This is a genomic window from Streptomyces sp. col6 (assembly GCF_008042035.1).
In the GTDB taxonomy this organism is placed as follows: Bacteria; Actinomycetota; Actinomycetes; order Streptomycetales; family Streptomycetaceae; genus Streptomyces.
In genome coordinates, this window is record NZ_RDBL01000027.1 from 113448 (window position 1) to 168061 (window position 54614).

Annotated in this window: 57 protein-coding genes and 8 pseudogenes (1 of these 65 only partly in view); 41 read left to right on the forward strand and 24 right to left on the reverse strand. The window is 68.8% G+C overall.

Features of this window, described 5'->3' with window-relative positions; all coding sequences use genetic code 11:
• The 4 genes from EAO73_RS27570 to EAO73_RS27585 form a co-directional block, all read left to right on the forward strand.
• Positions 1–230, forward strand: a protein-coding gene (locus tag EAO73_RS27570) for an IS5 family transposase (protein WP_224756504.1); it begins 582 nt to the left of the window's first position. Within the gene, positions 1–230 belong to an annotated coding region that runs on past the window's edge; the region does not span the whole gene.
• A 137-nt stretch (positions 231–367) separates the two neighbouring features.
• Positions 368–817 (forward strand): SMI1/KNR4 family protein, encoded by a 450-nt coding sequence (locus EAO73_RS27575; protein ID WP_147974458.1) that lies wholly within the window; start codon positions 368–370, stop codon positions 815–817.
• A 315-nt stretch (positions 818–1132) separates the two neighbouring features.
• The gene (locus EAO73_RS27580; RefSeq protein ID WP_147974261.1) at positions 1133–1771 is read left to right on the forward strand and encodes a hypothetical protein; all 639 of its coding nucleotides are present in this window, start codon (positions 1133–1135) and stop codon (positions 1769–1771) included.
• A gap of 203 nt (positions 1772–1974) precedes the next feature.
• Positions 1975–3321 carry an MFS transporter gene (locus EAO73_RS27585; protein ID WP_147974262.1) on the forward strand — a complete coding sequence of 449 codons (1347 nt, stop codon included), beginning with the start codon at positions 1975–1977 and terminating at the stop codon, positions 3319–3321.
• A 338-nt stretch (positions 3322–3659) separates the two neighbouring features.
• Here EAO73_RS27585 and EAO73_RS27590 read toward each other — a convergent pair whose 3' ends face one another.
• Complete coding sequence (locus tag EAO73_RS27590) at positions 3660–4598, reverse strand: AraC family transcriptional regulator (RefSeq protein ID WP_147974263.1); 939 nt, start codon at positions 4596–4598, stop codon at positions 3660–3662.
• Between the two features lie 88 nt (positions 4599–4686).
• Here EAO73_RS27590 and EAO73_RS27595 point away from each other — a divergent pair, with 88 nt between their 5' ends.
• From EAO73_RS27595 to EAO73_RS27620, 5 genes and pseudogenes are all read left to right on the forward strand, one after another.
• Complete coding sequence (locus tag EAO73_RS27595; protein ID WP_224756484.1) at positions 4687–5619, forward strand: NADP-dependent oxidoreductase; 933 nt, start codon at positions 4687–4689, stop codon at positions 5617–5619.
• 315 nt (positions 5620–5934) lie between these two features.
• Positions 5935–6590 (forward strand): annotated as a pseudogene (locus EAO73_RS27605) (IS5 family transposase); the annotation flags it as partial.
• Positions 6591–7168: 578 nt separating this feature from the next.
• Positions 7169–7495, forward strand: a complete 327-nt coding sequence (locus tag EAO73_RS27610; protein WP_147974264.1) for an STAS domain-containing protein — start codon at positions 7169–7171, stop codon at positions 7493–7495.
• Positions 7496–7666: 171 nt separating this feature from the next.
• Positions 7667–8182, forward strand: a complete 516-nt coding sequence (locus tag EAO73_RS27615; protein ID WP_224756505.1) for an SMI1/KNR4 family protein — start codon at positions 7667–7669, stop codon at positions 8180–8182.
• 260 nt (positions 8183–8442) lie between these two features.
• Entirely contained in the window at positions 8443–8583 is a 141-nt protein-coding gene (locus EAO73_RS27620; RefSeq protein WP_191134248.1) for a hypothetical protein, read from the forward strand.
• 52 nt (positions 8584–8635) lie between these two features.
• Here the strand turns inward: EAO73_RS27620 and EAO73_RS37420 are convergent, their stop codons facing one another.
• Positions 8636–8920, reverse strand: coding sequence for a LysR substrate-binding domain-containing protein (locus EAO73_RS37420; protein ID WP_147974460.1), 285 nt, complete (start codon positions 8918–8920; stop codon positions 8636–8638).
• Positions 8921–9373: 453 nt separating this feature from the next.
• Between EAO73_RS37420 and EAO73_RS27630 the strand changes: the two genes are divergently transcribed.
• Positions 9374–9880, forward strand: a complete 507-nt coding sequence (locus EAO73_RS27630) for an NPCBM/NEW2 domain-containing protein (protein ID WP_147974266.1) — start codon at positions 9374–9376, stop codon at positions 9878–9880.
• Between the two features lie 57 nt (positions 9881–9937).
• On the opposite strand, the gene EAO73_RS37160 is transcribed toward EAO73_RS27630, so the two are convergent.
• Positions 9938–10066 (reverse strand): hypothetical protein, encoded by a 129-nt coding sequence (locus tag EAO73_RS37160; protein WP_263576315.1) that lies wholly within the window; start codon positions 10064–10066, stop codon positions 9938–9940.
• Between EAO73_RS37160 and EAO73_RS27635 the strand changes: the two are divergent.
• Positions 10038–10346 (forward strand): annotated as a pseudogene (locus EAO73_RS27635) (aldo/keto reductase); the annotation flags it as partial. The gene EAO73_RS37160 and the pseudogene EAO73_RS27635 overlap by 29 nt on opposite strands.
• Before the next feature lie 337 nt (positions 10347–10683).
• On the opposite strand, the gene EAO73_RS27640 reads toward EAO73_RS27635, so the two are convergent.
• Positions 10684–11022, reverse strand: a complete 339-nt coding sequence (locus EAO73_RS27640; RefSeq protein WP_147974267.1) for a hypothetical protein — start codon at positions 11020–11022, stop codon at positions 10684–10686.
• 345 nt (positions 11023–11367) lie between these two features.
• Between EAO73_RS27640 and EAO73_RS36840 the strand changes: the two are divergent.
• Together EAO73_RS36840 and EAO73_RS27655 are read left to right on the forward strand one after the other, a co-directional pair.
• Positions 11368–11487, forward strand: a pseudogene (locus tag EAO73_RS36840) (IS5/IS1182 family transposase); the annotation flags it as partial.
• Between the two features lie 277 nt (positions 11488–11764).
• Positions 11765–13459, forward strand: a complete 1695-nt coding sequence (locus EAO73_RS27655; protein WP_147974268.1) for a RecQ family ATP-dependent DNA helicase — start codon at positions 11765–11767, stop codon at positions 13457–13459.
• Between the two features lie 220 nt (positions 13460–13679).
• Here the strand turns inward: EAO73_RS27655 and EAO73_RS27660 are convergent, their stop codons facing one another.
• Both EAO73_RS27660 and EAO73_RS27665 read right to left on the reverse strand, forming a co-directional pair.
• Entirely contained in the window at positions 13680–13991 is a 312-nt protein-coding gene (locus EAO73_RS27660) for a tryptophan-rich sensory protein (RefSeq protein WP_224756506.1), read from the reverse strand.
• Positions 13992–14124: 133 nt separating this feature from the next.
• Complete coding sequence (locus EAO73_RS27665) at positions 14125–15339, reverse strand: FAD-dependent monooxygenase (protein WP_147974269.1); 1215 nt, start codon at positions 15337–15339, stop codon at positions 14125–14127.
• 178 nt (positions 15340–15517) lie between these two features.
• On the opposite strand from EAO73_RS27665, the gene EAO73_RS27670 reads away from it, so the two are divergent.
• Positions 15518–16480 carry a TetR/AcrR family transcriptional regulator C-terminal domain-containing protein gene (locus EAO73_RS27670; protein ID WP_147974270.1) on the forward strand — a complete coding sequence of 321 codons (963 nt, stop codon included), beginning with the start codon at positions 15518–15520 and terminating at the stop codon, positions 16478–16480.
• A 215-nt stretch (positions 16481–16695) separates the two neighbouring features.
• Here the strand turns inward: EAO73_RS27670 and EAO73_RS36845 are convergent.
• The 4 genes and pseudogenes from EAO73_RS36845 to EAO73_RS27690 all read right to left on the reverse strand — a co-directional run.
• A pseudogene (locus EAO73_RS36845) lies at positions 16696–16925 on the reverse strand (MerR family DNA-binding protein); the annotation flags it as partial.
• 121 nt (positions 16926–17046) lie between these two features.
• Positions 17047–17202: pseudogene (locus EAO73_RS36850) on the reverse strand (HNH endonuclease); the annotation flags it as partial.
• A gap of 159 nt (positions 17203–17361) precedes the next feature.
• Positions 17362–18012 (reverse strand): response regulator, encoded by a 651-nt coding sequence (locus tag EAO73_RS27685; RefSeq protein ID WP_147974271.1) that lies wholly within the window; start codon positions 18010–18012, stop codon positions 17362–17364.
• Entirely contained in the window at positions 18009–19136 is a 1128-nt protein-coding gene (locus EAO73_RS27690; protein ID WP_147974272.1) for a sensor histidine kinase, read from the reverse strand. Before EAO73_RS27690 ends, EAO73_RS27685 begins: the two co-directional genes overlap by 4 nt.
• A 196-nt stretch (positions 19137–19332) precedes the next feature.
• Here EAO73_RS27690 and EAO73_RS27695 point away from each other — a divergent pair, with 196 nt between their 5' ends.
• Positions 19333–19755, forward strand: coding sequence for a DUF6223 family protein (locus EAO73_RS27695; protein WP_147974273.1), 423 nt, complete (start codon positions 19333–19335; stop codon positions 19753–19755).
• Between the two features lie 27 nt (positions 19756–19782).
• On the opposite strand, the gene EAO73_RS27700 is transcribed toward EAO73_RS27695, so the two are convergent.
• Together EAO73_RS27700 and EAO73_RS27705 are read right to left on the reverse strand one after the other, a co-directional pair.
• Positions 19783–21054 (reverse strand): APC family permease, encoded by a 1272-nt coding sequence (locus tag EAO73_RS27700; RefSeq protein ID WP_147974274.1) that lies wholly within the window; start codon positions 21052–21054, stop codon positions 19783–19785.
• A gap of 143 nt (positions 21055–21197) precedes the next feature.
• Positions 21198–21551 (reverse strand): DUF1524 domain-containing protein, encoded by a 354-nt coding sequence (locus EAO73_RS27705; protein ID WP_224756507.1) that lies wholly within the window; start codon positions 21549–21551, stop codon positions 21198–21200.
• Here EAO73_RS27705 and EAO73_RS37250 point away from each other — a divergent pair.
• A complete protein-coding gene (locus EAO73_RS37250) occupies positions 21513–22055 on the forward strand; it encodes an STAS domain-containing protein (protein WP_318153293.1) in 543 nt (180 codons plus the stop codon). The genes EAO73_RS27705 and EAO73_RS37250 overlap by 39 nt on opposite strands.
• On the opposite strand, the gene EAO73_RS27715 is transcribed toward EAO73_RS37250, so the two are convergent.
• Positions 22027–22341, reverse strand: coding sequence for a hypothetical protein (locus EAO73_RS27715; RefSeq protein WP_147974275.1), 315 nt, complete (start codon positions 22339–22341; stop codon positions 22027–22029). The two genes, EAO73_RS37250 and EAO73_RS27715, sit on opposite strands and share 29 nt — an antisense overlap.
• Positions 22342–22604: 263 nt before the next feature.
• On the opposite strand from EAO73_RS27715, the gene EAO73_RS27720 reads away from it, so the two are divergent.
• Positions 22605–23150: a hypothetical protein gene (locus EAO73_RS27720; protein WP_147974276.1), complete on the forward strand. Its 546-nt coding sequence runs from the start codon at positions 22605–22607 to the stop codon at positions 23148–23150.
• A gap of 306 nt (positions 23151–23456) precedes the next feature.
• Here the strand turns inward: EAO73_RS27720 and EAO73_RS27725 are convergent, their stop codons facing one another.
• The gene (locus EAO73_RS27725; RefSeq protein WP_224756485.1) at positions 23457–24695 is read right to left on the reverse strand and encodes a PucR family transcriptional regulator; all 1239 of its coding nucleotides are present in this window, start codon (positions 24693–24695) and stop codon (positions 23457–23459) included.
• A 171-nt stretch (positions 24696–24866) separates the two neighbouring features.
• On the opposite strand from EAO73_RS27725, the gene EAO73_RS27730 reads away from it, so the two are divergent.
• Together EAO73_RS27730 and EAO73_RS27735 are read left to right on the forward strand one after the other, a co-directional pair.
• Complete coding sequence (locus tag EAO73_RS27730) at positions 24867–26285, forward strand: alkyl sulfatase dimerization domain-containing protein (protein WP_147974277.1); 1419 nt, start codon at positions 24867–24869, stop codon at positions 26283–26285.
• Positions 26282–27619, forward strand: coding sequence for an MFS transporter (locus tag EAO73_RS27735; protein WP_191134249.1), 1338 nt, complete (start codon positions 26282–26284; stop codon positions 27617–27619). Before EAO73_RS27730 ends, EAO73_RS27735 begins: the two co-directional genes overlap by 4 nt.
• Before the next feature lie 109 nt (positions 27620–27728).
• Here EAO73_RS27735 and EAO73_RS27740 read toward each other — a convergent pair whose 3' ends face one another.
• Entirely contained in the window at positions 27729–29378 is a 1650-nt protein-coding gene (locus EAO73_RS27740; protein ID WP_191134250.1) for a SulP family inorganic anion transporter, read from the reverse strand.
• A 292-nt stretch (positions 29379–29670) separates the two neighbouring features.
• Between EAO73_RS27740 and EAO73_RS27745 the strand changes: the two genes are divergently transcribed.
• The 3 genes from EAO73_RS27745 to EAO73_RS27755 are packed head-to-tail and all read left to right on the forward strand — an operon-like array spanning position 29671 to position 33039.
• The gene (locus EAO73_RS27745; protein ID WP_147974280.1) at positions 29671–31002 is read left to right on the forward strand and encodes a DUF1254 domain-containing protein; all 1332 of its coding nucleotides are present in this window, start codon (positions 29671–29673) and stop codon (positions 31000–31002) included.
• Positions 30999–32351, forward strand: a complete 1353-nt coding sequence (locus tag EAO73_RS27750; protein WP_224756486.1) for a DUF1254 domain-containing protein — start codon at positions 30999–31001, stop codon at positions 32349–32351. Before EAO73_RS27745 ends, EAO73_RS27750 begins: the two co-directional genes overlap by 4 nt.
• Before the next feature lie 7 nt (positions 32352–32358).
• Complete coding sequence (locus EAO73_RS27755) at positions 32359–33039, forward strand: GAP family protein (RefSeq protein ID WP_147974281.1); 681 nt, start codon at positions 32359–32361, stop codon at positions 33037–33039.
• A gap of 227 nt (positions 33040–33266) precedes the next feature.
• Here EAO73_RS27755 and EAO73_RS27760 read toward each other — a convergent pair.
• Positions 33267–33380: pseudogene (locus EAO73_RS27760) on the reverse strand (NAD(P)H-binding protein); the annotation flags it as partial.
• 37 nt (positions 33381–33417) lie between these two features.
• The gene (locus EAO73_RS36855) at positions 33418–33570 is read right to left on the reverse strand and encodes a hypothetical protein (RefSeq protein ID WP_224756487.1); all 153 of its coding nucleotides are present in this window, start codon (positions 33568–33570) and stop codon (positions 33418–33420) included.
• Here EAO73_RS36855 and EAO73_RS37425 point away from each other — a divergent pair.
• The 3 genes from EAO73_RS37425 (at position 33539) to EAO73_RS27775 (ending at position 35558) form a co-directional block, all read left to right on the forward strand.
• Positions 33539–34525, forward strand: coding sequence for an RHS repeat domain-containing protein (locus EAO73_RS37425; RefSeq protein ID WP_412075383.1), 987 nt, complete (start codon positions 33539–33541; stop codon positions 34523–34525). The genes EAO73_RS36855 and EAO73_RS37425 overlap by 32 nt on opposite strands.
• A gap of 221 nt (positions 34526–34746) precedes the next feature.
• Positions 34747–35178: a hypothetical protein gene (locus tag EAO73_RS27770; RefSeq protein ID WP_147974283.1), complete on the forward strand. Its 432-nt coding sequence runs from the start codon at positions 34747–34749 to the stop codon at positions 35176–35178.
• A gap of 224 nt (positions 35179–35402) precedes the next feature.
• Complete coding sequence (locus EAO73_RS27775; protein ID WP_224756488.1) at positions 35403–35558, forward strand: hypothetical protein; 156 nt, start codon at positions 35403–35405, stop codon at positions 35556–35558.
• An 18-nt stretch (positions 35559–35576) separates the two neighbouring features.
• On the opposite strand, the pseudogene EAO73_RS27780 reads toward EAO73_RS27775, so the two are convergent.
• Both EAO73_RS27780 and EAO73_RS27795 read right to left on the reverse strand, forming a co-directional pair.
• Positions 35577–36550 (reverse strand): annotated as a pseudogene (locus EAO73_RS27780) (IS110 family transposase); the annotation flags it as partial.
• An 813-nt stretch (positions 36551–37363) separates the two neighbouring features.
• A complete protein-coding gene (locus EAO73_RS27795; RefSeq protein WP_147974284.1) occupies positions 37364–37795 on the reverse strand; it encodes an Hsp20/alpha crystallin family protein in 432 nt (143 codons plus the stop codon).
• Positions 37796–37922: 127 nt separating this feature from the next.
• Here EAO73_RS27795 and EAO73_RS27800 point away from each other — a divergent pair, with 127 nt between their 5' ends.
• Both EAO73_RS27800 and htpG read left to right on the forward strand, forming a co-directional pair.
• Complete coding sequence (locus EAO73_RS27800; RefSeq protein ID WP_147974285.1) at positions 37923–38573, forward strand: type III effector protein; 651 nt, start codon at positions 37923–37925, stop codon at positions 38571–38573.
• 113 nt (positions 38574–38686) lie between these two features.
• Positions 38687–40609 carry a molecular chaperone HtpG gene (gene htpG / locus EAO73_RS27805; protein WP_147974286.1) on the forward strand — a complete coding sequence of 641 codons (1923 nt, stop codon included), beginning with the start codon at positions 38687–38689 and terminating at the stop codon, positions 40607–40609.
• A 281-nt stretch (positions 40610–40890) separates the two neighbouring features.
• Here the strand turns inward: htpG and EAO73_RS27810 are convergent, their stop codons facing one another.
• Positions 40891–41556: an HSP18 transcriptional regulator gene (locus EAO73_RS27810; RefSeq protein WP_147974287.1), complete on the reverse strand. Its 666-nt coding sequence runs from the start codon at positions 41554–41556 to the stop codon at positions 40891–40893.
• Between the two features lie 128 nt (positions 41557–41684).
• On the opposite strand from EAO73_RS27810, the gene EAO73_RS27815 reads away from it, so the two are divergent.
• The 3 genes from EAO73_RS27815 to EAO73_RS27825 all read left to right on the forward strand — a co-directional run bounded on the left by EAO73_RS27815 (position 41685) and on the right by EAO73_RS27825 (position 43123).
• The gene (locus tag EAO73_RS27815) at positions 41685–42119 is read left to right on the forward strand and encodes an Hsp20/alpha crystallin family protein (protein ID WP_147974288.1); all 435 of its coding nucleotides are present in this window, start codon (positions 41685–41687) and stop codon (positions 42117–42119) included.
• Between the two features lie 111 nt (positions 42120–42230).
• Positions 42231–42626 carry a DUF2267 domain-containing protein gene (locus EAO73_RS27820; RefSeq protein WP_147974289.1) on the forward strand — a complete coding sequence of 132 codons (396 nt, stop codon included), beginning with the start codon at positions 42231–42233 and terminating at the stop codon, positions 42624–42626.
• An 89-nt stretch (positions 42627–42715) separates the two neighbouring features.
• Positions 42716–43123, forward strand: coding sequence for a DUF2267 domain-containing protein (locus tag EAO73_RS27825; RefSeq protein WP_147974290.1), 408 nt, complete (start codon positions 42716–42718; stop codon positions 43121–43123).
• Between the two features lie 80 nt (positions 43124–43203).
• Here EAO73_RS27825 and EAO73_RS27830 read toward each other — a convergent pair whose 3' ends face one another.
• Positions 43204–43344, reverse strand: coding sequence for a CsbD family protein (locus tag EAO73_RS27830; protein WP_147974464.1), 141 nt, complete (start codon positions 43342–43344; stop codon positions 43204–43206).
• 22 nt (positions 43345–43366) lie between these two features.
• Here EAO73_RS27830 and EAO73_RS27835 point away from each other — a divergent pair, with 22 nt between their 5' ends.
• Positions 43367–43975, forward strand: coding sequence for a hypothetical protein (locus EAO73_RS27835; protein ID WP_191134251.1), 609 nt, complete (start codon positions 43367–43369; stop codon positions 43973–43975).
• Positions 43902–44294: a hypothetical protein gene (locus tag EAO73_RS37430; protein WP_147974291.1), complete on the forward strand. Its 393-nt coding sequence runs from the start codon at positions 43902–43904 to the stop codon at positions 44292–44294. The genes EAO73_RS27835 and EAO73_RS37430 overlap by 74 nt, the downstream gene beginning before the upstream one ends.
• An 11-nt stretch (positions 44295–44305) precedes the next feature.
• On the opposite strand, the gene EAO73_RS27845 is transcribed toward EAO73_RS37430, so the two are convergent.
• Positions 44306–44785 carry an HIT family protein gene (locus EAO73_RS27845; protein ID WP_147974292.1) on the reverse strand — a complete coding sequence of 160 codons (480 nt, stop codon included), beginning with the start codon at positions 44783–44785 and terminating at the stop codon, positions 44306–44308.
• Between the two features lie 462 nt (positions 44786–45247).
• Positions 45248–45646 carry a hypothetical protein gene (locus EAO73_RS36165; protein ID WP_191134252.1) on the reverse strand — a complete coding sequence of 133 codons (399 nt, stop codon included), beginning with the start codon at positions 45644–45646 and terminating at the stop codon, positions 45248–45250.
• Between the two features lie 203 nt (positions 45647–45849).
• Between EAO73_RS36165 and EAO73_RS27855 the strand changes: the two genes are divergently transcribed.
• From EAO73_RS27855 to EAO73_RS27875, 4 genes are all read left to right on the forward strand, one after another.
• Complete coding sequence (locus EAO73_RS27855; RefSeq protein WP_147974293.1) at positions 45850–46098, forward strand: hypothetical protein; 249 nt, start codon at positions 45850–45852, stop codon at positions 46096–46098.
• Complete coding sequence (locus EAO73_RS27860) at positions 46095–46313, forward strand: LexA family protein (RefSeq protein ID WP_147974294.1); 219 nt, start codon at positions 46095–46097, stop codon at positions 46311–46313. Before EAO73_RS27855 ends, EAO73_RS27860 begins: the two co-directional genes overlap by 4 nt.
• Before the next feature lie 467 nt (positions 46314–46780).
• Entirely contained in the window at positions 46781–47188 is a 408-nt protein-coding gene (locus EAO73_RS27865; RefSeq protein WP_147974295.1) for an SMI1/KNR4 family protein, read from the forward strand.
• Positions 47189–47311: 123 nt separating this feature from the next.
• The gene (locus EAO73_RS27875) at positions 47312–47683 is read left to right on the forward strand and encodes a replication-relaxation family protein (RefSeq protein ID WP_224756489.1); all 372 of its coding nucleotides are present in this window, start codon (positions 47312–47314) and stop codon (positions 47681–47683) included.
• Here EAO73_RS27875 and EAO73_RS27880 read toward each other — a convergent pair.
• Positions 47684–48389: pseudogene (locus EAO73_RS27880) on the reverse strand (helicase associated domain-containing protein); the annotation flags it as partial.
• Positions 48390–49627: 1238 nt separating this feature from the next.
• Between EAO73_RS27880 and EAO73_RS27885 the strand changes: the two are divergent.
• The 5 genes from EAO73_RS27885 to EAO73_RS27905 all read left to right on the forward strand — a co-directional run bounded on the left by EAO73_RS27885 (position 49628) and on the right by EAO73_RS27905 (position 54507).
• Entirely contained in the window at positions 49628–50596 is a 969-nt protein-coding gene (locus tag EAO73_RS27885; RefSeq protein WP_147974297.1) for an alpha/beta hydrolase, read from the forward strand.
• A gap of 125 nt (positions 50597–50721) precedes the next feature.
• Positions 50722–51411 carry a GPR1/FUN34/YaaH family transporter gene (locus tag EAO73_RS27890; RefSeq protein WP_147974298.1) on the forward strand — a complete coding sequence of 230 codons (690 nt, stop codon included), beginning with the start codon at positions 50722–50724 and terminating at the stop codon, positions 51409–51411.
• 82 nt (positions 51412–51493) lie between these two features.
• The gene (locus tag EAO73_RS27895; RefSeq protein ID WP_191134253.1) at positions 51494–53404 is read left to right on the forward strand and encodes an amidohydrolase; all 1911 of its coding nucleotides are present in this window, start codon (positions 51494–51496) and stop codon (positions 53402–53404) included.
• A 27-nt stretch (positions 53405–53431) separates the two neighbouring features.
• A complete protein-coding gene (locus EAO73_RS27900; RefSeq protein WP_147974299.1) occupies positions 53432–53947 on the forward strand; it encodes a DoxX family protein in 516 nt (171 codons plus the stop codon).
• Positions 53944–54507, forward strand: coding sequence for a Dps family protein (locus EAO73_RS27905; RefSeq protein ID WP_147974300.1), 564 nt, complete (start codon positions 53944–53946; stop codon positions 54505–54507). The genes EAO73_RS27900 and EAO73_RS27905 overlap by 4 nt, the downstream gene beginning before the upstream one ends.
• Positions 54508–54614: the final 107 nt, after the last annotated feature.

Sequence of the window (54614 nt, forward strand, 5' to 3'; positions counted from 1 at the left end):
ATCGCGACCAGGTCCGCGCCCGTGGCATCGTGCCCGCGATCGCCCGCCGCGGCACCCGACACGGCACCGGGCTGGGCACCTACCGCTGGGTCGTAGAGAGAAGTTTTGCCTGGCTGCACGGCTTCCGACGGCCGCGGATCCGGTGGGAACGGCGGGCCGACATCCACGAAGCGTTCCTGAGGCTCGCCTGCTGCCTCATCACCCACCGACAACTCAAGACACTGTCTTGACGTCGGGGTGCAAGGCCGCTGGGTTACCTCATTGGTGTCCGTGGTTTATGCAATGATCCAGCCTCATGAGTGACAGTTCGCTTTCACCCGCCTGGCTGGCCTCGTGGACAAGCAGAGTCTCCAGGGTCCTCGTGGCGTTGACGGGCGAGTTCGAGCGTCGGCACGGTTTTCCTCCCGGCACCAACGAGGTCCGGCCGGCCATCCGCGACGATCAAACCGCGGCTCGCGCGCTTGCTCAAGTAGGTCTCGTCCCGGCTGACCTGGTCACTTTCTACCACAGCATCGGCGACGTCACCTGGGCGGACGTCGGCAACGGCTACTTCCTCGACGCGGCAAGCGACGTCCTTCTGCGATACCAGGAGAACGGCGCTGTCGATGCCGGCGCGGACCAGAAGATTGCCATCGGCTCGAACGGCGGCGGCCTGTCCTACGTCGTGGGCCCAGACGGGTCGGTTCATCGGACGCGGACGCCGTCACTGGACAAGCCAGAGCTCGACAAGGTAGCGGACGACCTGCGGCAGTTCCTGGAACTGCTGGAGCAATCCCTGACGCGGTTCGTCGCCGACGACGAGCCGGGGTCTCTGTAGCTCAGCCCGCACAGCCATTCTGTTAGGCGTTGTAAGGGGCGGTGTGTTGAGAGGTGGCCCGGTGGGAACGAACGAGGGCTCGGGACGGAGGCTGGAGATGGGCGCGCTGGAGGAGCGGCGTGTACTGCGGGCGTGCCTCCTACTGCAAGGCGGGGATCGTTATCAGCTGATCATTGTGCAGGAGCCTGGTGGTGGGTTCGCCGTGGCGCATAGAGCCCGTACCGACGAGCTGACGGAGGCCAAGGCACTGTCCCGCGACGGCACCCGCTTCGCATTCTTCACCCGTCCCCTCGACGCTCTTTGCAAGCTTTGGTGGTGCGCACCCTCGCGGACGGCACGGAGCTTCGGTTCGACTCCGTCACCGACGACGCCTGCGACTTGCTGGCGGCCTTCGCCCCGAACGGGGCTCACCTGGCTGTCTTGTCGGATGGTCCGGAAGGTGAGCAGGTCACTGTCAGCATCCTTGATCTGCCGGGTGGTGAACGGCGTCGTCTCTGGACTGGTCAGGGCGGAGCAACGCCGGTGGGCATGCTGAGCTGGTCCCCGGACGGCCGCTTCATTGCCGCCGGGTTCGAGAACGATGACGAGGACCCCGTGACGGTGATCCTCGACGTTGAGAGCGGCAGGGAGGTGGCCCGTTACGAGCTAATGGAAAGCCTGAGCGCTTCTCAGGGGGCGTGGCTCGGGGACCACGAGCACCTCGTAGTTCCGCTGATCTTCGAAGGAGTGAGGCCACCGCTGCTGGCGATCGACGTCGAGAGCGGGGTGAGGCGCCGCGTGAATGATGACGTTTCCGCACCAGGAGGGGTCCACGGGGTGGTCGGCGGACAGATACTCGGTCCCTTTCCTCCCAACGGCATCGGCATCACGGCCCTCGACGGCTCCGGACAGCAGCTCTTGCTCACCCACCCCCCGCTGCCCACGCTCCACGTCGTGGACGTGGCAGACGTCTGAACCGCACCTTCAATCGGCTGCAACACGCCCCTGCCCACAGACAACGCCCCTCGGTGCAGGAGCACCGCGTACGCAACGAGGCCAGCCCGACTCCGACGCGTAGAGCCGGCCGGGCCCCTGCTGCTACGACTGCGCGGCGTTCACCTTCGGCTTCCCTGAACGATGCTGCCGAAGTAGCGCTCTACCACTGTCAATATGCATGAATGCGGCTGATCAATCGGAACTTCACCAGACTCTTCTACGGCCAAGCCGTCTCGGTGGTGGGAGACTTCGTATTCGACACCACCCTCGTCCTGTGGATCGGCACCGTCCTGCTGCCCGACAACGACTACGCGCCGGTAGCAATCGCCGGTGTCATGATCGCGGTGGCACTTGGCACGCTTCTCGTCGGCCCGGCCGCCGGCGTGTATGTCGACCGATGGAACCACCGCACGACGATGATGGCGGCAGACGCCGCCCGGGCGACGCTCATCCTCTTACTCGCGGTCGTAGCGCTTCTACCGTCCGACGCCATAACCGTGGGGGCGAAACTTGCGCTGATCTACACGACCGTGCTGCTGGCCACCGGCGTCGCACAGTTCTTCAACCCCTCGCGGTTCGCGCTGCTCTCCAGACTCGTCCCCGAAACCGATCGAGCCAAGGCGTCAGGGATTCTGCAGGCGACCGGGTACACCGCCGCGATTGTGGGTCCCCCGCTGGCCGCGCCTCTTCTCTTCACCATGGGTGCTCCGCTGGCCCTTTTCCTCAACGCGCTGTCCTTCATGGCCTCCTTCCTGCTGGTTCGGAGCGTGAGACCCGCACCCGTACCCAACCTCAGCGAGGGACTCGATGCCAGCGGCACCCAGGAGGCCACGCTGAGGCGCTTCATATCCGAACTCCGGGACGGAACCCGCTTCGTCTTTGGCAGCCCGGTCTTGAGGATGCTGCTCATAGCGGTCGCGGTCGCGGCCTTCGGGGCGGCAGCGCTCAACGAGCTCAACGTATTCTTTCTCCCCGAGAACCTCCACGCGAAGGCAAGCCTGTACGGGACTCTCGGCATGGGTGAAGGGCTGGGCGCGGTGGCCGGCGCGCTTGCCGCGGGCAGGCTATGCCGACGATTCCGGGACGTTCACGTGTTCGGCGTGGGACTGGCACTCGTAGGACTTGGTCTTGTCTTCTACGCCCGACTCGAAACCATCTGGGCCGCGGTGCCAGTCATCGCGCTCATCGGCGTGCCGCTGGGAGCGATCAATGCCGCTATGGCGCCCATCCTGCTGCCGGCCACCCCCGAGGCGTACATCGGCCGAGCGATCTCGACGTTCGCCCCCGTCCAACAACTGGCGTCCATGATGTCGGCGATTGGCGCGGGCTGGCTGGTAAGTACCGCCTGGCGAGACTTCCACCACGAGATGGCAGGCATCTCTTTCGGGAGAATCGACACGGTGTTCCTGCTCGCAGGATCCGTAATCATGATCAGCGGACTGTTCGCTACCGTGGCCCTCAGGAAAGCAGACCCGCCCGCCCACGCGAGCCCAACAGCGGACATGGCTGCTCAGCGTGTTGCTCCGTAACAACCTACGCAAGGCCAACGCCAGCGCGCTGGAAGCCACGGCCACCGACGGGGCGGGGGCCGCGGCGATCCGAGTGACCTATAGATGGTGGACGATGTCGATTCGGATGCCTGTGACCGGCCGGCTCGGGACGCGACAAGGGGGGGCTCTCCGGCCGGTCGGCCCTTGCCGGCCTGCGGGACGGCCCCGGGCAGATTGGATGGCCTGCCTCATCTGCAGAGCCCAGCCCTTGTGAGGTGCCCGCTAAAGCCGCGCCCGGGTGGGGGTCAGCTGTCCGCGTACACGGGAATGAACCCAGCCGCGTACGAGTGAACGTGCTCAGGTGTGGCCGCTCCGGGTCAGGCCTTCCGGCGGTAGGTTCCGGGCGGGGTGCCGTGCGCGCGTTTGAACGCGTGGGCGAAAGCGAACTCGGACGTGTACCCGACTTGCGCGGCGACCGATCGCAGCGGTGCGTCCGACGTCCGGAGCAGTCGTGCTGCTGTGGTCATCCGCCACCAGGTCAGGTAGGCGAGGGGCGGCTGGCCGACCAGCCGCGCGAAGCGCTTGGCGAAGGGAGCCCTGGAGAGTCCGGCTTCCGCGGCGAGTTTTGCCACCGTCCACGGGGCAGCCAGGTCGTGGTGGACGGCGTGGAGGGCGGCGGTGACCGGAGGGTCGTTCAGCGCGGCGGCCCATCCGGTGGTGTGGTCCCCGTGGAGCGGCTGTTCGTCGAACCAGATGCGCAGGATGTAGAGCAGCAGGGTGTCCAGGAGCGCGGGGACAGCCGCGTCCGTGCCCAGGTTCGGGGCCTCCAGCTCGGCTGCGAGCAGCTTCACCGCCGCGTCCAGTTCGGCGCGGCGGCCAGGGTGCGCAGGAAGGTGGATCACATCCGGGAGGGAGAGCAACAGCGGGTGGGCGCGGGACGGGTCGAGCCGGTACGACCCGCAGAGCAGCACGGTAACCGGACCGCCCTCTCCGCTCCTGTCGACGTTGTCCGACGCGTAGGCGTCGTACCGCTTGGCGTCATCGGGGCCGCAGGCAGGAGTCGCCAGCGGGGTCTCGGGGCTGTCCGCCAGGACGTGCCCTCTGCCGTGCGGCAGGAACACCACGTCCCCCGTGCCCAGCCGGACAGGTGCCGCGCCGGCGGCCAGGAGCCAGCAGGAGCCGTCCAGGACCACCTGGAAGCCCGCCGAACCCGGTACGGAGGAAAACTCCTGGCCCCACGGAGCATGCCACCGCACATACGCCGACCTGGGTCGACCGGTCCGCGTCACCGCGACCACATCGCTCAGTACATCCATGCGCCGAGCGTAGAGCGCGAGACGATCGCGCATGGATGGAGAATCCTGACACATGGATCGTCCTCGTCGGCAGTCATAGGTTCACGGCATGACGATGATGAAGAGCGCGCGCATCCACGAGTTCGGCGATGCCTCCGTGATCCGCTACGACGATGTCCCTTATCCCCGCCCCGACTTCGGTGAAGTGCTCATCCGGGTGGCCGCCAACTCGTTCAACCCCACCGAGGCCGCGTTGCGTGCCGGACTGCTGGAGGCGTTCCTCCCCGTGGACCTGCCCTACACGCTCGGCTGGGACGTCGCCGGCACCGTAACCGAGGTCGGCGCAGGGGCGGAGGGGTTCGCCGTGGGCGACCGTGTCATCGGACGGCTCGACGGCGGCGGTGCGGCTGCCGAGTACGTCCGCGCGCCCGCCTCCATGCTGACTGCGGCACCGAAGTCCATCCCGCTCACTCACGCCGCGGCGCTCCCTGTCGCCGGTCTGACGGCATGGCAGGCGGTGTTCGAGCACGGGAAGGTGGCCACGGGCCAGCGGGTGCTGGTAAACGGCGCGGGTGGCGGCGTCGGAGGCTTCGTCACGCAGCTCGCCAGGTATGCGGGGGCCGAGGTGATCGCCACGGCCGGTCCCCGCAGTACCGAGGCGGTCCTGCAACAGGGGGCAGACCACGTCATCGACTACACCGCCCGACCGGTGAGCACCGCGCTCGACAGCCCGGTGGACGTCCTGCTCAACCTGGTCCCAGTGAGCTCACAGGACGCCGTGGCCCTGGTGCCTCTGGTGCGGCAGGGCGGCCGGATCGTGTCGATCACGACCCTGATCGAGCCGCCTCTCGACGCCGGGGTGAGCGCGATGCACATGGTCGCTCGCAACGACATCGCGGACCTGAGGGTGCTTGTCGAACTCGTCGACGCGGGCACGGTCAGCGTCGACATCAGCTCGTCGCGCCCCCTGTCCGGCCTCGCCGACGTCCACAACCTCAGCCAGGCCGGCCGGACCCGGGGCAAAGTCCTCATCATTCCATGAGCCCAGGTGGCCGGACCCGGAATCCGGCCTCCGCGTCTCCGGGCCGCTGGTCACGTTCCCCCGTACCCTGCTGAGCACGTTCACGTGTACGCAGACAACCACCCTGGGCGACCTCCGCGCCCACGGCCCGCACGGGTCGGTCTTCCGCCGCTTCGGCTGACTTGGCCCGCAGAATCTGTTCGACGCGATCGGCAACCCCCCGCGACCAGGCCGCCCTGGAACGCCACTGGCCTCAGCAACCGGCCCGCTAGCCGACGGCCCAGGAGCGCGAGCGCCAGGAGGCCGAACCGCGGGCGGCAGAGCGGGAAGCACAGCGCCCGGCGTGCGTTGCCGCCCTGTTTCGGGATATCGAAGTCGACGGCCCACCGAAGGTTCCTGATCTGGTCGAGAGCCGGCGTCTGGGGCCGGCTGCACGAGAAGATCCTGCACCGGCTGGCCGACGATGGCCTGCTCGATCTGTCCCGCGCCGTGCTCGACTCTGCGCACGTGAGGGCTAAAAAAGGGGTGAACTCACAGGCCCGAGCCCCGTGGACCGGGGCAAGCCGGGTTCCAAGATGCACGTCCTGTCGGACGCGAACGGACTGCCCCTCCTCGTCGGTATCTCCGCGGCCAACACCCACGACAGCCTCGCCCTCAAGCCCATGATCATAGGTCACCAAACGAGACACGACCCCCACCGCGGCCGCTACCTCAAGCCTCAGCGCCTCCATACGGACAAGGCATACGACGTCCCTCACCTGCGGCGATGGCTATGGGGCAAGCACATCGGCGTGCGCATCGCCTGCAAGGGAGTCGAGTCCAGCGAACGGTTGGGCCGCCGACGTTGGGTCATCGAGCGGACGATGTCCTAGTTGACCGGCTACTGCAGGCTCAACCACCGATACGAACACCATCCCCGCAACTACCTGGCGTTTCTCGGCCTCACCGCAGCACTCTGCTGCTACAAACGACTCGCCCGTCTCACCACATAAAACACGGTCTTAGCAATGTCAGTACAGCTCGCGCCGGGTGTTTCGGTACGTCACCCCCTACCGTGGGTGATCGCCGTCACAACGCCTCCGGGCAGCTTCAGTAGGCACCACGGCCGGCCGAGATATGGGGGCCAAGCCCGACACCCACACGTCGTCCCGGGCGCGAAGCGGTGGCGGTCGCAGCTCTGAGGACAGTGCGGGAGCACGGCGCGAGCTTCGCCTCACGGGCTCACAGCCTCAAGGACACCGCGTCGTCCTCGAGAACTGCTGCTGGTACAGATACTCCTTCACCGCTCCGAGCCTCACGACCTGGAGCGGGACGAGACGGTGGCAGAGCCCAGGCCGGGCCGCTGGTTCCTGCACCCGCGGCGCACCTGAGACCACACACCCCGGACGACCAGGCAATGCGCCCCTGGGGCCGCGCCGGTCAATGGCTGTATGAAGCAGCGCCGTTCGGCATGACGCCCGACGAGTTCTCGGCACTCTGCTGGCCCGGCGGAGGCAGACAAGACCACCCGGCTGGACTCTCGTCATCCCCGCACCAATCCACACACCCGGCCGGCAACGAATCACTCTGTATGAGCCCGCTCAAAATCACACCGGACGAAACCCCCGCCGGCCCCGCACTGCACGTGATTGGCGAACTCGACTACGCAAGTTCCGCCGCCCTGAGCCTTAGGACCGAGGCCCTCCGTCTCTCCCCGGGACAGCGCCTGGTCGTCGACCTGTCCGGTGTGGAGTTCTGCGACTCCACTGGCATCACGGCCCTCCTCGCTGCCCGCCAGCACGCTCAAGCGGCAGGAGCCACCATGGTCTTGGATGCTGTGCCGACGCACCTGATACGCATCTTCACCCTGACAGGCCTGGACCAGGTCTTTACATTTCGCCCCGGTGACTTAGCTTGACCAGTTTGGTGAGGCGTCCGAACTCCGGTTTCGGCCGGACGACGATCCGCTGGGCCACTTCGATCCCTGCTGTGACCCGCCGCCGACCAGCACGGGGCCCGTCCGTAGGCTACCGGCGCGGGGTCGCGGCCGGGACTTCCGTAACCCGAGGAAAGGGGCCTGGTGGTGGCGATGCTCTCGGAGGTTGAAGCCCTGTTGGGGGAGCCCCGGTTCAACTGGTCGGATGCGGCGCCATGGATCGAGATGGAGGGGGAGTTCGGCCTCGAGTTCCCTTCCGACTTCCGCGAGATCGTGGACGCTTACGGCTCGATCGAGATCAACAGGCAGCTGTACCTGAAGCACCCCGCCGGTCATCTCCTGCACGACCTGGCAACGATGATCAGGAGGGATCTCGAGATGTGGCGGGAGGAGGACATGGCGGATTTCCTACCGGCTCCGGCAGGAGCGGGCCCTGGGGAGTTGATGCCGGTGGCGACGGCCACGACGGGCGAGGCGGTCTTCCTTCGCGTTCCGGACGATGCTTCGTCGCCCTGGCGCGTCGTGGTCCAGGAGTTCGACAGCCCGGCCTGGACTCTCCACGAGATGGCGTTCGGCGCATGGCTGCTGGCGTATCTCAGGGGTGAGGACGTGACGGTGTGTTCGCGCAACTTCGCACCTGATCGCCCGTTCTACGAACCTCTGCCCTGAACATGGCCACGGTGGAATCAGCGTGGGCGCCGGGCAAGCCGACGACTCATGATCATGCTCATTGGCCACCAGATCCTCGCCTCCGAGCTGTCGGCGATCGCCGACCGGCCACTATCGCGCATACGACGCCAGTGCCTTGCGGTCTCTTTTCAGTACGCTCAAGGCAGCGCGACTGATCTTCGCCAACCCGATGCGAGGCATCAAGGGGCGCCCGCGGCTGGTCCACCCAATAGGAGGCCCGCGCGGGACTGTCCTCGCAGATGGCCTGGCTCGTGAGCACCGGCCGTTTTCCGATGTACGCGCGCTATATCGGCGAGACCCGACGCAAAGACGATCAGCAGTGGCAGTTCGAGACCGGTTTGGACTCCGTCCTCGGCATCGCGGCGCGCCTCTCGATCTGAGGACATCGCCAGGAACCCCGGCCCGGGGTGTACCCGGAGGGATGCCGGGGCCTCAGTTCGTCGCGGCAGTGGTCTGCACGGTGCGATGCAGTTGCTCGGTGAACGCGCGCACTCGGGCGGTTTCGCCTTGCTTACGCCAGATCGGCGCGTACTGGAACGCAACGGCGTCCTGGAGCGGAATCCAGGTGACTCCCGGGGTGTTGTGGTGGGGTGCGGCGTCGGAACAGGCGATAGAGACGCCTTCGCCGGCGGCGACGAGGAGAGGGTTCTGCCGCTTCTGGTCTCCTGGGTTGCGAGCTCGTGCACGGGTGATCGGTATTTTCTGCTTCGGCGGCAGCGACTGGCCCGGAGGAACCGGGAATTCCCTGCCCCAGCCTCAGATCTCGAACGTAGTCCCGGCCTCGCACCGGACCCTCGTTCCGGCACAGGGCCGCATCGACGCCACAGGCGCGTGTCGTGAGGCCCTGTCCCTGGCTCAGTCCGACTGAGACGGGAGTGGCCCTGGCGAAGCATGCCGTCCGGGCCGTTTAATGCACTGCGATCACGCGAGGAAAGGACCTGTTCTGTGAGCACAGTGCCCCCGCCCGACGACCCTACGAGGCCGCCGTTACCCCCCGTACCCCTACCGCCTGCCCCCGGACCTGACCCCGAGCCGTCTCCAGCCCCTCCGGGGGCCCGGAGACGGCTCGGCGAGATAGCCGCCCTCGTCTCCGCGGGCGCCGCAGTCCTCGGACTTCTGCTCGGTTTTTTCGGGCTGCCGACCGTGGTCGACTCGCCCTCCGCCAGGACCGTGACCGTCACAGAAACGGTGACCGCCACCGTCACCGCGTCGCCCGCCGAGTTGCCGGAGGGCGCCGAAACGCGCTCGCCGTCCGGCCATGCATCGCCATCGGCCAACGATGTGCTCCTGGCCGACCTCACCCCGCTCGGGATCGCCCCTGACGAGATCTTCTCGATCCAGGACGTGACCATGGGCGCCAAGCCCTATCCCGGCGCCATGGTCATCACCTACCTCTGCCAGTCGGGGCTCGAGTACAGCATCAATGAGAAGTACGAGACGTTGACCTTCACCGCGGGCTTGGACGACGACGGTGTTGCGGTGCCCGGCCGGCTGTCGGTCATCGGTGACGGCAAGCTCCGAAAGCACGTCAGGATGCAGATCAACCGCCCCCAGACCGTGACGATCGATGTCTCCGGCGTCGTCAAGCTCGCCATCGTTCCTGAGTTCGACAACGGACAAACCTGCGACGTGGACGGCGTGGTCGCTGCCGTGGCCGACGGGGTCCTGAAGCGTTGAGACCCAGGCCCCGACCCGGCCTTGAACGAAGGTGCTGGTCTGCGGGTAGGAGGGGAGTCAGCGGGCGAGGGTGATGGTGACGGGCTTGTTCGGACAGGTGCCCGTGGCCTGGGCGAGGGTGTCGCGCTCGGAGTAGTCGATGGTGAGCTGCCAGCGGAGCAAGCTCGACGCCGTTGAGCAGCTCACGACGAGCATCGGCTGCGCCCTTCCGGAACTCGCCGTGGCATTCACCGTGGCCCACCCGGCCGTCACTTCGGCGATCATCGGGCCGCGGACCATGGAGTCGTTGGACGGTCTCCTCAAGGGTGCAGCGCTGACCCTGGATGACGCGACGCTCGACCGGATCGACGAGATCGTGCCGCCCGGGGTGAACCTGTACAACCTGGCTGCCTCCGTCCCCCCCCCGCGATCACTGACCGACACAGCCTTGCGGCGCCGCCCACTCGCCGAATGCGCGGCGGCCTGAGTGGTTTCTCGTTTGGGCGGCGAGGGCACTGATCGCTGCTCCACCCCGGGGCGGTCGGCAGCGTCCGCGGGGTACGGGCCCTCGGCGATCTGCATCTGCCCTTTCCGGTCGAGGAGGAACACTTCTCGATCGGCGTCCGGCACTGCCCGGTTTCGCAGGCCCCTGGCTGGGCATTTCGCCCGCTGTCCGGGCGGCCTGGTCGCACTCGCCAGTCAGGGCGCGCACGTATCTGGCCCGGGTCGGCGCTGTCCTCTACGACAACCCGCATGCCCACCTGCGGAGTGATGCCTGACAGCGAGAAGCGGCTCGGTGGCTATGGGGCGGGCCCCAAGGTGCTTCATACGGGGAGAGCGTCTCCGGGGAAGCCATGGCACGGGTGAACCTCGCAACGCATCATTCCGGCTCGCACGCATGGGTCCTCGGCCATGATCGCCGCAGCTTCCTCAGCCGGCACAGTCATAATGGCGACACCGGCCACGGTGTCGGAGCCGACAGGACACAGGATCGCGATCACCCCCTCCGCGCGCAGCGACACCATGCGCCGCTGGTGTTCGAGTTCGATGGCGTCCGCTCCGTCCGTGGCCCGTTCCGGCTCCCACTGGAGGAGCGCCAAGCTGTAGGGCTTCGCGGTCGCGGCCAGATCTCTGATCTGCTCGTCAGTCACGGTCTTGGTCATGCTGTTTCCTCACTTCACGGTGTTCTCGGCCCACGACACGATGCTCCCCTCTGGCCCGTCGGCACAGGCCGTCTGCCACACGCCCTCGTCAGCATTTATGCCTTCCCCAGGTCGTAGCCCGCGGCGGCATGACCCACCACGCCTTGGAGGTCTTGCACCGCCCTCGCCGGTCAGCCGCAGGCCTTCGGCCTGGGCCCGACTCACGAGCTCGTCGATCACCAGTCGTCCATGGACATCGGCACCACGGCCTCGGACGGCTCGCCGGTCGCGGCCTCGGTCATGTTGTCGCTGGTCATCGATTGATCTTCCATGATCGGGAGTCGCACCGAACGTTTCGCAGTCCCACGCCTCGTCCGGAAGGCCGAAGGCCTCGATGTCGAGTCCAGCGCCTGCGTCCTCGACGCCCAGAGCGTCAAGACCTCGGCCGATGTGCCCGCGCCCGGCCAGGGCATTGGCCCAGGCAGAGGATCGCGGGCCGCACACGTCTCGCCCTGCCCCGTCCCCACACCGCTGCTTCGGCGTCCAGACCTGCGTCGCCCCCGGCCTACGTAGCGAGTGGGCGATCCGGCACGCCGTCGGCGGCGAGGTAAGTCAGGCGAGGTGTCCGAGCACCTTACAGACAACCCCGCGGAGCCCAAGTGCGTAGCAATCCCAGATTGCGCTGGGCCAGGGCCCCGATCCGGGGCAGCAGGGAGTTCGGGGCCGCAGTCGAGGGCTTCCGGGCGATCACACGAGGAGCGACATGACCAGTTCGTCAACCCGCCGTCTGCGGCGCAGGGCGAGGGAAGTATTCGGCTGGCAGCAGCTGCGGCCGGAACAGCTGGTGGCGATGGAGGCGGTGATGGAGCGGCGCGACACGCTGGTGGTGATGCCCACGGGCGCCGGGAAGTCGGCCGTCTACCAGGTGCCGGGGTTGCTGATGCCGGGGCCCACCGTCGTGGTCTCACCGCTGATAGCCCTTCAGCGGGAGCAGGTGCAGGGGCTGCTGCGGCGGGAGGGGGCCGACGCGGCAGCCGTGAACTCGAATCAGACCGAGAGACAGAACGCGGCGGTGTGGGACCAGATCAGCACCGGTGACGTCGACTTCCTCTTCCTGGCTCCGGAGCAACTGGTCAAGGAGGAGGTGATCGACCAGCTTGCGGCTGTGCGCCCCGCGCTGTTCGTGGTCGACGAGGCCCAGTGTGTATCGGCCTGGGGGCACGACTTCCGCCCCGAGTACCTGCGGCTGGGGCACGTGGTGGAGCGCATTGGACGGCCGCCGGTCCTCGCGCTCACCGCCAGCGCCGCCGCTCCGGTGCGCAAGGACATCGTGGCGCAGCTCGGCATGCGTGAGGTCCGCGAGATCGTCACCGGCTTCGACAGGCCGAACATCGACCTGGAGGTCATCGCGTTCCGGGACGCGGCGGCCAAGCGGCGGGCCGTCGTGGAACGCGCGGCGGCCGAAGCCAAACCCGGCCTGGTGTACGCGGCGACGCGCCGGGAGGCAGAGGACTACGCGGACGAGCTCGGCCTGTTGAAGCTGGACACGGCTGCCTACCACGCGGGGCTCTCGGCGCAGGAGCGTTCCGACGTACACGACCGCTTTTTGGAGGGGGCGTTGGACATCGTGGTGGCCACGTCCGCGTTCGGCATGGGAATCGACAAGCCCGACGTGCGTTTCGTCCTGCACGCCTCCGCGCCAGGGTCGCTGGACGCCTACTACCAGGAGATCGGCAGGGCCGGCCGGGACGGCGAGCCGGCCCGCGCGATCCTCGCCTACCGGCCCGCGGACCTCGGCCTGCAACGTTTCTTCGCGAGCGGCCGCCCGGACCAGGACACCTTGGTCCAAGTAGCACAGGCGCTGAAGGAGCACGACGGTCCCGTGCACCCCGGTGAACTGCGGAAGCGGACCCGCCTGACGGCGAGCCGGCTCACGGCCGTGATCAACCTCCTGGAGCAGGTGTCCGCCGTACGCACCAACGACGCCGGGGACCTGGTGCCGACGGGAGAGGTCAGTGCCTCCGAGGCCGCCCGGCGGGCCGTCGAACGAGCCAACGCCCACAAGCAACTGGAGCGGTCGCGAGTCGACATGATGCGCGGCTACGCCGAGACCAACGGGTGCCGCCGCCGCTTCCTGCTCGGGTACTTCGGAGAGGCCTTCGAAGGGGCCGAATCGTGCGGTACCTGCGACCGGTGCGCGTCGACCGAGGCGGCCGGGCGGGGCCTCACCATGGGGCCGGAAGTGCTGGCGGGCACCGGCGGGCTCATCGGTGAACCGTCACCACTGCCAAAGGAGCACACGTTCCGGCCGGGTGCGTCGGTACAGCACGAGCGGTGGGGACGCGGCTCGGTGATGAGCGGTGAGGAGGAGCGCGTAACCGTGCTCTTCGACTCGGTCGGCTACCGCACGCTGTCCTTGGCCGTCGCTCGGGAACAGGGGCTGCTCACGGTCCTCTGACGTACGGGCAGACCGTACCGGCGCCGCACGTGACCTCGTGCGGCGCTGGGCCTGGACACGTCGGTCAGCAGCTGAGGCTGAGCAGAGGTCTCCGGGACCGAAGGGATCATTTGTCGGCCCCGGGGCCCGGCCCTGGGGGTGCCCGTCGGCGGTCGACGACTGCATGACTCCGGCTTTACGGATCGAGGGGCTGTCAGCCATCGACATTCACCGGGTCGATTCAGCAGCGGTTGCGTCGAGCGATCGAGACGTTCAAAGCGGTGGCGAACAAGCACCAGCCGGCGTAGGGGAGCAGGACGTTGGCGGCGGTGGAGTCGGAACGCCGCGTGCGGCGGATCAGCTCGGCGTTGCTCACGTCGAGCACGAAGGTTCCGAGGACGCCGCCCCATGGGCTGCGGCGGGCGAAGAACGCCCAGTTCCACGCCGCGTTCAGAGCCAGGTTGGCCGCGAGGCTCACGGCCAGGCCGCGACGCTCTGGACCTCGAGCACGCTGGAGGGCCCGTCCGCCGCTCCACGCGATCGATGTGTACAGGGGTTGTCCACACGACCGCGAAGGTCCGAGGCGGGGGCTGCCAGGGCGGCTTGTTCCAGGATGACGGCGTCGGCAGGGGTGCCGGTCTCCTCGGCAAGCTCATGAATGTTCGCTGACCCGTGGCTGGGGCCGCTCACAGTAGGTCCGCGGCGAGACTGTATTCCGGCAGTGCGATGTCCCCGGCCTTAGCGAACTGTGCGGCGAGCAGGTTCCGCATAGGCCAGCGGGTCATCTGGCGCATGGAGAGGTCCCGCAGGCGGATGCCGAGCCGGCCCGAAGGCGCGAATCCAGAGGCGCCGCCGCCCGGCGGGAGCTGCTGGGCCTGGCTCACGTACGGGCGCATCACCTCGTCGTAGCGGCGGAAGGCGATGCGGTGGTCGCCCTCGGCGGCCGCGAGTTCACCGGCCAGCACGTAGGCGCCGACCAGAGCCAGGCTGGTCCCCAGTCCGGTCAGCGGGGTGGCGCAGTATCCGGCGTCGCCCAGCAGCGCCACACGGCCGTGCGACCAGCTGTCGAGGCGGACTTGGCCCATGGAGTCGAAGAAGAAGTCCGGGGCGGATTGCATGGCCCGCAGCAGGCGTGGGGTCTCCCAGCCGACGCCTGCGAAGCGCTGGGCCACGAGTTCCCGCTGGGCGGCGACGTCGCGCCGGTCGTAGGCGATCGGTGCCGAACGGAAGCTGAGGCCGGCCTTGATCTCGCCGGGGAGACGGCCGGGCCGCGCGGAGGCGACCAGCCCGCCGGGCGCGTTGTGCATCAGGTACCAGCCGTCGAGTTCCAGGTCGTCGGTGGCTGTGAACCAGGCTGTGTAAAGGCCGAGCGGGTGGACGAACTCCTGCTCCGGGCCGAAGGTCAGCGCGCGTGTTACGGAGTGCGGTCCGTCCGCGCCGACGACCAGCCCGAACCGGCGCGGCGCGGCTTTCTCGAAGGTGACGCTGACCGCGTCGATGTCCTGATCGATTTCGGTGACGGTGTCGTCGAACAGGTACTCCGTGTCCGACAGGGTGGCCTCGTACAGCAGGTGAGCGAGATCGCCGCGGAGGATCTCGATCTCGGAGACGATCCCCTCGCCGCCGAAGCTGTCGGCGGGCACCCGCGCGGTGGTCCGGCCGGAGGCGTTGACGAGTGCGAGGCCGCGTTGGTCCACGCTCTCGGCCCTGGCCCGGTCCATCAGGCCCATTCGCTCGATCACGGTGCGGCCGGCGCCGCGCAGATCCACGGTCTGCCCGCCCGGCCGGGGTGCCGGCGCGCGTTCCACGATGGTGACCATGAAGCCTGCCTTGCGTAGCCAGTACGCCAGCGCGGGCCCGGCGATGCCAGCACCGCAGATTAGTATCTCGTTGTTCTGCATGACGTGAATGTACGACGTACGCAAGATAGTGCGCAAGGATGGAATCGCTTATCAGAATGGGATGTTGGAGGTTGCTGCACTAGTACGTAGAAGCGGGGAGGGCGCTCATGTGCGGGGGCCGTCCAGCATTGACGCTAGAATGGCACTCATTCAGGTGCACTAGTGCAGAGGGGTGCCGGTGAGCGGACAGGCGGTACCGCGTTACAGCCAGATCGTCGGCGAACTGCGGCAGTGGATCGAGTCGGGTGAGCTGGCGCCGGGTGATCGCGTGCCCTCGACCCGTGAGATCACCAAGCGGTGGGGTGTCGCGATGGCGACCGCGACCAAGGTGCTCACCGAGCTGCGCCGCGAGGGGATGGTCCGTGCCGTCCCCGGCGTCGGGACGGTCGTGGCAGCCCCGAGCCGCCCGGTGAGGGCCGCCCGACCAGCTGCCGCCGCGCCCCCGGGCGGGCCTTCGAATGCGTCCTCGAACCAGGCGGCGCTCACGCTCGGACGGATCGTCGGTGCCGCCGTCACGGTCGCCGACACGGAGGGGCTGGCCGCAGTCTCGATGCGCCGGGTGGCCGCCGAGCTCGGGGTGTCGACCATGTCGCTGTACCGGCACGTGGACGACAAGGACGACCTGCTGACGCGAATGATGGACACGGTCATCGCGGAGCGCCCGTTGCCCGCCGACCCGCCGGAAGGCTGGCGCGAGGCGATCGAGTTGGCGGCTCGGCAGCTCTGGGATCTGTTCCGCGGCCACCCTTGGCTCGCACCGGCTCTGTCGGTGACCCGCCCTCAGATGATCACCTCGGCGCTGCCGTACAGCGAGTGGATTCTTGCCACCCTGCACGCCCACGGACTCGATCTGCAGTCCGCCTTTACCGCGCACCTCATGCTGCTCAATTACGCCCGTGGTATCGCCGTCAACCTGGAGTCGGAGCGAGAGGCCGAGGCGCACAGCGGGCTCGACAGCGAGGCGTGGATGGATACCCAGGAGCCCGCGTTCCTGGCGATTCTGGCCACCGGCCGTTTCCCCGCGCTCTCCCGCCTTGCCACGGCCGGTTACGACCTCGACCTCGACGCCTTCTTCGAGTTCGGCCTCCAGCGCCTCCTCGACGGCCTTGCCTCACTCCTCAACGAGAGTTCCGCCGATTGAACGGAAAACTCGAGGCCCCCTACCACCGACACGCAAAGGCGCGGCGCCGCATCGGACTCGGCCTCGGGACCGTGACGTCACAGACTTGGCTCAGGTTTTTCGTCTCGGCATCGGCACCTGCGGAGATACTCCAGCCAGGGGTCCCGTACGGCCTCTGCGACGAGACTGTGTGCGACTGTCATCCGCAAGTCAGCTGCATGATCCGAAGGGGGCGTTCAGGCCGCTGGGCGGATCCGGCCACCGGTTGCCTTTCGCAACGCGGCCTCCAGCCGGTCGCGGGCCTCGGTCTGGGCAGCGATCCGTTCGTTGAGGACCGCCAACCGTTCCAATGCGACCCGCAGGCCGTTTCCGAGGGCGGTGCGGCGGCCACGTCGCCGTCCAGGCACGGCAGGAACACCCGCACGTCGTCCAAGGTTAGCCCGGCGACCGGCAGGTAGCGGATATTCGGCCTCACGACTTGCTCCGTAGCGCTTGGTCGACCTGACTGGTCCGGTTCTGCTCGGGTAGCCGGCGCCAGCGGGCGAAGGCGGAGCTGGCCTGGGTGGCGTTCTCTTCGGGGTACGCGCGCACGCCGCTGACTCGGAGGGTGGCATCCACGCCGCCGGGTCCTTGTCGGCCTTCGACCGTTTGGTCTTCGCGGTAACCGCGACCAGGGAGCGCTCTGCCGCCCGGTCGTTGGCGTAGGCCTGGCGGCGTTCGGGGGCCCAGTCGTAGGCGCCAGCTGGCGGGGAGCGTAATTCGAAGTGTGCGGCGTTCCGGGTGGTGCCCCGCTTGCCGGGAGCCAGCCGACCCCACTACCTGACGGCTCGTGACCGCCGGCCTCCCGCGCCTTCGTGACAACGGCATTCAGCGCATGCGGTTCAGGGTGTTGCTGATGGATGTCAGGAGTTGCGTGGGGTTATCAGGCCGGATTCGTAGGCGAGGATCACGAGCTGGGCGCGGTCGCGGGCGTGGAGTTTGGTCATGGCCCGGTTGACGTGGGTTTTCGCGGTCAGTGGGCTGATCAGCATGTGGTCCGCGATCTCGTCGTTGGACAGGCCCTGCGCCACCAGTGCGACGGCCTCGCGTTCTCGGGCGGTCAGCCCTTCCAGCCCCTGCCCGATGGTATTCGGGAGTGGCTGGGTGACGTACCGGTTGATGAGCTTGCGGGTGATCGAGGGTGCGAGGAGGGCGGCGACGCGGACGGCGTGCAGGAAGTCCTCCGGCTCGATGTCCTTGACGAGGAATCCGGCGGCGCCGGCGGACAGGGCGTTGAAGACGTATTCGTCCAGGCCGTAGTTGGTGAGGATGACGACGTGGACGCCCGCTAGTTCCGGGTCGGCTGCGATGCGCCGGGTCGTCTCGATGCCGTCGAGGACCGGCATCTGGATGTCGATGAGGGCGACGTCGGGCAGGTGCTCTCCGGCGAGCGCCAGGCCCTCCTGGCCGTTGGCGGCTTCGGCCACGACCTCGATGTCGTCTTCGAGGTCGAGGAACGCACCGAATCCGCTGCGGATGAGCGGCTGGTCGTCGACCAGCAGGACACGGATCACGAGGCCGTCTCCAAGGGGAGCTCGGCCCGGACGGTGAAGCCGCCCTCGCCGCGCGGTGCTGCCCGGAGCCGGCCTCCGAGGACAGTGACGCGTTCGCGCATCCCGAGCAGGCCGATGCCGGGCACCGGGGTGTCGTCCGGCGTGGCTTTGCCGTCGTCATCCACCTGCAGGGCGACGGTGTCCGGGCGGTAGTCGATGTGGACCGATGCCGTGGTGGCTTCCGCGTGACGGGCGATGTTGGTGAGGGACTCCTGGACGATCCGGTAGAGGGTGCGGCCCACCGCGGCCGGTACGTCGTGCTGCCGACCCTGGATCGTCAGCGTCGCCTGCAGACCTGTCTTGCTGGCCCGTTCCACCAGTTCGGGGATGTGGTCGAGGCCGTGCGGTGGGGTGGTGTCGTCGTCGCGCAGCGCCTCCAGAGTGGCGCGGAGTTCGCGGGACGCCTCCCGGCCGGCCTCCCGGATGGCCAGCAGGGCCTCAGGGACTTCTTCGCCCCGCTTGCGGGCCACATGCACGGCCGCTTCGGACTGCACCTTGATCACCGAGATCTGGTGGGTGAGCGAATCGTGCAGCTCCCGCGCGATGTGCAGCCGCTCCTCATCGGCGCGGCGCCGTGCGGTCTCTTCCCGGGTGCGTTCGGCTTCGTCGGCCCGGCGTTCGGCCTGCCGGAGGGCTTCGCCGGCGGCGCCGGCGGCGATGAGCCAGGCGATTTGGAGGGCGCCGCGGGCCTGCGCGAATGCCTCGCCCGTGTCGTGCAGGCCCGCGGCGAGGGCCGCGAGGGGGAGCGCGGCCAGCACGGCCACGCTCACCGCCACCGTGACGACGCGGTGCCCCGCCCGCATGGCCGCGTACACCGCGAAGAGGAACGCGACGGCAGCCACATCGAACCCTGCCGCCTGGTACCCCACCGCGCACAGCCCGGTGACGGCCAGGACAGCAACCGGAGCCCGGCGCCCGGCCGCCAGCGCCAAGCCGCCCACCGCCAACAGCACATGACCGAGCAGGCCGAGGCTGGTGGTGGAGTGCTGCCCGGACAGCCCGGTGACCAGCAGCGCCGCCGCCACGCCTATGGCGATCAGCCAGTCTCTGACACCGGCCCGTACTCGGAACCGTCCTTTGCTCATGCGCGCACCGTAGCCGGAGGCTGCCATGGGCGAATCCCGCTCGCGAACGAGCGGCCGGCTACCACGCACGCAGTAGCTCCGCGGCACCTGCCGCGTCCGTGGTACCGCGAAGTGACTGCGCCTGCCGGACGAACTGCGGCGGTCCGGCCGACATGCTCGAACCACATCCAGTCGTGGGAAGAGAAGGAGCACCCTGATGTCCGCTCGTCGCCTGTTCGCCGCCTCCGCGACCGCCCTGCTCGGCGGGCTCGGTCTTGCCACACCAGCAGCAGCGCACGACTCGGTCCAGCCCTTCGCGGCCAGCGTCACGGACTTCAGCCTCGGGCGGCTCGGAGCCACCACCGGCGGGCTGCTGGGGCTGGCCGCCGTGATCGTCGCTGTGCTGGCGGTGAGACGACCCGCCGGTCGTCTCGGCGCCGCCAACGGGACGCTTGGGGCCAAGGCGGCCGTGGTCGCGGGGCTGATCGCCATGGCCCTCGGCGGGCTGGTCGCGGCCAACGCTGACGGCGGTCTCGGCACCGGCAACGGGCTGGGCGGAGCATACGTGGCCCTGCTGCTGGGGCTGGCCGGCACTGCGCTGGGCGGGCGGGCTCTGACACGCTCCCGCTGCACCCGTTGACGCCAGCAGATCCGCGTTCTGCCGCGGTCACGCCCTGCGGGCGGTCACCGCGCGACGTACCGCGTACGCGGCGGCGCCGGCGGCCAGCACGACAGCGCCGGAGATCACCGAGGAGGCCGGCAGGGCGAACGCGAGCATGAGGCAGCCGGCCAGTCCGACGGCCGAGACGATCCGCGCCGGGCGGCCCTCGTCCGGGGTGAGGGTCCAGGCGGAGGCGTTGGCGATGGCGTAGTAGGCGAGTACCCCGAAGGAGGAGAAGCCGATCGCCCCGCGGACGTCGGTGGTCGCGGCGAGTACGGCGACGACCGCGCCGACTACGAGTTCGGCGCGGTGGGGCACCTGGAACTTCGAGTGGACGGCGGCCAGGGCGTGCGGGAGGTGGTGGTCGCGGGCCATCGCCAGGGTCGTGCGCGAGACCCCGAGGATCAGGGCGAGGAGCGAGCCGAGCGCGGCCACCGCGGCGCCCACCCGTACGACCGGTGCCAGCCAGTCCGCGCCTGCGGTCCGTGCGGCGTCCGACAGCGGAGCGGTGGCGGACGCCAGCCCCTGCGGGTCCAGCACGAGCAGGACGGCGACGGCGACGGCCGCGTAGACGAAGAGTGCGATGCCGAGGGCGAGCGGAATGGCCCGCGGGATGGTGCGGGCGGGGTCGCGGACTTCCTCCCCGAGCGTGGCGATGCGGGCGTAGCCGGCGAAGGCGAAGAACAGCAGGCCCGCCGCCTGGAGCACCCCGCCGAAGGTCGCGTCGTCACCGATGCCGAGCCGGGCCGCGTCCGCGTCGCCAGAGGTGACCGCGGCGACCGCCACCGCCGCCAGCACGGCCAGGACCACGGCGACAATGATCCGGGTCAGCCAGGCGGACTTCTGCACCCCGGCGTAGTTGACGGCGGTCGGCACCACCACGGCCGCGGCCGCGACCGCGTGCGCCTGACCGGGCCACACGTACGAACCGACGGTCAGCGCCATCGCCGCACAGGAGGCGGTCTTGCCGACCACGAACGCCCATCCGGCGAGGTAGCCCCAGAACTCGCCCAGCCGCTCCCGCCCGTAGACATACGTACCGCCGGAGGCGGGATAGCGGGCGGCCAGGCGCGCCGAGGACATCGCGTTGCAGTACGCCACCACCGCCGCCAGCGCCAAGCCGAGCAGCAGCCCCGACCCGGCCGCACCCGCCGCCGGAGCCAGGGAAGCGAAAATCCCCGCCCCGATCATCGACCCCAGGCCGATCACCACGGCGTCGAACACACCCAGGTGCCGCTTCAACTCACTCGCGCCCAAAGACCCCGAACCCCCACCCATCACTCGCTCCAAACCCCACTCCGGCAGATCTACCGGCGCACCGTATAGGAGCGAGGTGCCGCGACAGGGGGCGCACCCGGATGGGCAGAGACGGCGACGTGCCACCAGGCCCGGGAGGAATAGCGCAGCCTACTCAGAGATGCCTACGGCGCGGGCTCGTAGACGACGGTCGTGTTGGCGCGATCTTCGGCGAGTCCGAGGAGAGCCTGGCGCTCGGCCTCGTCGACGGCCAAGTGCCAGTGCAATTTCGTGCCGACCCAGGTCGCGGCGTAAGTGCAGTGGTAGGAGCCGTCCGACGGCAGCCACTCGGCCGGGTCCTTGTCACTCCTGGAGCGGTTGGAGGCGGCGGAGACCGCGATCAGCGTGTCCGGGCTCTTCTGGTCGTTCGCGTACGCCTCCCGCCGCGCCGCGGACCAGGGGGTCTGTTCCGAGTCGTAGACCTCGGCGAGCGGGACGAAGTGGTCGACGTCGAGGCGGGCCGCGTCGGTGACGACCAGGTTGTCTTACTGATCGTCCGCGCCGGTCAATGGCTGTATGAAGCAGCGCCGTTCGGCATGACGCCCGACGAGTTCTCGGCACTCTGCTGGCCCGGCGGAGGCAGACGAGACCACCCGGCTGGACTCTCGTCATCCCCGCACCAATCCACACACCCGGCCGGCAACGAATCACTCTGTATGAGCCCGCTGAAAATCACACCGGACGAAACCCCCGCCGGCCCCGCACTGCAAGTGATTGGCGAACTCGACTACGCAAGTTCCGCCGCCCTGAGCCTTAGGACCGAGGCCCTCCGTCTCTCCCCGGGACAGCGCCTGGTCGTCGACCTGTCCGGTGTGGAGTTCTGCGACTCCACTGGCATCACGGCCCTCCTCGCTGCCCGCCAGCACGCTCAAGCGGCAGGAGCCACCATGGTTTTGGATGCTGTGCCGACGCACCTGATACGCATCTTCACCCTGACAGGCCTGGACCAGGTCTTTACATTTCGCCCCGGTGACTTAGCTTGACCAGTTCGGTGAGGCGTCCGAACTCCGGTTTCGGCCGGACGACGATCCGCTGGGCCACTTCGATCCCTGCTGTGACCCGCCGCCTGCAGCGGCGTCGACGAGGCGGCGAAGAGGCCCTGGCACTGCGTGATACGCGGCGCAGCACATCGCCAGGCTGCTCGCCGACGCCGGGCGCACCAAGGAAGCCGTCACCATCCTTCAGTAGCATGACCGCAAGAACAGCCACGACCTGGCCGGCTGCCTCGTCGACGTCGGGCGGATCGGCGAAGTCCTGGCCGTTCTCCACCAGCCGCCCGCCAAAGCGGCGACGCCCCCCGGGGCGGCAGGAACCTTCGCTCTGAGGCCCTGCCCGGTTTCGAACGTGTTGGGATGGCGGCCGCCGCCCGGAGGGATTGAAGAGCCGCGCGTGCGGCTGCGGTTCTCGCCTGCAGTCGAGCCCGGCGCGGGCAGGCGATCCGCCCATCGAAAGTTGTTGCCCCGCGCCGTAGCGGGTAGCACATAGTGGAGCGACATTCGATTGATCTGCTGAGCACCTTGGAGCATGCGGCCGTGACGACCGTGCACACCGAAACATCCACCGACCGGGTCCCCGGCCGTGCCTGGACCGTCCGCATCATCGGCCACGGCCGAACCTCCGCGTCCGTCACCTGCAGCACAACGGCATGCCGGATGCCGCCCCGCTCCGAAGACCTTGCCGCGCTGCGGGCGTTCGCCGCCCGGCACGCCGCCGCCCACGCGAAAGCAGCAACCCTCCGCCCCAACGCCCGATGCCACTGCGGCGCGCAGAGCTGCGAAGCCCACCCCGACACCAAGACCCACTGCGCAGGCACCGTCCTGCTGATCCTGCGCCACGACCCCCTCATCCGCCGCGTCTGGACCATTGAAGAAGTCTGCGAAGCGTGCGCGCCGCTGCTCCCGAACGCCACGGTCCTGGCCCGCGCCGAGCGCCCCCGCCGCACCCCCGATCGCACCAGCACACAGGTGGCAGCCCCCGCACGGGCGGTAGTCGCGGGCGGTTTCTCCTCACCCGCCGCTCCGGGTGCCGAGGACGCTGATCTTGTACGGCGTGCCCGGCGCAGCAGCCGGCGTTCATGACCTGGGCCCTGCCTGAGGCCCGGGATGAGGTCCGGTTGCTGATGCTGTCGGCGGATGACAGTGAGGCGGGGGAGGGAGACGCGCAACCGGGTCGGGGGATCGCGGGGCGGCTGCTGGCGGCGTAGGCCGGGGTTGTCGAGCTGCGCCGTAGGGATGACGGGGCGAGAAGCGGCGGGAGTCATGGCCGTGCGCGGGTTCGGCCCAGGCGGGTGACGCTGTGCCAGCGCTCCGGCACTTACGCTGGCTCGCCGACATGAGCTAAGCCCCGTTCACCTGTCCTCGGGCTGTCCCTGTGCGACTGCTGTGTCACGCCGGCACGTTTCCGCGCAGCAGCAGTGCGGCCAGTGCCAGAGCGTTTCCGTGTGGCGAGGAGATGTCGAGGCCGGTGAGCTCGGTGAATCTGGCCAGTCGGTTGTCGACGGTGTTGGGGTGCAGCCTCAGGTGGCGTGCGGTGCTGCGCCGGTCGTGGCGGTGTTCGAGATGGGCACGCAGGGTCTCGATGAGTTCGGGCCGGTCTGCGACAGGGTCGAGAAGGGCTGCGATGCGGTCGCTGCTCTCGTCGCGGCGCGAGAGGTGGTACTCCAGCAGGACGTCGTCCATACGGTGCGGGCCGGGGGGTCGTCCGCAGGCGCGGGCGACCCGGACGATGTCGGTGGCGGTCCTGGCAGCAGCCGGGACGTCCTGGGGACTGGCAGCGGTGACCGCGGCACATCGCACGTCGGGGCCGCAGATCTTCCGGAGGCGGGTTGACAGCTCCTCGCAGGCGCGGGTGCCGTCCGTGTCGTCGGCCCGCTGGGGAGCGATGACGTGACCTCCGTCGACGCTGAGCAGCGACACCGCCTCGGTGCCGAGTACGCGGTCGAGCACGGTCTGGATGCGGCGGACGTTGCGGCGGTCCGCGACGGCCGGGGCCGCCGGGTCCTGACCGCGAGGTACATGCAGATGAACGACGAGAAAGGGCCCTTCGAGGCCCAGTTCCTCCAGGGTCCGTGCGGGGGGCAGGGAACCGTCCAGCAGCCCGCGTACGAGGGAGCGGTGGTGCTCACGTCGTTCGGCGAAGAGCGCGGCTTGTTCATCGAGGTAGGTCTCGGCCACGGCGCCGATGATGGCTTCATGGCCTCGCAGGAGGAAGTCGACGAGCTCGATGAGCGCGCCTTCTTCTCCGCTGTTGGCCTCGTCCCGGAGCGCTTGCCACAGGACATAGACGCCCGTGGAGTGGCTGCGCAGGAGGGTGTGCAGGGGCATGCCCTCGTCGGCGCGCTGAGCGGCGCGTTCGCGGAAGAGGCTGTAGTCCCCGGCGCGGCCCTGGGTGTCGCGTACGCGGCGCAGGAAGAGGCGTAGTCCGTTGCGGACCGTGGCGGCGATCTCCACGTCCTTCACATCGGCGGGGAGTTCGGTGTATCCGGGCAGCTGTTCGAAGGTCTCGCGGGCCATGCGACGGGCGAGCTCGTTGACGCGGCTCTCGCACCGGGCGGCGAGAGCCTGCGCGGCGGGTGACAGCTGCGGATACGCGCCGTGGGCTACGGATGACGGAACGTTAGGCACCGGGTCGATCCTCCGTAAGGGCTGTGATCCGTCACAGTCTACGTGGCGATCGATTGTGAAAGCGGCGGATGTCCCACCGGCGGTGCGCGACGCAGACTTTACGGAGATCAGCGGGCCACCGCAGGGGGCGGGAAGGGGAGCCCCCAGTATGACGTAGAAGGGCCGGACACTATGACGGAACACAATTCCAGCGGTTACATGGAGTACGCGGACCAGGTCTGGTCCGGCGAGGAGTCGCTGCTGGCCCACTTCACGGGGAAGTTCGCCGCCGGCGGTCTTGTCCCGGTCGGTGAGCGGACCGGGTTCTTCCCAGCCTTTGCGAACGTGGCCGTCTTCGACACCGGGGACGGACTGGTGCTGATCGACTCGGGCGACTTCCGTACCGCGTCCCGGCTCCATGAGTCGGTCCGCGGCCATTCATCGGCGCCGGTGAGTACGGTGGTGTACACCCACGGCCATGCAGATCACGTCTTCGGCGTGGGGCCCTTCGACCGGGAGGCCGCCGAGGCCGGGACGGCGCGTCCTGAGGTTGTCGCGCACGAGGCGGTGGCTGCGCGTTTCGACCGCTACCGGGAGACGGCCGGTTACAACACGTGGATCAACCGGAGGCAGTTCGGCGTGCCCACCCTGCAGTGGCCGACGGAGTACCGCTACCCGGACACGACCTACCGCGACCGGCTGACTGTACGCAGGGGAGAGCTGACCTTCGAGCTGGTGCACGCCCGCGGTGAGACGGACGACCACACTTATGTGTGGATCCCAGAGCTGCGGACCCTGTGCACGGGCGATCTGTTCATCTGGAACTCGCCGAACGCCGGCAACCCCCAGAAAGTGCAGCGCTACCCCGTGGAATGGGCACGGGCGCTGCGCGACATGCAGGACCTCGAAGCGGAGGTGCTGCTCCCCGGGCACGGTGTGCCGATTCTCGGCGCCGGCCGCATCCGGCAGGCACTAGGCGACACGGCCGAGCTCCTCGAATCCCTATGCACCCAGACGCGCGATCTGATGAACGCCGGCGGGCGTCTTGACGAGGTGCTGCATGGTGTGAAGGTTCCGCAGAGCCTTTTGGACAAGCCGTATCTGCACCCGGCGTACGACGAGCCGGAGTTCGTCGTCCGGAACCTGTGGCGCCTGTGGGGCGGCTGGTACGACCAGAACCCGGCGAACCTCAAGCCCGCACCCGAATCCGCGCTGGCCGCCGAACTCGCCGACGCGGCGGGTGGTGCGCAGGCGCTGGCGGAACGGGCGGAGCAGTTGCTCGGCCGCGGGGAGCTGCGGCTGGCGGCGCACCTGGCCGAGACCGCCGCGCTGGCCGCACCGGCCGACCGCGAAGTCGCCCGGATCCGGGCCGGGGTCTTCGCGCGCCGGGCCGCGCGTGAGACCTCTACGATGGCGCGCGGCGTCTTCAACTGGGCGGCGGCCGAATCCGCCGCCGTGGCGGCGGGCACGGACGTCGCCACCGAACTGACGCGCAGTGACGAGGGGCGGCGACGGGCCGCAGGAGCCATCAGCGTGGGCGTCGTCGACGACAACAGCTGCGGATGCGGCGCCCCCGCGGACGCCGGTTCCGAGCACGAGGTGCGACCGTGAAAGCAGTCACCGTCGCGGCGCGGCGCACGGTCCCGGCACATACCGGGCCCGGCGGACGGCAGGCATGGACGACCACCTGGCTCCTGCTGGCGTTCATGGTGGTGAACTTCGCCGACAAGGCCGTCCTGGGACTCGCGGGGCCGGAGATCATGAAGGAGTTCGGACTCGGCCGCCAGGAGTTCGGCGTGGCCCAGGCCGCCTTCTTCAGCCTCTTCTCGCTGTCCGCGCTGGGCGTTTCGTTCCTGACTCGCAAGGTGCGCACATCGGTGCTCCTCGTGGCGATGGGCCTGCTCTGGTCGGTCACCCAGCTGCCGATGCTCTGGGGCGCTGCGGGTTTCGGGACACTGATCGTCACGAGGGTGCTGCTCGGCATCGCTGAGGGGCCCGCGGCGCCGGTGGCGGTCCACCATGTGCACGGCTGGTTCGAGCAGCGGGAGCGCACCCTGCCGACGGCCGTCCTCATGGTGGGCGCGGCGGCCGGCGTCGCGGTGGCAGCACCCACCCTCGGGGCGGTGATCTCCCACTTCGGCTGGCGCTGGGCCTTCGGAACGGCGGGTATCGCGGGACTGTTGTGGGCGGCGGCCTGGACTGTCAGGGGCAAGGAAGGGCCGCTGGCCCCGCCCGTCGGCCGTGCGGCTGACGCGGAATCCGAGGCCGGGGAAGTACCGCTGCGGGCGGTCTTCTTCTCCGGCACGTTCATCACGGCAGCCCTGGGTGCGTTCGCGGCCTACTGGGTGATGAGCGCAAAGCTGACCTGGCTGCCGGACTATCTCCAGACGGTGGTGGGCTGGGACCTCGGGCAGGCCGGTGCCGCGGTCGGTGGGGGTGCTGTGGCCAACGGTGTGGTCCTGCTGGCGCACGGGCTGCTGGCCCGCCGGGCCGCCCGGTGTGGCACCGGAGGAAGACTGCCCGCGGGCGCCGGTGCCGGTCTGCTGCTGGTGGCCTCGGCGGGTGCGGTGACCGTGTTCGCCACCGTCGACGCGCTATGGATCAAGGTCCCGATGATGTTCGGCCCCATGGCCCTCGCCCTGGTCATGATTACTGTCGCGCAGACGGCGATTGCCCGGATTACGCCGCCCTCCCAGCGCGGAGTCGTCCTCGGCGCCCTTGTGGCGGTGTTCAGCCTGGGGGGCGTGGTGTCGCCCCTGGTACTCGGCCGGATCGTGGACAGCGCGGCGACCGCGACGTCCGGCTACGAGAACGGCTGGCTCGTCACCGCCGCCCTGCTGCTGATCACCGGCATCCTGGCAGCCCTGTTCATGCGCCCGGAAAGGGACGCCCGGCGCCTCGGCGTCCCGGAATTCGCCTCCACCGGCATTGCGGTCAGCCACTGAGAGACGCCCTGCCACGCCCGACAGCGGTGGGCAGGGCGAGCGGCGATCGAGCTGGGGGCGGGACACCATGGTGATGACGGCGGATGAGGCCGGCGCACAGGTCCTGGCCTCACACCGGTCCGCCGGCCGCCGCCGAGGCGGCGTCGTCCACGGTGAGGTGGCGGCCCCACGGGCCGAGGCGGTCCGCCAGAGCGTGCCGGGTCAGGTCCTGTTCGGCGCGTGCCCGAACGTGCGCCAGGTGCAGGGCGATGTTCATCCTGGCCAGTTCCTCTCGCAGCTCGTCGAGTGTGTCGAGGACGGGGATCCCGAGGCGGTAACTGCCGGTCAGGTCCAGGACGACGGCTCGCGGGGGAGGAGTGGTGCGCTCGACCTGGTCGCGGACGGCGAGACGGACGCGGTTGACGTTGCCGAAGAACAGGCTTCCGTCGGGCCGTACGGCGAGCACGCCGGGGGTCGTTGCGGCGTCCGGGTGCTGTGCCGTGTCGGCGTACAGACGGGTTCCGGGCAGGCGCCCGAGGACAGCGACGTTGCGGCGGCTCGCCGCGGCGATGAACAGGACGAGGGAGAGCACCACGGCGAGAAGCAGTCCGGGCAGCAGGTCGAAGAGCAGCACCCCGATCAGTGCAGTGAGCGCCACCCACAGACTGCGCCTGTCGTGGGCCGCGTAGCGCCGCAGCTCGCCCATCCTCATGAAGCCGCGTACGGCGATGATCACGATGGCGCCCAGGACCGGCTCGGGCAGGTCGGTGAAGAGCGGGGTGAGGAAGGCCCCGGTCAGCAGGATCAAGGCTGCGGCGATCAGGGACACCAGGCGGGTACGGGCGCCCGCACCGGTTGCCGCGGCGCTGCGCGACGCGCTGCCCGAGACGGCGAAGCCCCGGACCAGGCCGACGGCGATGTTGCTGAGGCCGACCGCGGTCATCTCCCGGTCGGCGTCGACCTCCTGGCCGTGCTCGCGGGCGAAGCGGTTGGCGATGCTGAACGCTTCGGCGAAGACCACCAGGGCGACGCCGAGCGCACCTGCGGCCAGGGCGATCCAGTCCTCGGCCGGGATGCCCGGCAGATGCGGAACCGGGACGGCCGAAGGGATCGTGCCGACGATGTCCACGCCATGGTCCTTCAGGCCCAGCGCCGCGGACAGGACGAGTCCCAGGACGAGCACGATCAGCGCGGCGGGGAGGCGGGGTACGAACCGTTCGAACAGGAACAGCAGCGCCAGTGCGGCCGCTCCGACGCCGAGTGTGGCGAGCGACCAGTCGGGCGCCCTGCTCAGGAGGGTCCACAGTCGCTCGAAGAAGTCGCCGTCCCCGCTGGAGACGCCGACGAGTTTGGAGCCCTGGCGGACGACGATGGTCAGGGCCATTCCGAACAGGAAGCCGACCAGGGCGGGCTCGGCGAGGAAGTTGGTGATGAACCCGAGACGGGCGACGCCGGCAACCAACAGCACCACTCCGACGATGACCGCGAGGGCAGCCGACAGACCGACGGCGTCCTTGGGGTCGCCGCTGATCTTGGAGACCGCTGCCGCAGACAGGACCGCCGCCGCGGACGTCGCGCCGATGATGAGGAAATCGGAACGCCCGAACAGCGCGTACACCAGCAGAGCCACCGGGGCGGCGTAGAACGCGCTCTGCGGAGGCACGCCGGCGATCTGCGCGTACGCGACACTCTCCGGGACGATCAGGGCCCACGCCGTGAGTGCCCCGAGCATGTCGCCCCGCAGCATGCCCTTGCGGTAGTTCCCCAGCCAGTCAGCCACCGGCAGGTTTCGTCGGTCCTGCCCGCCGCTCATGTGGACACCCCCGTAGAACCGATCGTCGCTTGCCCCACGGCTGGCTCCCTCCCGCCCGGCGTCCTGTTCCTTACGCCTTCTCGTCCGGTCGGGCGCGCACGCAGAAATGCGAACAGGTGGCCCGTCGGTCCGATGACGTGCGGCAGCACGCGCATGAGGCGGTACGCGGCAGCCCGTGGACCGAGGTGCTGAGGATGCGCTTCGACACGATACGTGAAAGTTTAGGCCGAAATATGTGCTATGGGTGAGGAGGGGTGACGTGTCCGAGGTGAGTGTCGACGAAGCGCGGAAGGCTGCGGCAGAGGGCTGGATCTGGGGACTGGCGCTCCTGGAGAACTACCGAACGATGTACCCCCAGGCGATCGACCCGCAGGACCCCCGGTACGTAGGAGGGTTCGGGCGGTTCAGGCACTACTCGCAGCCGTTCACTCCAGCCAACACGGACGTGGTGACGCCGAACAACGACACCCCATACTCTTGGGCGTGGCTCGACCTGCGGGCGGAGCCGTGGGTGGTGTCGGTGCCGGCCGTGGACCGGTACTACGTGCTGCCGGTACACGATCTGGACACCTCGTACGTCGGATACGTCGGTGCCCGTACGACCGGCCCGGACGCGGGAGACCATCTGGTCGCCGGGCCCGGCTGGGACGGTGAAGTCCCCCAAGGCATCGCGGGCGTGCTGAGAGCCGACTCCTTCCTCGTCGGGATCCTGGGCCGTACGTACCTGGCCGGGCCCGACGACGTACCGGCCCTGCGGGAAATCCAGGCGGGGTACCGGCTGCACCCTTTGTCGGAGTTCACCGGCTCGGCCGCGCCGCACCCGGTCGACGAACCGGTGTGGCCGATCTGGCGGGAGGAGGACCTCGGCACCGTCGAGTTCTTCACCCTGCTGGACTTCCTGCTCCAGTTCTTTCCCGTACTCGACAGCGAACGCTCGCTGCGGGACCGGCTCGCCGCGTCGCTCGGGGTCACGGGAAGCGGCGAGTTCGAGCCCGCCACGCTGGCCCCCGAGATCCGAGCCGCGGTCGAGCAGGGCATCGCGGACGCCCGCGCCCGGCTCGACGAGGCGAAGAAGGACGCGGCCGACTCCACCCACTGGTTCGGCACCCGTGCCGACCACGGCACCGACTATCTGACCCGGGCGGTCGGCGTCGACAAGGGCCTGTACGGTCTGCCGGCCGCCGAGGCGTGGTATGCGGGCTGGGTCCAGGACGATCTGGGCAACCGCCCGCCGGACGCCGCGACGCACGACCACGTCATCCACTTCGCTCATGGGGCACTGCCCCCGGCTCGCTATTTCTGGTCGGCGACCATCTACCGGCTGCCCGAACGGCTGCTTGTCGACAACCCCATCGGCCGGTACTCGATCGGCGACCGTACCCCCGGCCTGGTCCACGACGACGACGGCGGCCTGACCCTCTATGTGGGCAAGGAGCGGCCGCAGGACCCGAAGAGAGCCGCCAACTGGCTGCCTGCCCCCGACGGCCCCTTCACCATCGCCATTCGCGTCTACGGCCCCGAGGCTTCGGTCCTCGACGGCTCCTGGACACTGCCCGCCCTGCACGCCGACGTCCGAAAGAGCCAGCCGTGACCAGCAGGACCGAAAGTCTTTCCGGCCTGGCCGCAGACGCGTACGTCTACGGCTACCCACTCGTCTTCGACGTGTCGATGATCTCCGCGTCCGTGCACAAGGGCTTCGGCTCGCTGCCACCCACCCCCTTCAACCAGTTCGGGCACTCCACCAAACTGGCCACCCCCGACGCCCACTTCGTGTCCGTGAACAACGACACCGTCTACTCCATCGCCCAACTCGACCTCTCCGGCGGCCCGGTCCTGCTCCACGTCCCGGACACGGACGGCGCGTACTACGTCCTGCAGTTCGTGGACGTGTGGAGCAACAACTTCGCCTACCTCGGAAAGCGCGCCACCGGCACGCAGGAAGGCGACTGGCTCGTCGTCCCGCCCCGCTGGACCGGCACCTCCCCCGCCGGTGTGCGCGGTGTGATCGAGGCGCCGACCACCGTCATCTCCGTCGTCGGCCGCTACGCCTGCGACGGGCCGAACGACATGCCCCGCGTCCACGCCCTCCAGCAGCAGCTCACCCTCACCGCCCCCGAAACCGGCAGCAGCTCGCCGGTGCTGCCCGCCCCCGATCCGGACGTACCCGAAGAGCTCCGCTTCTGGGAGCAGCTGAGGGTCTGGATGGCCGCCTTCCCGCCCGCCGGTCCCGACCGGGGACACCAGGAGCGCTTCCAGCCGCTGGGCCTCATCGAAGAGGGAACCTCGCCATACGTGAACCCCGGCCCGGCCCTCGCCGAAGCCCTCGGAGCAGGTTTCACGGCGGGCAGGGCACGGGTCGAGGCCGCGTCGAAGCCGCCCGCCGACGGCAGCCACCCGCCGGGAGCCTGGGAGATGAACCCCCACCTCTTCGACTACAACCTCGACCACCTCGGCATCGGGACGATCGACGCACCGCAGTGGAAGATCGCCGACCGGCAGGCGTCCTACCTCGTCCGCGCCGCGGCGGCGCGCGTCGGCCTCTGGGGCAATCACGGTTACGAGGCGGTGTACGCGCACACCTTCACCGACGCCGACGGCGAGAAGCTGAACGGCTCCCGCTCCTACACCCTGCGCTTCGAGAAGCCGCCGCCCGTCGAGTCGTTCTGGTCGGTAACCATGTACGACACCCCCGACTACTACCTCGTCGCCAACCCCGCCAACCGCTATTCACTCGGCGACCGCACCCCCGGCCTTGTGTACGGCGACGACGGCTCCCTGACCGTCGTCATCCAGCAGGAACGGCCCGACGACGCGGACGAGGCCGCGAACTGGCTGCCTGCCCCGGAAGGCGACTTCCGGCCCATGATCCGCCTCTACACCCCCGGACCGTCCGTCCTCGACGACACCTACCGGCTGCCGCCCGTCCAGGCGAGGAGCTGAGGCCGCCGTGGGAGACGCCATCGGGCAGATGCTCGCGTCCGCCGTGGGTATCGCGATCAGTCCACTGCCGCTGATCGCCGTGATCCTCATGCTGGCCACCCCCAAGGGCAGGCGCAACGGCATCGCCTTCACCGCGGGCTGGGTGCTCTCGCTCGCCGTACTGGTCACCGTCGTCATCCTCGCCGGCTCGGGCGGCAACGCCTCCGGCGGCGGCGACAGTCCGGCTTCCTGGACACTGTGGCTCAAGCTGGGACTCGGCGTTCTGTTCCTCCTCATGGGCGTCAAGCAGTGGAAGGACCGGCCGCGGGAGGGCCGCGCGGCCGACCAGCCGGGCTGGATGGCGGCGATCGACCGGTTCAGCCCCGCCAAATCCGCCGGCCTCGCCGCAGCGCTCGCCGCCGCCAACCCCAAGAACCTGGTCCTCGCCGTCGGCGGCGCCGTCTCCATCGCCGCGAGCACCGCCCCGGCCGGCGGCAAGGCCGTAGCCGCCGTCCTCATGGTGCTGATCGCCTCCCTCTGCACGCTGCTGCCGCTCGGCGTCTACCTCCTCGGCGGCTCCAGGTCGGCGAAGGTGCTCCGCGAGTGGAAGGCCTGGATGGGCGCCCACAACGCGGCCATCATGACTACCGTCCTGATCATCCTCGGCGCCAAGTACATCGGCGACGCGGTGAGCGGCCTGTCGGGCTGACCTGCGCCCGACCGACAGCCCAGAACTGCCAGGCAAGCAGCCGTCATCGGAGGCATGCGATTCGGCCTACCCCCGGCGAGCTGCACCGGTACCCAGCAGCCTTCTGATCGCGCTCAACGCACTCTTTGGCGTGAACGTCTTCGAGCCCCAGCCAGGGCTGCTGCCTGCCGTGGCGCTCTCCCTGGTGCTGTTCATCGCCCACGCCAGCGAACTCAACCTCGCGGTCTGATCTTTGCGGGGTCACGGACGACGGCGGTGACGTGGTGGCCACGGTCCAACGCTTCACGCAGCACACGGCTGCCGATCGCGCCATTGGCACCGAAGAGAGCGATCTTTGCCACAAAGGGCTCCTCACGGAACGGAGAACGGGGGAGTGGGTCAGCGGGCGAGGGTGATGGTGACGGGCTTGTTCGGGCAGGGCGCGGTTGCCTGCACGAGGGTGTTGCGTTCGGTGTTGTCGATGGTGAGTTGCCAGCGGAGCTTGGTGGCGATCCAGTCGGTGAGGTACTGGCAGGCCACCACCGCAGGCACGAAGCTCAGCTTCCTAGCTGCCGATCACCACGGCACTAGCAGCCTTGCCATCGACGCCACCACTCAAGCCGTCACCAAGCGCTACACCACTCCCTTCGGCGCCCAGCGCGGCACAAAACCCACCACTTGGCCCGACGACAAAGCTTTCCTCGGGAAACCAACAGACCAAACCACCGGTCTCACCCACATCGGCGCCCGTGAATATGATCTAGCCATCGGTCAATTCCTCAGTATCGACCCCCTTCTCGAACTAAGCAGGCACCAAACTCTCAACGGCTACAGCTATGCGGGACAGGCACCTACCACGAACTCCGACCCCACGGGTACGTGTGTCGACCCGGGGAACGGTCACTGCCTGCCCGGCAACAACACCGGAAATCCTGACCCGTCCTATCCGATTAATACAAATCCGGACCCCACCGCTACGGCGCCGCCCACCAGCGGTAGTGGGAACGGAGATGACGGAGGGGGCAGTGGGGGCGGGGGAGGAAAGTGGCTTTCGAATATCTCGGGCGTCGGAAGTACCCTCTGGAATTACGGAACTGCAGTATTCACCACGTCGGACGTATGGTGGGGTGCCCTGGAGGTCACCGTCGGAGTCGCCACCATGTTTCAAGGCGGCGGCGACGTCATGGGCGGAGCGCTGGCGTGTGTAAGTGTTGCCGGCTGCGTAGCCGGCGCACCAGTTGCCGCCCTAGGAGCTGGCATCATGGTCGGTGGTGCCTACACGACCAAACATGGTGCCTCTCGCTTCAGTGACGGGCTGAATCAGGAATTCTCAGAGGGGAAGAGCAAGGGGAGAATAGCTCAGGAGAACGGGGAGTCGTACGAAATCGCTCTTCAGAAACACTTTAATGGCTTGCCCGGAGATAAGCCGGGAAAGCCCGGCTTCATGAAGGGTGGCCGGGACTTCGATGGTAGATATTTGGATCAGAGCTCTGGGGAAGAGATCTGATATGAAGCAAAATCCGGTAAATACTGGGAGCGAGTGAACTCCGTCGGAATGGTATGCAATACAAGGTGGTGTCGGAGGTTTCGATACCGGAAAATATTGCCTCTCACCTTTCGAAAAAAGGGATACCCTATGAGGTAGTTCCTCGGTAGAATCTACTCGCCTGTTCTCATGTCGTGGCGTGAGAACAGGCGAGTTTCCATCGCTTCTGTATTGGTGTGTGTATGTCTCGGGATTTTGGTTTCAAGTTCCATCTCCGCAGCGCGATCGGCGTCCGGAGTATTCTGAACCATCTTGTTCAGGCTGGATGGAATCCGGACGACTATGGATCCGTAAGTTACTTGGTTGATCCAGATTTTTTCGATTGGCAGTCAACCGAATTGGAAAATGTGGAATCCGTATACGAGTCCCTTTCTGCGACCCAGGAATCTCGCCTGCCGTGCGCCATCGTGCTTACTTGGAAGGATACGCAAATTGGCGGCTCGTTCATTTTTATGCCTTCCAAGGAGGAGGTGACTTTGAGTCCGGTAATTAATCCTGTCCGTCGTGCGGATTGCGAAATGCTCCTTGATTTTGAGTGGTATCTGTCACGATTGGTCGCTGTTTTGGAGTCCGTAGGAATGTCTGGATTGGAGACGTTCGACTACGCTGATTGATGAACCTTGAGGGCTGGCGGCTCGTGGATACTGGGGGCGCCACCGGGGTATGAGGTATTCAAAGGGGTGTGCCCCTATGTGTTTGGTCAAGGTCCAAGGCCAGTAGGTTCGTGCGGTGAAGGGCGGGCCGAGCCGTAGGGGTGTGCATGTCTGATAGCCAGGTCACGATCAAGCTCACGAGTGACGAGGCATTGGTGCTGTCGCACTGGCTGGAGAAGCTCTAGATGACGGACCTTAGCCGCGTGGTCGACGATCCGGCGGTCTGGGCACCGATCCATCGCATCGCCGGAACACTCGTCAAGACCCTTCCCGAGTTGTTCGCGCCTGACTATGACGAGTGGCTTGAGGCCGCTCGTCAGCGGCTTCGGCCGGAGGGCTGATCGAGCGGTCTGGGCTCCTCACCTGGCCGCGGCCGGTTGGGGTTCGTAGAAGGTTCCGTCGCGGAGCATCGCGAACAGAACGTCGGCCCGGCGCCGGGCGAGGCAGAGCAGGGCCTGGGTGTGGTGTTTGCCCTGGGCGATCTTCTTCTCGTAGTAGACCCTCGACGCCGGGTCGCTCAGAGCTGCGAACGCGGAGAGGAAGAAGGCGCGTTTGAGCTGCTTGTTTCCTCTCCGGGAGGGCTGTTCGCCGCGGATGGAGGAGCCCGAGCTGCGGGTCGCCGGGGCGAGTCCAGCGTAGGCGGTGAGGTGGCCGGCGGTCGGGAAGGTGCTGCCGTCGCCGACCTCGATCAGGATGCGGGCTCCGGTCCTGACGCCGACTCCCGGCATCGAGGTCAGGACCTTGGAAAGAGGGTGGGCCTTCAGCAGTTCCTCGATCCGCCCGGCCAGCAGCTTGCGCTGGTCAAGGACAGCGGCCAGCGAGCCGGCGAGGCTTGGGACGATCAGCGCAGCCGCCTCGGTCCCCGGAACGGTGACGGTCTGCTCGTCCAGCGCGTCGAAGATCTCCTCGACCAGCCGCTCGGCCATCCTGGGCGCCTTCGGCCGCAGCAGGGTGACCAGCCGCCGCCGTCCGGCCTTGCGTATCTGGGGCGGGGACCCGAACCTTTCGAGCAGCGTGAGGACGGCCGGGTGCTGCAACCGCGGCCCAAGGACTCGTTCCAGCGACGGGTGGATCTGGGTGAGCAGGCCGTGGAGCCGGTTCGCGATCCTGGTGGCCTCGCCGGCCAGGTCGTCGTCGAAGCCGACGATCATCTCCAGCTACCGCTCCGCGTGGGACGGGCTGGCCGGGACCTTCGCGTTCCACCCACTGCGCGAGCCGCCAGGCCCCGCTGGAATGCCGCCTTGGCCTTGCTCCCGGCCTTCTTCGGGCCCTTGAGCGCGGCGGCCAGCCCGGGACGGTGCTCCGCCGGGGTCGCGGCCGCCACGGGGAGGGCCGCACCCCGTACGCCCAGCGCCTCCAGCCGCTCGCGCTGTTCGGGCATCAGCTACGCCCAGGTGCCCGGCTCCTGCTGTCGCCACCGCCACGTCCCGATGTCGTCGCCCTCGAACGTGACAGTGCTGGCCGCGAGCATCCAGGGATGGACCATGAGAAGCCCGCTGCGGTGTACCGGCTGCAGGCGTGAACGGCCAGGGCTCTGAGGGCCGGGCCGGAATCGATCCACAGCTTGTCCGTCAGCGGCGCACACCGACAACCCTGCATGACGCACCACCAGCCCGCAGGCGCCCGCCAGCGGGACATGGCCGCAGGCGGGCCGCCACGATATGCCCTGTAAGAGCGGGAGGGTGTTACGGGTATTGCTCCCTTCCCAGTGGGTGTGGTGAATGGCTCTGGGCTGGGGAAATGTGGTGGGAAGGTCTTGACCTGTGTGATGGCAGCGTTACGAGTTTCTGAACCTCTTGCACCATGTCCGCCTCGTTGGCTCGGCAGGCCGCCGCTTCGACGCGTTGACGGCCGAGCCCTCTTGCGGAGGCTCGGCCGTCAACGTGACGCGCAGGGCCTGATCAGCCGCGAGCCGGGCGCGGACCTTCTGCCGATCGGGTGGGCGCCGAGCAGGGCAAGCACCACGCGCGCCGCACGCTCGGCTTCCTCCGCTGTGTCGGATTCGCCGCGTTCCTTCACACGGTCGAGAACGCTTCGCGTCGCAAGGTCATCAGCCGCCACCCCTTGGTGTTGTCGGTTCCACAGGGGGGCGGAGGCCGGGGAGGGGGAGGTCGATGGGCCGTCCTCCGCACCGGTTCCGGACTGGTCAGCCGGAGATTTCCTTGCGGCCGGAGCCGGTGCCGATGGAGACCTTGCGGGGCTTGGCGCGCTCCGCGAGCGGGATGCGCAGGGTGAGAACGCCGGCGTCGTAGTCGGCCTGGATGCGCTCGGTGTCGAGGGTGTCGGCGAGCATGATCTGGCGGGAGAAGACGCCCAGGGGCCGCTCGGACAGCTCCATCTTGACGTTGTCGGCCTTGGCCGTCGGCCGTCGCTCGGCCTTGACGGTCAGCATGTTCCGCTCGACGTCGATGTCGATCGCGTCCGCGGTCACGCCGGGGACATCGAAGGCCACCACGTACTCGTCGCCCTCGCGGTAGGCGTCCATCGGCATCACCGATGGCTTCGACCAGGTGCCCGGACCCGTCAGCTGCTGCGCCATCCGGTCCAGCTCACGGAAGGGCTCGGTGCGCATCAACATTGTGAAACACCTCCAGCAGGGTCGAACGGTTGCTGCCAATGCGCTGCACAGACCCTGTTGTAACATGTCATCCAGTGGATGACAAACATGTCGTCGTCAACCTGATGACATTCTGAAGGAGGTGCCCGTGACCGCAGCCCATCAGCCGCCCGCGCCCGGTAGCGAGGCCCGCAGTCCGGCGTCCTTCATGGCTGCCGCGGCAGCCCTGGCCGCCATGGACGACGCGTTGCGCGACGCCCAGAACGACACTTCCGACGCCCTCGGGCCCGGCCCCGAGCAGGCTCTGGCCTCGCTCATGCTGCTGCGGCAGGTGCGCGAGCAGCTCGCCGGCTGGGAGACCGGTCTGATCGAAACCGCCCGCGATGCAGGCGCCAGCTGGGCAGAGCTTGCCCATCCCCTTGGTGTCGCCAGCCGCCAAGCTGCTGAACGCCGCTACCTGCGCGGCCGGCCCGGCCCCGCCGGTACCACCGGAGAACAGCGTGTGCAGGCCACCCGCCAACGCCGCGCCGCCGACCGCACCGCCGCCACCTGGGCCCGAGCCAACGCAGCCGACCTGCGCCGCCTCGCCGGACAGATCACCGCTCTCGCCCACCTCACGCCCGAAGCGCGCTCGGCACAGGCCGCCCTGCACACCGCTCTCGGCGCCACGGACGCCGCCGAACTCATCGCGCCCCTGGCCGGCATGCGTCCCCACCTCGACGCCCGCCACACCGCTCTCGTCGACTCCCTGGACGTCCTCGAAGCCCACCGCACGACGACAGCCTCCGACGAAGACTGACCCGCACACGCAGAGCCATCCTCCGTCCGCGGTGCGCACCACCTGCGCGTCACGCCGACGAGGCCCCTGCCCGAGCCCCATCCGTACCTGACCTTCCGCTGAAAGGACCCAGCATGCCCAGCAGCGTCGAGACGCTGGAATTCCAGGCCGAGACCCGCCAGTTGCTCCGACTGGTGATCCACTCGATCTACTCGAACAAGGACATCTTCCTGCGCGAGCTGATCTCGAACGCCTCCGACGCCCTGGACAAACTGCGGCTGGCATCACTGACCGACGCCAGCCTCACCGAGAACGGCACCGCTGACCTGCACATCTCGCTGGAGGTCGACAAGAACGCCCGCACCTTGACCGTCCGCGACAACGGCATCGGCATGACCCGAGATGATCTCGTGGAGCTGATCGGCACGATCGCCAAGTCCGGCACCGCCGCCCTCCTGGAGAAGATCAAGGAGTCCAAGGACGCCGCCACCGCGGAGAGTTTGATCGGGCAGTTCGGCGTCGGCTTCTACTCGGCGTTCATGGTCGCCGACAAGGTCACCGTGCGCACCCGGCGGGCTGGCACCGACTCCGGTACCCAGTGGGAGTCCGACGGCGAGGGCTCCTACACCATCCAGGCCGCCGCCGGCGACCTCCCCGTCGGCACCTCGGTCACCCTGCACCTCAAGCCCGCCGACAGCGAGGACGGACTCGCCGACTACCTCTCCGAATCGAAGATCCGACAGATCGTCAAGCGCTACTCGGACTTCATCCGCTGGCCGATCCGCATGGCCACCGACCGGAGCGATGCCGACGGCGAAGCCACCTCCGACCTCGACACGCTCAACTCGATGAAGGCGCTGTGGGCCCGGCCCCGCAGCGAGGTGACCGAGGACGAGTACAACGAGTTCTACCAGCAGATCAGCCACGACTGGCTGCCCCCGGCCGAGACGATCCATATGCGCGCCGAAGGCACCTTCGAATACGAGGCGCTGCTGTTCATCCCCGAACAGGCCCCCTTCGACCTGTACTCCCGCGAGTCCAAGTCCGGCGTGCAGCTGTACGTCAAGCGGGTGTTCATCATGGACGACTGCGAAGCGCTCATGCCCAACTACCTGCGCTTCGTCAAGGGTGTCGTGGACGCCCACGACCTGTCGCTGAACGTCTCGCGCGAGCTCCTCCAGCACGACCGCCAGATCCAGGGCGTGCGCCGACGCCTGGTCAAGAAGGTCCTCGGCGCACTCAAGGACATGCAGGCCAAGGACACCGAGCGCTACACGAAGGTATGGGCCCAGTTCGGCCGGGCACTGAAGGAGGGCCTGCTCGAGGACCCGGACAACACCGAAGCCCTGCTGGAGCTGGTGTCGGCCGCCTCCACCCACGACCCGGAGAAGACCACCACACTGCGCGAGTACGTCGAGCGCATGAAGGACGGCCAGGACACCATCTACTACCTGACCGGCGAGACCCGGGCCATGGTGGAGAACTCCCCGCACATGGAAGCCTTCGCCGCCAAGGGCTACGAGGTGCTCATCCTCACCGACCCCGTCGACGAGGTATGGGTCGACCAGGTCCCCGCCTTCGACGGCCATCGCCTGCAGTCCATCGCCAAGGGCCAGGTCGACCTCGACGAGTCCGCCGACGGCGAAACGGAAACCGACACGGACAAGGCCCAGCGCGAGCAGGACTTCGCCGCCCTTCTGCCCTGGCTGACCACTACCCTGTCCGACCACGTCAAGCAGGTACGCCTGTCATCACGCCTGACCACCTCGGCAGCCTGCATCGTCGGTGACGCCCACGACGTCACACCCACCCTGGAAAAGATGTACCGGGCCATGGGCCGGCAGATGCCCACCGTCAAAAGGATCCTGGAACTCAACCCCACACACCCCCTGATCACCGCACTTCGCACCGCACACCACGCAGACGCCGAGGCCCCCGCTCTGACGGAGATCGCCGAGCTGATCTACGGCAGCGCGCTGCTCGCCGAAGGAGGAGACCTGCCCGACCCGGCCCGCTTCACCCGGCTCCTCACCGACCACCTGACCCGCACCCTGTAATCACAGAAGCAGCCCTGCACAGAGGAACCGTCTGTTCCGGCATTCCGCTCGGAGCGCTGGAGCAGACGGTGCGACCGTGACCGCTGCCAGGTGGACCATGTCCCCGCGCGTCAGGAAACCGCCCAGGCCATCTGCTCTGGGCGGGATCATGGGACGGCGGGGCGGGTGCGCATCGGGTCGTCATACGCCGGCGAGGTCGGCGTCCGCAACCGTTCGTGGGCGCCCTTCCACCAGGCGAAAGAGCTTCGCCGCATGAAGCGGCGTTCTCGGGTGTCCCAGGCTCATGTGCTGCGTTGGTCGTGTGTGTCCTGGCGGAGCTGTTCGGTGTGCCGCGTGAAGGTGTCGATGCGTTCGGCGAGGCCGGCGTCTTCGGGCCGTAGGTACGCGCGCGCGGCGGTCAGCGGGCGGACGAGGCGGGCAGGGTCGTTATCGGCGAGTGCCAGGTTCAGCTCGCCGACCGCGTCCTGGGCATTCTCGGGCAGGTCGGTGAGGGCGGTGATCTGTCCGGCGAGGCGGCGCAGGTCCGCTGCGTTGTCGCGGGCCCATGCGGTGACGGTGCGGTCCGCGGCACGCGAATTACGGGTGGCCTGGACACGCTCCTCACCGGTGGATCCAGGCGTGCCGGGGCGCAGTCGCAGGTAGCGGCGCTCCGCGGCCTGGCGGCTGGCGACACCGAGGGGGCCTGCGAGGTCGGCCCAGCTTGCTCCCTGCCCGCGGGCGGTTTCGATCAGTCCGCTCTCCCAGCCGGCGAGCTGTTCGCGGACCTCGCGCAACGTCAGCAGGGCCGCCAGGGCCGGGCGCGGGCCCGCGTCAGCCGGAGGTGGCTCCGCGTTCGGTCTCCGGGCGGCGGATCGCTGTGCGTCTTTCAAGGACTGGTTGATCGCTTCCAGCGCCGCGGAGGCGGCGAGAAAGGAGACCGGCGCGGCCGGTGTAGGGGCTTCGTTCATGGAGCTCTCCGTATCGCGTCATCCTCCAGATGACTCTGCGCTTGTCGTCGTTTGGATGACATGTTACAACGGTGGCACGTTGAAGCGCATTGGCAGTTTCTGCCTGAACCAACTGGAGGTGTTTCGCGATGTTGATGCGCACCGACCCGTTCCGCGAGATGGACCGGATCGTCCAGCAGCTGTCGGGTACGTCCGGTACGTGGTCGAAGCCGTCGGTCATGCCGATGGACGCCTACCGCGACGGAGACGCGTACGTGATCGCGTTCGACCTGCCCGGTGTGAGCACCGAGGCGATCGACATCGACGTCGAGCGGAACATGCTGACCGTGAAGGCGGAGCGCCGCCCGGCCGCCAAGGCCGACTCCGTGAAGATGGAGCTCTCCGAGCGGCCGCTGGGTGTCTTCTCCCGCCAGATCATGCTGGCCGACACCCTGGACACCGAGCACATCGAGGCGGACTACGACGCGGGTGTCCTGACCCTGCGGATCCCGATCGCCGAGCGCGCCAAGCCCCGCAAGATCAGCATCCGCGCCGACGCCGGCCCCAAGCAGATCTCCGCCTGAGGTCTGCGCACCAGCAGCCAGCGGAGGGCGGGGGAGAGCCGACCCCCCTCCGGCACCCGCCCTCCGCCACCATCCTGATCTTCTTCACCCCTCTTTCCGGAGGTGATGTCGATGTCGATGCGCAGGGAGCCGTTCCTGGCCCACGTCCAGGAACGCGGCGAGTACGAAACCGCTGAGGAAGCCGACCGCGTTGCCCGTGTCGTCCTGGCGCTGCTTGGTGCCCACCTGGTCGGCACGGTCCGGGCCGAGCTCGCCGCCCGGCTCCCCGAGACGTACGCCCTGATCCTCCTGAACCCGCTGCAGGCTGCCGAACCGCTTTCCCCCGAACGGTTCGTGCGGGCGACCGCGGCCTGGATCGAGGGCGCCACCGAGGAGACCGCCCTGTGGGACATCGGCGCGGTCCTGTCCACCGCGGCCGCCGCCGCGGGCGATGTCCTCATCCGCGAGGTCCTCCTCCAGCTCCCGCCCGGATACGACCTCCTCTTCGGCCACCCCCAACCGGTCTGACCGCCACCGGCCCAGACCGGCTCCCTCTGCACAGAAAGGCAGCCACAACCGTGTACGACCAGCCTCGAACGAACGCCTCCCAGACGGCCATGACGTTCGACCAGATGCTGGAACGCGTGCGCTACGAGGGCGCCTACCCCACCCGTGAACGCGCCGCTGAAGCCGTCCACCAGGTCCTGTCCGCTCTCGGCCGCCAGCTCACCGGCGACGAACGCGTCTACCTCGCCCAGGTGCTGCCCGTCGAAGCCGCCCTCACCCTGACCGCCCAGATCCCCGACACCGAACACCTCACCGGCTGGGGCTTCGTCAAGGACCTGGCAGCCCGCACCGGTGCCACCCCGGCCACCACCCGCTGGGACACCGGCGCCGTCCTCGCCGTCGTCACCCGCCTGGCCGGCCCCGACCTCCTCGCCCGGATCCTGCGCCGGCTTCCGGGCGGCTACGCCCTCCTCTTCGGCCAGGCAGAACTGCGCCGTCCCGCGCCTGCCGCCGCCTGACCGGCACCCCGGCGGGCGGGCACACGAGACGGGTCCGGGACCGCTACTGCGGTCCCGGACCCGTCGTGTGAGGCGGAGTCTCAGTGCTTGAAGGTGTCCTTGATCTTCTCCTTGGCCTGGTGGGCGTCGCCCTTGGCCTGCTCGGCGCGACCCTCGGCCGTCAGCCGCTCGTTGCCCGTCAGGCGGCCGGCGGTCTCCTTCCGGGCAGCGGGGGCGGCGATCCGGGCGCGGGTGGATCCCGCCGTGGACGTGGCGCTCGCCGCCGTCGACGTCGCCGCGATCGTTTTCACCGTCCGCGAGAAGTTCTCCCGGCGCCACATCCTGGCCGAAGCGCGCCGGCACCTGCTGGAGACGCTGCGCGGCCGCGAGTTCACCCCCGGCCTGGACGACTCCATCGCCGACCGGGCCCTGCTCCGCCACTCCCGCCGCCACACGGTCACCAAGCCCGGCCGTGGGGCGCCGACACCGGACCGGATGACCTACACCGCCGACTTCCCCCTGCCGCACCGGTGGTGGGCCGCCCCCGCCCAAGGCGCATCGCCTCGTGAGTCCAGCCGCTACGAGCGCGCCCGACTCGCGAGCCTCGCCGTGCAGAACGCGATCCGCGACGCCCGCATCCGAGCGGACACCGCCACCGAGGCGGCGACCACGACCTTGACCGTCTTCACACCCGCCGATCACCGCGACCTCGAGGGCGCAACGGCGTCTGCTCCCCACGCCGTCGACCACCCCGGCCGGGACACCGCCCTCACACCGGCACAGCGGTCCGCAGCCGTCCGTGCCCACCAGCAGGCCGCGATGCCCGAAGCTGCCGACGGACCCGACAGGCAGGCCGATCCCGCCAGCCGCTGACCGCGTCGAAGACGTTCGCGATCGGCTCCGCGACCCGGCAGCCGCACGCGACATCCTCGACCTCGACGGCTTCCACCCCCGCGTCCAAGACATCGTCCTCAACACTCCCGGGGCCCTCGAACTGATCGACAACCTGGTGTCGTACGCGATGCTGCTCGCGGGCCCCCGCAGCATCGCCGTCGGATGCGCCGGCGGCCGTCACAGGGCCTGCGGTTTGGTCCAAATCATTGGCCAACGCATCGGCGACCTGGGCCGGGAAACCACGATCGAGCACATGCACGCCCATCTCCCCCGCGTGCTGAAGACGGCCGCCTCATGATGTGCCTTCTGTTAGTTCGCCTGACGAAGGCGGTCGAGCTCGTCCCCGATCGCCTTGCGCAGCAGGTCGTGCTGCGGTCCGAGTGCGTACTGCTGGTCGGTCCACCTCTCGCGGGGATAGAGCCACACCGGCATTCGCACCAAGTCGGTCGGCTCCCACTCGAACCGGGGCCATACGTGCGCATGCAGGAACCCATCGGTGTTCCCCAGGATCTCCAGATTGACCCGCCGGAAAGCCGCATCCAGGTGACGCGATGCCCGCTCGACCGCTTCCCCGAGTTGGTCCATGTCGGACAGGAAAGCCAGCCGCTTGCCCCTGGGCAGGTCCGACAGCCTCTCGACCTCAGGATCATCCACCAGGAGCACCGAGTAGCCCGGCAGGAACTGCACATCGCCGATCACTGCGAATCCCGCGCTCAAGCGCCGCAGAACCGTGGGGTTCTCGCCTCGCAGGGCACACCCGATCCGATCCATCCGCCAGTCATCAATCATGGCCAGAACCTACCCGACCGTGATCATCACCCCGGATGAGCGCATCGGGACATCGCAGTGACCGCCATTTCTTAGTCCGGAAAAGTTCGGTTGCGGTGGCAGAGGCCGTAGGCCGCCGGGTCTGGGAGGCGATGGACGGCGAGTACGGAGTGGAGATCGAGCACCACCACATCGACCACCCGGTGCTGCCCTCCTCTACTTGCGTATAGCGCCCGCACAACGGCGGCCGGCCACCGCGTGGACCCCACTCCGGTGCGTCCGCAGCTGTGGCGACCCCTTCTCCGGAGGGCGTGCGCTGCGCACCTCCTGCCCGTCTCAGCCGCACCCCCAGCTCTGCGACCGCCATGACGTCCCCGGTGTCGGCGGTCGGCCAGAGGGCGGACAAGGGGGTGCTATCGGCCGTTCCACGCGGTCCGCTGCCTACGTCCATGATCAGTGCCTATCGATCCGCCACTGGCCTGGTCAGGACAGTTCCGGACCGGGCGACGGCTCCACGCTGTCGGACGGCTCCGGGGTCTCACGCTCGCTGGGGCCGAACTGCTTCGCGATGTTGTTCCACATGAAGCCGTCCCGCCAGCCCGACTTCGCGCCTGCCCAGCCGAGCAGTGCCCCGAGGGCCTTCTCCTGGGAGATCGCCTGCGTCTGGTAGTGCAGCTCAGCCACGCCGTCTCGGTATTCCAGCTGGTAGGTGTTGTTCTCTCGAAGCAGGACCTGGATGTACCAACTACCGGGCCGCTCCTCGTCCACCCGCTCCAGGACCATGTGGGCGTCCCCCCGCCGCAGGTTGGCCAGCATCGTCCCGATAGCAGGCTTGGACGGACGCTTCACCACGTGGCCGCGCTCGTTGGTCGCAATCAGCATGGCCAGATCATCCAGCAAGGGTCTGACACTGCTCAGCCGCGTCCTGACCGGGCAGGTCAAACTTCGATGGCACGAACCGGGCAGTGGTCCAACTTCAGTGGCAATCGATCAAGGTTCGCTGTCATAGGACAGCCGTGTGCGTACACGCCCACGGACGAGGGACCTACGTGCACAAAAAATCGAACAGATGCTCTAATCGGTGGATGGACTCCCTCCGCTTCCCTGACAGCCTCGTCCGTGCGCAGCAGGCATGGAACGCCACCTACAACGCCCTGGCCGTACCGCACCCCCGCCACTCCACCGTGCTGCGCCGACGCCTGCTGCGGCTGTCGGTCCTCCTGCACACGCACCCGTTCTGGTCGACCACTCCCGGCTGTGTGCCGGCGGCCCGGATGGAGCTGCGCCGCCGCGCCCGTGCGTCTGGGCAACGACGTGATGAGCGATCGGCGTGAACCCGGCCGGGTTGTCGCCGCGGCAGGAGGCCGTCCTGCGCGCGGTGCGGGAGTGGATCGCCGAGCACGGTGAAGGCCCGTCGGTCAGGGTGATTGGTGCCCGGGTCGGGTTGCCGAGTACGAGCTCGGTCGCATACCTGCTCGGGCGCCTGGAGGTGCTCGGGTTCATCAGCCGTACCGGCCGGCGCTGGCAGACCTGCCGCCTGCATCCCTAACCCGGGTACTGGGTCAGCGGTCCGGGCGCTGGGCGGACCGGGGTGGAAACGCTGGCTCATTCGCTGCGGGCGCTGACCCGAACACTGCCCCAGGCCCACAGCGCCGCTTCCGGCTGGTCTCGTTTCTCCTTGGCGCAGCGCGCTGCCCGGAACTCGTCAGACCGTGGTCAAGGGGTGCCCCCGCAGGCTGCCCGTGTCCCCGTCCGGTGCAGTGAAGGAGCCCCGATGCCGTGTACCACCTGTCCGCGAGCGTGCCGCCGTACGTCGTCGGCCGCCCTGCCCGTAACCCTGGCGACCTTGAGGTGTGGGCCCGGCCGGCACCTGCGGTGGCCCCTGCAGATGCCCGATGGGATCCCCCTTCGGTGCCCGGTCGTCGAAACCCCGCGAAGGTGCTGGTCAGGGCGGAACGGAGCGTTGAAGCTCCTATAGATCGTCAAGTCGGGTAGTGAGGTCCATAGGATGCGCTCGTGACTCGGTTTGATGAGGTTAAGGCGACGTTCTGGGGCGAGGGCCTGTACGGGGTTCAGCCGCCGCTGACCGACGCGGTCGTTCAGGATGCCGAGCGCCAGCTCGGTGTCCGTCTGCCGGCCTCGTTGCTGGAGATCTTGCGGGTCCGAAACGGGGGTCCGGTGGCGGAGGTGTGGAACGCGTTCCCGACCGATGTGCCGACCTCGTGGAGCGAGAACCACGTTCCGCTCGACGACATGATGGGCATCGGCCGTCACGACGGCCAGCCGTCGTTGCTGGACTCGGGTTATCTGGTTGAGGAATGGAGTCTTCCTTCACCTCTTGTGCTGCTCTCCGGTGATGGCCACTGCTGGATCGCCCTCGATTACCGGACATGCGGAGAGCAGGGGGAGCCGTCCGTGACGTAGGGTCTCGCCGGTGCTGGTGGAGCTGCCGTTCGCGGCGAGGCGGTGGGTGCGCAGGTCGGCGAGGGCTGCGGTGTGAGTGGCGGTGCGGGCCGTCTTTTGCTTCGCCGAGGTGGGCTTGTCGGTGTGGCGGTGGTTCAGGTCCCCCTGCCGGTGGCCGGGGCCTGGAGCACCCCGGGCCGGGGCGGCGCCCAGGCCGACATCGTCCTCACCGCCCCCCAGGACAACATCCCGCTGCTGTTCATCGAGGTCGACAACTGCCACGAGACCGCGGAAGAGCTCGCGGGCAAGCTGGAGAAGTACGCCCGCTTCTACCACCGCAAGGTGAAGGACACCGCGGGCAAGGCGCAGCCGATGTGGCGCACCCGCTGGACCACCCCACCCGGGACATGGGGCGACGACCCGTACCCACCGGTGCTCCTGGTCTTCAACCCGCTCGGTGCCCGCAACCCCGAGCGGGTGGCGGCCGACGCCGCTACGGTGATCGCGAAGTGCTGAGTTCCAGTCCTTGTCGATCGCCGCCCGTTCCGCAGCCCGGTCGGGGTCCTTCCCGAGGCCGTTCTTGGTGCCTTTGCGGCGGAGGTTGGCCATGTACTGCCCGATGGGTACGGGCCCGGTGCCGGTGGGGTCGTCCCAGACGGCGTCCTGGCGGGGTGCGAGGTGCCCGGTGGCGCGCCGGTAGGAGCGGAGCGCGGCGAGCTTGGCCTCCCACGCTTCCTCGCCCGGCTCCCAGACCATTCCGGCCTCCGGCGCGTCCAGCAGCACCTTGCGCCGTTCTTCCAGCTTCCCGCCCCGCAGCGCTTTCCGCTGCTGATGGACCCAGCGGCCGAGCGGAAAATCCTTCGTGACGCCCACTTCCACCTCGACGTCGTAGGGAACGGCGTAGACGCCGGTGATCTCGTTCTCCTTGCGCCACCGGAGCAGGGCTTGGTAGCCCTCCAGCCACACCAGCGACTCCGGCCGGTAGACCCGGGTCCGCAGGAACGCCGAAATCGTCGCCGCGTCCCGGGGACAGCGCGGACTCGGCAGCCGCGCCTGCGCCGTCGTCGTGCTCCTGGTCCTCGCCGTCGCCGTCGCTCTCGCCGGCGCCGACGATCCGCCCGTCCTCGTCGCGCTGGACGTGGATGGTGCGCTGTCCGCTGGTGAGGGCACGGGAGGCGAGCTGCTCGACCAGACGTTCGTCATGCGAGCGCAGGCCCTTTATCTAGGGGTGGTTTGGGTGTGAGGGATGTTTGTTTGGGTTGTCACCTGCGGAGATGATGTCGGGTGAACTACGTGGTAGACGTGGGGGAGTGCTGGTTACGTGCGGTAGGTGGATCGGGTTGCCTGCGCACGCTGCACGATCCGGACGCGGTCGAGCTGGACGAGAACGACGACGGCATATTGGCGCGGCGGCTTGCATGCGCAGCAGTGGGACGCCGTCGCGGGCCATGGCTTTCCAGTCGTTGTAGTGGTTCTTCATCCGGGGGTCCCGCAGCCGGTTGTGCTGGACGGTGACGACACGCGACTCGAAGCCGCTATCGCCCAGACAAACAGTCAGCGTTCAAAAATGGTGACGGCTTCGGACGGTGTCTTCAGCGGTCGGCGTTCGACAACGCTTGTGCCCGTTAACACCCTCGTAGCTGGTCCGTCTTTGGCGACGACGGATCTTGCTCCGACGACGGAGCCCCAGCCGACTGTCGCTCCAGGTGTGATTGTGGCGGCAGCCCCGACCCACTCTCCTCCGGCCGCTGCTCCGCAGCGCCAAAGCTAGGGGCCAGTAGTTGCGCTCAGGGCGCGTCCCTCCCAGATGAACGGGCCGTCGGCGTGGTCGGGGGTGTAGGAGGCGCGGCCGCCGGGCCCGTACGCGCTCAGTGCGACCATCAGTCAGGCACTGCTGGCGAGCATGTCTCTGGTTCAGTCGGTAACGTCAAGCGGCCCGCCGACGAACTCGTGGTAGGTGCGGCAGGGCACCGGCTCGGTGTCCGTCTCGCCGATTGCTGACCCAAGCCCGTTAATGCACGGGTCAGCGAGTTGCCCAAGTGGGACCGGGAGCAGGGAGACGATCGGGTGAGTGAGGTCAGCGACCGGCGGGCCGCAGTGAGCGAGCAGCTCTCACCAAGCAGCGACAGGCTTGCTGACGCTCACCGGCGGAGCGTGAAAGTAGTCCCGAGTCCCTGAGGGCGGTCAATGCGGTGCGTTGAGTAGCGCAGGCGCGTGCGTGTCCTCTGGTGTGGGGGCGAGGAAGGAGGCCCGCCGGCTGCCCGCTCGTTCTGCGGTTGCTGCCTCGGCTTGTGGTCGGAAGTCCTCGAGCGGCGCTGACGCTGACGAAGCGCTGTGCGCTGCGGAGCAAGGAGTGGTGCGCGCAGCGGGGGGACTCGCTGTTGGTCGTGCCTAGCGTGCTCTTCGGAGCAGCACCTTCTGCTCCGACGTACCCCTCTGAGTGCTGGAAGAAGACCATTCATGCAATCCTTTCCCGCTCCGCCCTCACCTGTCCTGGAATCGGCCGCCGCTGCGTTCGCCGAGGCGACCGAGCAGCCCCCCTACCTCTTCGACCTCGCCCCTGCCGAGGGGCGTGCCGCCGTGGACGAGGCGCAGTCCGGCTCCGTGGAGCTGCCAGAGGTAGACGAGGAGTGGGCGACCGTCCCGTCCGATGCCGGCGACGTGCGCGTACGTATCGTGCGGCCTGCCGGGTCCACGGGGCCGCTCCCGGTGATCCTCTACATCCATGGTGCCGGCTGGGTCTTCGGTAACGCGCACACCCACGACCGGCTGGTGTGCGAGCTCGCCGACGGAACCGGCGCGGCCGTTGTCTTTCCCGAGTACGCGCTCTCGCCCGAGGCACGTTATCCCGTCGCGATCGAGCAGAACTGGGCCGTGGCGCGCTGGATCGTCACCGACGGCGCCCTGTACGGCTTGGACGGCGAACGGATCGCCGTCGTGGGTGACTCGGTGGGCGGCAACATGAGCGCGGCGCTCACCCTCATGGCCAAGGAGCGCGGCGGCCTCGCTCTGCGCCAGCAGGTGCTGTTCTATCCGGTCACCGACGCCTCCTTCGACACTGCCTCCTACGAGCAGTTCGCCGAGGGCTACTTCCTGCGCCGTGACGGCATGCGCTGGTTCTGGGACCAATACACGACCGAGGAGAGCGACCGCGCCCGCATCACCGCATCCCCGCTGCGCGCCACGACCGACCAGCTGACCGGCCTTCCGCCGGCGCTCGTCATCACCGCGGAGGCGGACGTGCTGCGCGACGAGGGGGAGGCGTACGCCGCGAAGCTGCGCGCCGCCGGGGTGCCGGTGACCGCCGTGCGGTACCAGGGCGTGATCCACGACTTCGTCATGCTCAACGCGCTGCGCGGAACACAGGCCGCCGAGTCCGCGATCTCCCTCGCCGTCGCCACACTGCGTTCGGCCCTGTCGCCGCGCTGATCTCCGCGTCACCCCGCGGTATCGAACCCTGCCCCAGGCGGGACCGGCCTCCATGCGACACCGGCCGGTCCCGCCCCGCCGTGCTGCCCTGATGGGGCGGCAGTCTTCTCCGACAGGTGATCATCATGACCACACCTTCACCCGCCCGACGCTTCGAACCCGATCTGCGCGCGATGACCCGCATCAACCTGCGGCCCATCGCTTCCCCGATGCCCCTCGGCTTCTACGCCGTCGGTATCGCCTCCGTCGTCGCAGGGACCTATCAGCTCGGAATCCTCGGCGAGGACGCGGGCCGGGCCGTGGCCTTCACGATCCTGCCCGCGTTCGTCCTGCAACTTCTGGTCGCTGTACTCGCCTTCGGAGCACGTGACGTCCTGGCGGCGACGCTCATGGCGTGTTTCTCCGGTATGTGGCTCGCCAACGCCCTCGTCCTCGCCCTGCACCCGGAGCACGGACCGCGCGTCCTCGGCGTGCTCAATCTGTGCTTCACGCTCTTCGCGCTGCTCATGGCGTCCGTCGCCCGCGCCAAACGCGCGCTGTGGTTCGTGCTGTGCGTGGCCGTGCCCCGCTTCGGTGTGGCCGCCGCTGCCGGGCTGAGCGGCGCGCACGCGCTCACCGTCCTCTCCGGAGCTCTCGGTCTGCTTCTCGCGGCCGTCGCCCTCTATGCCGCGTTCGCGCTGATGCTGGAGGACATGCGGGGCGAGGAGGTGCTGCCCCTGGGTCGCAGCGGCCCGGCGCACCACGCCGTCGAGGGCGACCTGAGTGTGCAGCTGCGCAACCTCGAACGTCACGCAGGCGTGCGCCGCACTCTCTGAGGACCGACGCAGCCCCTACGTTCGGGCAGGCGTCGCGTTCCTGCCGCCGTGCCCCTTCCACAACCCACTGGAGCCTCTTTCCATGACCAGCAGCACCCCCATGCCCGTCGGCGGGTTCACTCCGCAGCCGGGCCTCGCCCCAGCGGCCGGCGCCGACCTCGTCGTCCGTAACGCCAAGGTGTGGACCGGTGACCCGGCCCGGCCCGCTGCTTCGGCCCTCGCCGTACGCGACGGCGTGATCCTCGCGGTCGGTGACGAGACCGACGTCGCCGCTGTGACCGGCCCAGGCACCCGCGTCGTGGACGCCCTCGGGCGCCGTGTAGTGCCCGGCCTCAACGATTCCCATCTGCACGTGATCCGCGGCGGACTCAACTACGTACTCGAACTGCGCTGGGACGGTGTGCCCTCGCTGCGACAGGCCCTGGCCATGCTGCGTGAACAGGCCGGGCGTACGCCGAAGGGCCAGTGGATCCGTGTCGTGGGCGGCTGGACCGCCGACCAGTTCGCCGAACGCCGCATGCCGACCGTCGCCGAACTGACCGCGGCCGCCCCCGACACACCCGTCTTCGTGCTGCACCTCTACCAGTCCGCGCTGCTCAACCGGGCCGCCGTCCGCGCGGCCGGACTCACCCGCGACACCCCCGACCCCGCCGGCGGCCAGATCGTCCGGGGCCGCGACGGCGAGCCCACTGGCCTCCTCCTGGCCGCTCCCAGCGCCCTCGTCCTCTACTCGACGCTCGCCCGCGCCCCCGGCCTCGGCCCCGAGGAGCAGCGCCTGTCCACACGGCACTTCCTGCGCGAACTCAACCGCTTCGGGCTCACCTCGGCGGTCGACGCGGCAGGCGGCTTCCAGAACTTCCCCGATAACTACGCCGCCGTCACCGACCTCGCCCGCGCCGGAGAGCTGTCCCTGCGCATCGCCTACCACCTCTTCCCCCAGACCGCCGGGCAGGAACTGGCGGACCTGGCCCGCTGGACGGACATGGTGAAGCCTGACGAGGGCGACGCCTGGCTACGGCTCAACGGGGCCGGCGAGAACCTGATCTGGGCCGCCGCCGACTTCGAGAACTTCGCCGAACCCCGTCCCGGCCTCGCCCCCGGCTACGAGAGCGAGTTCGAGAAGGCCGTCCGGCTGCTCCTCGAACACGGCTGGGGCTTTCGTCTCCACGCCACGTACGACGAGACGATCCGCCGGGACCTCGCCGTCTTCGAGAAGCTCGCCGCCGACGGGCTGTTCCCCGGGCAGGGCCGCTGGCTCTTCGACCATGCCGAGACCGTCTCCTCCGGCAGCCTGGAGCGGATCGCCGCGCTGGGCGGGGCCATCGGCGTGCAGAACCGGATGTCGTTCCAGGGCCGGGTCTTCGCCGAACGGTACGGAGCACAGGCCGCCGCCCGCACCCCACCGGTCAGCGAGATGCTGGAGGCCGGTCTGACCGTGGCCGCCGGGACCGACGCGACGCGTGTCTCCTCGTACAACCCATGGGTCGCGCTGCACTGGCTCGTCACCGGGCGCACGGTCGGGGACCTATGCCTCTACCCGCCGGAGCGGCTGCTGAGCCGCGAACGCGCCCTGGAGCTGTACACCATCGGCGGAGCCCGGATCACGGGCGAGGCGAACGTTAAGGGCACCCTGGGCGTCGGCCGCTACGCCGACTTCACCCTGCTGAGCCACGACTACTTCTCCGTCCACCAGGACGACATCCCGCACATCGAGTCCGTACTGACCGTCGTGGGCGGCCGGATCGTGTACGCGGCGGCCGAGCACGAGGGCGTCGATGAGGCGCTGCCGCCGCTCGCCCCGGCCTGGAGTCCCGTCGCCCACTTCGGCGGCTACCAGGCCACACCGCCGCCAGGTCTCATCGGAGCGCGGCAGGCCGACCGGATCGCCGAGGCGGTCGGCGCCTCCGAACAGCACCGGCAGTGGCGGGTGGCGCGCGGCTTCGCTCCCGAGGGCACCGCGCCACGGGTCTTCGACCCCTGCTATGTGCTCTGACCGACCTCACCACAAGGAGAAACACGCGTGGACAGCGCGCTGTTGCTGCTCCGGCTCGTCACGGGACTGCTCGTGGCCGGCCACGGAGTGCAGAAGATCAGTTTCCGGCTCGGTGGCAAGGGCCTCGCGGGCGGCGTCGAGGAGTTCCGGCAGGACGGATTCCGCGGCGGGCGGCTCACCGCTCTCGCCGCCGGAGGCACCCAGGTGGGCGCCGGACTGCTGCTCGCCGCCGGAGCCCTCACCCCGCTCGCCGGCGCCGGCGTGATGGGCGTCATGACCGTCGCCCTCACCGTCAAACGCCCGCATGGCCTGTGGGTGCAGAACGACGGCTACGAATACCCCCTGCTCCTCATCGCGGTCCCGGCCGCACTCGTCCTGGCCGGCCCCGGTGCCTGGTCACTGGACTCCCGGCTCGACATCACCCCCTGGCCCGCCTGGCTGAGCACCGGCTGCCTTGCACTCGGGCTCGCCAGCGGCCTGCTGACCCGTCTGCTCCTGCACCGCACACCCTCACCCGCGACCACCCCGAGGAACGCCTCATGACAACCCAGCAGACCTCCCGCCCCGCCGTACTCCAGGAATTCGGGACGGTGCGCCCCGTGCCGCTAGGCCTCACAGCCGACACCCGGCGGTACGCGGCCCAGCGCCTCAACCGCGTACTCGCCGACACCCACATGCTGTACGCCCTCTACAAGAAGAGTCACTGGCAGGTGCGCGGAGGCCTTTTCCACTCGCTGCACCTCCTCTTCGACCGGCACGCCGGCGAACAGCAGGCGCTCGTCGACGAGCTGGCGGAACGGGTGCAGATCCTCGGCGGGGTCGCCGTCGCCGATCCCCGGCACGCCGCCGAACTGACCTCCGTGCCCCGCTTCCCCGACGGGACCGAGGACGTGCCGGATCTCCTGCACCGGCTGCTCACGACACACGAAGGCATCCTCGTGGACGTCCGCGAGGCCGCCACCCGGATCGGCGCCCTCGGCGACCCCGGCACCGAGGACCTGCTCGTGTCCTCGATCGTCCGCACGGGCGAGCGGCAGGCGTGGTTCCTCGCGGCCGAGGCGGCGAAGGACGCCTCCGCTCCCGGCAACCTCCGGGCCCGCTGATCCCCCCCCACCACCCGCCCCGCGCCCGGTCTCCCGGACGCGGGGCGTTTCGCTGCGCCCGCGCGGCCTCCTGGGACACCCACGTACCGTGAGTCGGCGACGCAACG

What these genes read in the sequence shown, in the direction of transcription:
- EAO73_RS27585 (WP_147974262.1), top strand. Translation starts at nt 1,975, where the DNA reads ATGCGGCTGATCAATCGGAACTTCACCAGACTCTTCTACGGCCAAGCC.
- EAO73_RS27590 (WP_147974263.1), bottom strand. Translation starts at nt 4,598, where the DNA reads ATGGATGTACTGAGCGATGTGGTCGCGGTGACGCGGACCGGTCGACCC.
- EAO73_RS27595 (WP_224756484.1), top strand. Translation starts at nt 4,687, where the DNA reads ATGACGATGATGAAGAGCGCGCGCATCCACGAGTTCGGCGATGCCTCC.
- EAO73_RS27610 (WP_147974264.1), top strand. Translation starts at nt 7,169, where the DNA reads ATGAGCCCGCTCAAAATCACACCGGACGAAACCCCCGCCGGCCCCGCA.
- EAO73_RS27615 (WP_224756505.1), top strand. Translation starts at nt 7,667, where the DNA reads ATGCTCTCGGAGGTTGAAGCCCTGTTGGGGGAGCCCCGGTTCAACTGG.
- EAO73_RS27620 (WP_191134248.1), top strand. Translation starts at nt 8,443, where the DNA reads ATGGCCTGGCTCGTGAGCACCGGCCGTTTTCCGATGTACGCGCGCTAT.
- EAO73_RS27640 (WP_147974267.1), bottom strand. Translation starts at nt 11,022, where the DNA reads ATGACCAAGACCGTGACTGACGAGCAGATCAGAGATCTGGCCGCGACC.
- EAO73_RS27655 (WP_147974268.1), top strand. Translation starts at nt 11,765, where the DNA reads ATGACCAGTTCGTCAACCCGCCGTCTGCGGCGCAGGGCGAGGGAAGTA.
- EAO73_RS27665 (WP_147974269.1), bottom strand. Translation starts at nt 15,339, where the DNA reads ATGCAGAACAACGAGATACTAATCTGCGGTGCTGGCATCGCCGGGCCC.
- EAO73_RS27690 (WP_147974272.1), bottom strand. Translation starts at nt 19,136, where the DNA reads ATGAGCAAAGGACGGTTCCGAGTACGGGCCGGTGTCAGAGACTGGCTG.
- EAO73_RS27695 (WP_147974273.1), top strand. Translation starts at nt 19,333, where the DNA reads ATGTCCGCTCGTCGCCTGTTCGCCGCCTCCGCGACCGCCCTGCTCGGC.
- EAO73_RS27700 (WP_147974274.1), bottom strand. Translation starts at nt 21,054, where the DNA reads ATGGGTGGGGGTTCGGGGTCTTTGGGCGCGAGTGAGTTGAAGCGGCAC.
- EAO73_RS27730 (WP_147974277.1), top strand. Translation starts at nt 24,867, where the DNA reads ATGACGGAACACAATTCCAGCGGTTACATGGAGTACGCGGACCAGGTC.
- EAO73_RS27770 (WP_147974283.1), top strand. Translation starts at nt 34,747, where the DNA reads ATGTCTCGGGATTTTGGTTTCAAGTTCCATCTCCGCAGCGCGATCGGC.
- EAO73_RS27775 (WP_224756488.1), top strand. Translation starts at nt 35,403, where the DNA reads ATGACGGACCTTAGCCGCGTGGTCGACGATCCGGCGGTCTGGGCACCG.
- EAO73_RS27795 (WP_147974284.1), bottom strand. Translation starts at nt 37,795, where the DNA reads ATGTTGATGCGCACCGAGCCCTTCCGTGAGCTGGACCGGATGGCGCAG.
- htpG (WP_147974286.1), top strand. Translation starts at nt 38,687, where the DNA reads ATGCCCAGCAGCGTCGAGACGCTGGAATTCCAGGCCGAGACCCGCCAG.
- EAO73_RS27810 (WP_147974287.1), bottom strand. Translation starts at nt 41,556, where the DNA reads ATGAACGAAGCCCCTACACCGGCCGCGCCGGTCTCCTTTCTCGCCGCC.
- EAO73_RS27815 (WP_147974288.1), top strand. Translation starts at nt 41,685, where the DNA reads ATGTTGATGCGCACCGACCCGTTCCGCGAGATGGACCGGATCGTCCAG.
- EAO73_RS27820 (WP_147974289.1), top strand. Translation starts at nt 42,231, where the DNA reads ATGTCGATGCGCAGGGAGCCGTTCCTGGCCCACGTCCAGGAACGCGGC.
- EAO73_RS27825 (WP_147974290.1), top strand. Translation starts at nt 42,716, where the DNA reads ATGACGTTCGACCAGATGCTGGAACGCGTGCGCTACGAGGGCGCCTAC.
- EAO73_RS27845 (WP_147974292.1), bottom strand. Translation starts at nt 44,785, where the DNA reads ATGATTGATGACTGGCGGATGGATCGGATCGGGTGTGCCCTGCGAGGC.
- EAO73_RS36165 (WP_191134252.1), bottom strand. Translation starts at nt 45,646, where the DNA reads ATGCTGATTGCGACCAACGAGCGCGGCCACGTGGTGAAGCGTCCGTCC.
- EAO73_RS27855 (WP_147974293.1), top strand. Translation starts at nt 45,850, where the DNA reads ATGGACTCCCTCCGCTTCCCTGACAGCCTCGTCCGTGCGCAGCAGGCA.
- EAO73_RS27885 (WP_147974297.1), top strand. Translation starts at nt 49,628, where the DNA reads ATGCAATCCTTTCCCGCTCCGCCCTCACCTGTCCTGGAATCGGCCGCC.
- EAO73_RS27890 (WP_147974298.1), top strand. Translation starts at nt 50,722, where the DNA reads ATGACCACACCTTCACCCGCCCGACGCTTCGAACCCGATCTGCGCGCG.
- EAO73_RS27895 (WP_191134253.1), top strand. Translation starts at nt 51,494, where the DNA reads ATGACCAGCAGCACCCCCATGCCCGTCGGCGGGTTCACTCCGCAGCCG.
- EAO73_RS27905 (WP_147974300.1), top strand. Translation starts at nt 53,944, where the DNA reads ATGACAACCCAGCAGACCTCCCGCCCCGCCGTACTCCAGGAATTCGGG.